General features: G+C 58.3%; 53 protein-coding genes, 1 other RNA gene and 1 riboswitch (1 of these 55 running past the window's edge). Of the genes, 19 read left to right on the top strand and 35 right to left on the bottom strand.

Annotation, left to right across the window (positions count from 1 at the left end; all coding sequences use genetic code 11):
* Positions 1 to 55: the start of a 30S ribosomal protein S12 gene (gene rpsL, locus ACR0I0_RS19570; RefSeq protein ID WP_005621086.1), read on the bottom strand. Its footprint begins 317 nt before the window's first position; 55 of the gene's 372 nt are visible here — the first part of the coding sequence; the start codon lies at positions 53 to 55; the stop codon falls past the left edge of the window.
* Between the two features lie 390 nt (positions 56 to 445).
* Between rpsL and ACR0I0_RS19565 the strand changes: the two genes are divergently transcribed.
* Both ACR0I0_RS19565 and ACR0I0_RS19560 read left to right on the top strand, forming a co-directional pair.
* Positions 446 to 1,252: a putative rhamnosyl transferase gene (locus ACR0I0_RS19565; RefSeq protein WP_480492562.1), complete on the top strand. Its 807-nt coding sequence runs from the start codon at positions 446 to 448 to the stop codon at positions 1,250 to 1,252.
* Positions 1,253 to 1,256: 4 nt separating this feature from the next.
* Positions 1,257 to 2,063: a glycosyltransferase gene (locus ACR0I0_RS19560; protein ID WP_171638307.1), complete on the top strand. Its 807-nt coding sequence runs from the start codon at positions 1,257 to 1,259 to the stop codon at positions 2,061 to 2,063.
* On the opposite strand, the gene ACR0I0_RS19555 is transcribed toward ACR0I0_RS19560, so the two are convergent.
* The 9 genes from ACR0I0_RS19555 to rplK all read right to left on the bottom strand — a co-directional run bounded on the left by ACR0I0_RS19555 (position 2,048) and on the right by rplK (position 15,689).
* Positions 2,048 to 2,917, bottom strand: a complete 870-nt coding sequence (locus ACR0I0_RS19555; protein WP_480492561.1) for a DMT family transporter — start codon at positions 2,915 to 2,917, stop codon at positions 2,048 to 2,050. The two genes, ACR0I0_RS19560 and ACR0I0_RS19555, sit on opposite strands and share 16 nt — an antisense overlap.
* A 90-nt stretch (positions 2,918 to 3,007) precedes the next feature.
* Positions 3,008 to 3,490, bottom strand: a complete 483-nt coding sequence (locus ACR0I0_RS19550; RefSeq protein WP_171638234.1) for a hypothetical protein — start codon at positions 3,488 to 3,490, stop codon at positions 3,008 to 3,010.
* A gap of 186 nt (positions 3,491 to 3,676) precedes the next feature.
* A complete protein-coding gene (rpoC, locus tag ACR0I0_RS19545; protein WP_171638236.1) occupies positions 3,677 to 7,918 on the bottom strand; it encodes a DNA-directed RNA polymerase subunit beta' in 4,242 nt (1,413 codons plus the stop codon).
* Between the two features lie 50 nt (positions 7,919 to 7,968).
* Complete coding sequence (gene rpoB, locus ACR0I0_RS19540) at positions 7,969 to 12,105, bottom strand: DNA-directed RNA polymerase subunit beta (RefSeq protein WP_171638238.1); 4,137 nt, start codon at positions 12,103 to 12,105, stop codon at positions 7,969 to 7,971.
* A gap of 250 nt (positions 12,106 to 12,355) precedes the next feature.
* Positions 12,356 to 12,733, bottom strand: coding sequence for a 50S ribosomal protein L7/L12 (gene rplL, locus ACR0I0_RS19535; protein WP_152459178.1), 378 nt, complete (start codon positions 12,731 to 12,733; stop codon positions 12,356 to 12,358).
* A 79-nt stretch (positions 12,734 to 12,812) separates the two neighbouring features.
* Positions 12,813 to 13,331, bottom strand: a complete 519-nt coding sequence (rplJ, locus tag ACR0I0_RS19530; protein ID WP_171638240.1) for a 50S ribosomal protein L10 — start codon at positions 13,329 to 13,331, stop codon at positions 12,813 to 12,815.
* Between the two features lie 321 nt (positions 13,332 to 13,652).
* On the bottom strand, positions 13,653 to 14,411 hold the full coding sequence (locus ACR0I0_RS19525) for a nuclear transport factor 2 family protein (protein ID WP_480492560.1): 759 nt from the start codon (positions 14,409 to 14,411) through the stop codon (positions 13,653 to 13,655).
* Positions 14,412 to 14,539: 128 nt separating this feature from the next.
* Complete coding sequence (gene rplA / locus ACR0I0_RS19520; protein ID WP_171638244.1) at positions 14,540 to 15,238, bottom strand: 50S ribosomal protein L1; 699 nt, start codon at positions 15,236 to 15,238, stop codon at positions 14,540 to 14,542.
* Between the two features lies 1 nt (position 15,239).
* Positions 15,240 to 15,689, bottom strand: coding sequence for a 50S ribosomal protein L11 (gene rplK / locus ACR0I0_RS19515; protein ID WP_037314971.1), 450 nt, complete (start codon positions 15,687 to 15,689; stop codon positions 15,240 to 15,242).
* Positions 15,690 to 16,071: 382 nt separating this feature from the next.
* Here rplK and ACR0I0_RS19510 point away from each other — a divergent pair, with 382 nt between their 5' ends.
* Positions 16,072 to 17,301 carry a peptidoglycan-binding domain-containing protein gene (locus tag ACR0I0_RS19510; RefSeq protein ID WP_171638246.1) on the top strand — a complete coding sequence of 410 codons (1,230 nt, stop codon included), beginning with the start codon at positions 16,072 to 16,074 and terminating at the stop codon, positions 17,299 to 17,301.
* Positions 17,302 to 17,387: 86 nt separating this feature from the next.
* Here ACR0I0_RS19510 and nusG read toward each other — a convergent pair whose 3' ends face one another.
* From nusG to ccoN, 10 genes are all read right to left on the bottom strand, one after another.
* The gene (gene nusG, locus ACR0I0_RS19505; RefSeq protein WP_152459924.1) at positions 17,388 to 17,921 is read right to left on the bottom strand and encodes a transcription termination/antitermination protein NusG; all 534 of its coding nucleotides are present in this window, start codon (positions 17,919 to 17,921) and stop codon (positions 17,388 to 17,390) included.
* A 199-nt stretch (positions 17,922 to 18,120) separates the two neighbouring features.
* On the bottom strand, positions 18,121 to 18,318 hold the full coding sequence (gene secE, locus ACR0I0_RS19500) for a preprotein translocase subunit SecE (protein WP_050605011.1): 198 nt from the start codon (positions 18,316 to 18,318) through the stop codon (positions 18,121 to 18,123).
* Between the two features lie 99 nt (positions 18,319 to 18,417).
* Positions 18,418 to 18,576, bottom strand: coding sequence for a cbb3-type cytochrome oxidase assembly protein CcoS (gene ccoS / locus ACR0I0_RS19495; RefSeq protein WP_152459183.1), 159 nt, complete (start codon positions 18,574 to 18,576; stop codon positions 18,418 to 18,420).
* Positions 18,577 to 18,581: 5 nt separating this feature from the next.
* Positions 18,582 to 20,759, bottom strand: coding sequence for a heavy metal translocating P-type ATPase (locus tag ACR0I0_RS19490; RefSeq protein ID WP_480492559.1), 2,178 nt, complete (start codon positions 20,757 to 20,759; stop codon positions 18,582 to 18,584).
* Positions 20,760 to 20,761: 2 nt separating this feature from the next.
* Positions 20,762 to 21,220, bottom strand: coding sequence for a FixH family protein (locus tag ACR0I0_RS19485; RefSeq protein WP_171638250.1), 459 nt, complete (start codon positions 21,218 to 21,220; stop codon positions 20,762 to 20,764).
* Between the two features lie 2 nt (positions 21,221 to 21,222).
* Complete coding sequence (ccoG, locus tag ACR0I0_RS19480; RefSeq protein WP_171638252.1) at positions 21,223 to 22,650, bottom strand: cytochrome c oxidase accessory protein CcoG; 1,428 nt, start codon at positions 22,648 to 22,650, stop codon at positions 21,223 to 21,225.
* A 419-nt stretch (positions 22,651 to 23,069) separates the two neighbouring features.
* Entirely contained in the window at positions 23,070 to 23,933 is an 864-nt protein-coding gene (gene ccoP, locus ACR0I0_RS19475; RefSeq protein ID WP_171638254.1) for a cytochrome-c oxidase, cbb3-type subunit III, read from the bottom strand.
* On the bottom strand, positions 23,930 to 24,115 hold the full coding sequence (locus ACR0I0_RS19470) for a CcoQ/FixQ family Cbb3-type cytochrome c oxidase assembly chaperone (RefSeq protein ID WP_050605006.1): 186 nt from the start codon (positions 24,113 to 24,115) through the stop codon (positions 23,930 to 23,932). Before ACR0I0_RS19470 ends, ccoP begins: the two co-directional genes overlap by 4 nt.
* Before the next feature lie 12 nt (positions 24,116 to 24,127).
* Positions 24,128 to 24,856 (bottom strand): cytochrome-c oxidase, cbb3-type subunit II, encoded by a 729-nt coding sequence (gene ccoO, locus ACR0I0_RS19465; protein WP_152459189.1) that lies wholly within the window; start codon positions 24,854 to 24,856, stop codon positions 24,128 to 24,130.
* 14 nt (positions 24,857 to 24,870) lie between these two features.
* Positions 24,871 to 26,478, bottom strand: coding sequence for a cytochrome-c oxidase, cbb3-type subunit I (gene ccoN, locus ACR0I0_RS19460; protein ID WP_171638257.1), 1,608 nt, complete (start codon positions 26,476 to 26,478; stop codon positions 24,871 to 24,873).
* A gap of 200 nt (positions 26,479 to 26,678) precedes the next feature.
* Between ccoN and ACR0I0_RS19455 the strand changes: the two genes are divergently transcribed.
* Positions 26,679 to 27,518 carry a universal stress protein gene (locus ACR0I0_RS19455; protein ID WP_171638259.1) on the top strand — a complete coding sequence of 280 codons (840 nt, stop codon included), beginning with the start codon at positions 26,679 to 26,681 and terminating at the stop codon, positions 27,516 to 27,518.
* A 52-nt stretch (positions 27,519 to 27,570) separates the two neighbouring features.
* Here ACR0I0_RS19455 and ACR0I0_RS19450 read toward each other — a convergent pair whose 3' ends face one another.
* The gene (locus ACR0I0_RS19450; protein ID WP_152459192.1) at positions 27,571 to 27,825 is read right to left on the bottom strand and encodes a GlsB/YeaQ/YmgE family stress response membrane protein; all 255 of its coding nucleotides are present in this window, start codon (positions 27,823 to 27,825) and stop codon (positions 27,571 to 27,573) included.
* A 70-nt stretch (positions 27,826 to 27,895) separates the two neighbouring features.
* Entirely contained in the window at positions 27,896 to 28,639 is a 744-nt protein-coding gene (gene fnrL / locus ACR0I0_RS19445) for a transcriptional regulator FnrL (protein ID WP_171638263.1), read from the bottom strand.
* Between the two features lie 61 nt (positions 28,640 to 28,700).
* On the opposite strand from fnrL, the gene hemN reads away from it, so the two are divergent.
* Both hemN and ACR0I0_RS19435 read left to right on the top strand, forming a co-directional pair.
* Complete coding sequence (gene hemN, locus ACR0I0_RS19440) at positions 28,701 to 30,056, top strand: oxygen-independent coproporphyrinogen III oxidase (RefSeq protein ID WP_480492558.1); 1,356 nt, start codon at positions 28,701 to 28,703, stop codon at positions 30,054 to 30,056.
* A 212-nt stretch (positions 30,057 to 30,268) separates the two neighbouring features.
* On the top strand, positions 30,269 to 32,197 hold the full coding sequence (locus ACR0I0_RS19435) for an elongation factor G (protein ID WP_480492557.1): 1,929 nt from the start codon (positions 30,269 to 30,271) through the stop codon (positions 32,195 to 32,197).
* A 24-nt stretch (positions 32,198 to 32,221) separates the two neighbouring features.
* Here the strand turns inward: ACR0I0_RS19435 and ACR0I0_RS19430 are convergent, their stop codons facing one another.
* The 5 genes from ACR0I0_RS19430 to ACR0I0_RS19410 all read right to left on the bottom strand — a co-directional run bounded on the left by ACR0I0_RS19430 (position 32,222) and on the right by ACR0I0_RS19410 (position 38,586).
* Positions 32,222 to 33,799, bottom strand: coding sequence for an ABC transporter ATP-binding protein (locus tag ACR0I0_RS19430; RefSeq protein WP_480492556.1), 1,578 nt, complete (start codon positions 33,797 to 33,799; stop codon positions 32,222 to 32,224).
* Positions 33,796 to 34,902: an ABC transporter permease gene (locus ACR0I0_RS19425; RefSeq protein ID WP_209835521.1), complete on the bottom strand. Its 1,107-nt coding sequence runs from the start codon at positions 34,900 to 34,902 to the stop codon at positions 33,796 to 33,798. The genes ACR0I0_RS19430 and ACR0I0_RS19425 overlap by 4 nt, the downstream gene beginning before the upstream one ends.
* Positions 34,903 to 35,997 carry a microcin C ABC transporter permease YejB gene (locus ACR0I0_RS19420; RefSeq protein ID WP_152459198.1) on the bottom strand — a complete coding sequence of 365 codons (1,095 nt, stop codon included), beginning with the start codon at positions 35,995 to 35,997 and terminating at the stop codon, positions 34,903 to 34,905. It abuts the gene before it with no gap.
* A 1-nt stretch (position 35,998) separates the two neighbouring features.
* Positions 35,999 to 37,903: an extracellular solute-binding protein gene (locus ACR0I0_RS19415; RefSeq protein ID WP_480492555.1), complete on the bottom strand. Its 1,905-nt coding sequence runs from the start codon at positions 37,901 to 37,903 to the stop codon at positions 35,999 to 36,001.
* A gap of 170 nt (positions 37,904 to 38,073) precedes the next feature.
* Positions 38,074 to 38,586, bottom strand: a complete 513-nt coding sequence (locus tag ACR0I0_RS19410) for a c-type cytochrome (RefSeq protein ID WP_152459925.1) — start codon at positions 38,584 to 38,586, stop codon at positions 38,074 to 38,076.
* Between the two features lie 120 nt (positions 38,587 to 38,706).
* On the opposite strand from ACR0I0_RS19410, the gene ACR0I0_RS19405 reads away from it, so the two are divergent.
* Complete coding sequence (locus tag ACR0I0_RS19405; protein WP_171638275.1) at positions 38,707 to 39,540, top strand: prephenate dehydratase; 834 nt, start codon at positions 38,707 to 38,709, stop codon at positions 39,538 to 39,540.
* Between the two features lie 4 nt (positions 39,541 to 39,544).
* On the opposite strand, the gene ACR0I0_RS19400 is transcribed toward ACR0I0_RS19405, so the two are convergent.
* From ACR0I0_RS19400 to nudC, 3 genes are read right to left on the bottom strand one after another with little or no spacing between them, the layout of a single operon-like run.
* Positions 39,545 to 40,087, bottom strand: a complete 543-nt coding sequence (locus tag ACR0I0_RS19400; RefSeq protein WP_480492554.1) for a chloramphenicol phosphotransferase CPT family protein — start codon at positions 40,085 to 40,087, stop codon at positions 39,545 to 39,547.
* A 30-nt stretch (positions 40,088 to 40,117) separates the two neighbouring features.
* On the bottom strand, positions 40,118 to 40,603 hold the full coding sequence (locus tag ACR0I0_RS19395) for an SRPBCC family protein (protein WP_480492553.1): 486 nt from the start codon (positions 40,601 to 40,603) through the stop codon (positions 40,118 to 40,120).
* A 37-nt stretch (positions 40,604 to 40,640) separates the two neighbouring features.
* A complete protein-coding gene (nudC, locus tag ACR0I0_RS19390; protein WP_480492552.1) occupies positions 40,641 to 41,624 on the bottom strand; it encodes an NAD(+) diphosphatase in 984 nt (327 codons plus the stop codon).
* Between the two features lie 182 nt (positions 41,625 to 41,806).
* Here nudC and ACR0I0_RS19385 point away from each other — a divergent pair, with 182 nt between their 5' ends.
* The 3 genes from ACR0I0_RS19385 (at position 41,807) to rsgA (ending at position 44,997) form a co-directional block, all read left to right on the top strand.
* A complete protein-coding gene (locus tag ACR0I0_RS19385) occupies positions 41,807 to 43,675 on the top strand; it encodes a bifunctional 2',3'-cyclic-nucleotide 2'-phosphodiesterase/3'-nucleotidase (protein WP_480492551.1) in 1,869 nt (622 codons plus the stop codon).
* A gap of 39 nt (positions 43,676 to 43,714) precedes the next feature.
* Positions 43,715 to 43,813, top strand: an RNA gene (ffs, locus tag ACR0I0_RS19380) — signal recognition particle sRNA small type.
* A 107-nt stretch (positions 43,814 to 43,920) separates the two neighbouring features.
* Entirely contained in the window at positions 43,921 to 44,997 is a 1,077-nt protein-coding gene (gene rsgA / locus ACR0I0_RS19375; protein ID WP_245218231.1) for a ribosome small subunit-dependent GTPase A, read from the top strand.
* A gap of 39 nt (positions 44,998 to 45,036) precedes the next feature.
* Here the strand turns inward: rsgA and ACR0I0_RS19370 are convergent, their stop codons facing one another.
* Positions 45,037 to 45,870 carry an alpha/beta hydrolase family protein gene (locus ACR0I0_RS19370; protein ID WP_348539753.1) on the bottom strand — a complete coding sequence of 278 codons (834 nt, stop codon included), beginning with the start codon at positions 45,868 to 45,870 and terminating at the stop codon, positions 45,037 to 45,039.
* Positions 45,871 to 46,027: 157 nt separating this feature from the next.
* Positions 46,028 to 46,248, top strand: a riboswitch (cobalamin riboswitch).
* Between the two features lie 91 nt (positions 46,249 to 46,339).
* On the opposite strand from ACR0I0_RS19370, the gene ACR0I0_RS19365 reads away from it, so the two are divergent.
* Positions 46,340 to 46,747 (top strand): hypothetical protein, encoded by a 408-nt coding sequence (locus tag ACR0I0_RS19365; protein WP_480492550.1) that lies wholly within the window; start codon positions 46,340 to 46,342, stop codon positions 46,745 to 46,747.
* Here ACR0I0_RS19365 and ACR0I0_RS19360 read toward each other — a convergent pair.
* Positions 46,739 to 47,251, bottom strand: a complete 513-nt coding sequence (locus ACR0I0_RS19360; protein ID WP_171638284.1) for a protein-tyrosine phosphatase family protein — start codon at positions 47,249 to 47,251, stop codon at positions 46,739 to 46,741. The genes ACR0I0_RS19365 and ACR0I0_RS19360 overlap by 9 nt on opposite strands.
* Before the next feature lie 171 nt (positions 47,252 to 47,422).
* On the opposite strand from ACR0I0_RS19360, the gene ACR0I0_RS19355 reads away from it, so the two are divergent.
* The 5 genes from ACR0I0_RS19355 to ACR0I0_RS19335 all read left to right on the top strand — a co-directional run bounded on the left by ACR0I0_RS19355 (position 47,423) and on the right by ACR0I0_RS19335 (position 51,671).
* The gene (locus ACR0I0_RS19355) at positions 47,423 to 49,186 is read left to right on the top strand and encodes a DNA polymerase III subunit gamma/tau (RefSeq protein ID WP_480486543.1); all 1,764 of its coding nucleotides are present in this window, start codon (positions 47,423 to 47,425) and stop codon (positions 49,184 to 49,186) included.
* Positions 49,187 to 49,586: 400 nt separating this feature from the next.
* On the top strand, positions 49,587 to 49,940 hold the full coding sequence (locus ACR0I0_RS19350) for a YbaB/EbfC family nucleoid-associated protein (protein WP_171725104.1): 354 nt from the start codon (positions 49,587 to 49,589) through the stop codon (positions 49,938 to 49,940).
* A gap of 61 nt (positions 49,941 to 50,001) precedes the next feature.
* Positions 50,002 to 50,595 carry a recombination mediator RecR gene (gene recR / locus ACR0I0_RS19345; protein ID WP_171638289.1) on the top strand — a complete coding sequence of 198 codons (594 nt, stop codon included), beginning with the start codon at positions 50,002 to 50,004 and terminating at the stop codon, positions 50,593 to 50,595.
* Between the two features lie 114 nt (positions 50,596 to 50,709).
* Positions 50,710 to 51,096 carry a hypothetical protein gene (locus ACR0I0_RS19340; RefSeq protein ID WP_171725102.1) on the top strand — a complete coding sequence of 129 codons (387 nt, stop codon included), beginning with the start codon at positions 50,710 to 50,712 and terminating at the stop codon, positions 51,094 to 51,096.
* A gap of 86 nt (positions 51,097 to 51,182) precedes the next feature.
* Positions 51,183 to 51,671 carry a hypothetical protein gene (locus ACR0I0_RS19335; RefSeq protein ID WP_171638293.1) on the top strand — a complete coding sequence of 163 codons (489 nt, stop codon included), beginning with the start codon at positions 51,183 to 51,185 and terminating at the stop codon, positions 51,669 to 51,671.
* On the opposite strand, the gene ACR0I0_RS19330 is transcribed toward ACR0I0_RS19335, so the two are convergent.
* Positions 51,668 to 52,309 carry a ribonuclease T2 family protein gene (locus ACR0I0_RS19330; protein WP_480492549.1) on the bottom strand — a complete coding sequence of 214 codons (642 nt, stop codon included), beginning with the start codon at positions 52,307 to 52,309 and terminating at the stop codon, positions 51,668 to 51,670. The genes ACR0I0_RS19335 and ACR0I0_RS19330 overlap by 4 nt on opposite strands.
* A gap of 130 nt (positions 52,310 to 52,439) precedes the next feature.
* On the opposite strand from ACR0I0_RS19330, the gene ACR0I0_RS19325 reads away from it, so the two are divergent.
* Together ACR0I0_RS19325 and ACR0I0_RS19320 are read left to right on the top strand one after the other, a co-directional pair.
* A complete protein-coding gene (locus ACR0I0_RS19325; RefSeq protein ID WP_171638297.1) occupies positions 52,440 to 53,201 on the top strand; it encodes a DUF1013 domain-containing protein in 762 nt (253 codons plus the stop codon).
* Positions 53,202 to 53,252: 51 nt separating this feature from the next.
* Positions 53,253 to 53,642, top strand: coding sequence for a hypothetical protein (locus ACR0I0_RS19320; RefSeq protein ID WP_171725100.1), 390 nt, complete (start codon positions 53,253 to 53,255; stop codon positions 53,640 to 53,642).
* A 56-nt stretch (positions 53,643 to 53,698) separates the two neighbouring features.
* On the opposite strand, the gene ACR0I0_RS19315 is transcribed toward ACR0I0_RS19320, so the two are convergent.
* Both ACR0I0_RS19315 and ACR0I0_RS19310 read right to left on the bottom strand, forming a co-directional pair.
* A complete protein-coding gene (locus ACR0I0_RS19315; RefSeq protein ID WP_480492548.1) occupies positions 53,699 to 54,730 on the bottom strand; it encodes a permease in 1,032 nt (343 codons plus the stop codon).
* Positions 54,723 to 55,031 (bottom strand): ArsR/SmtB family transcription factor, encoded by a 309-nt coding sequence (locus ACR0I0_RS19310; protein ID WP_171207031.1) that lies wholly within the window; start codon positions 55,029 to 55,031, stop codon positions 54,723 to 54,725. Before ACR0I0_RS19310 ends, ACR0I0_RS19315 begins: the two co-directional genes overlap by 8 nt.
* A gap of 133 nt (positions 55,032 to 55,164) precedes the next feature.
* On the opposite strand from ACR0I0_RS19310, the gene pdxR reads away from it, so the two are divergent.
* On the top strand, positions 55,165 to 56,625 hold the full coding sequence (gene pdxR, locus ACR0I0_RS19305) for a MocR-like pyridoxine biosynthesis transcription factor PdxR (protein WP_171638305.1): 1,461 nt from the start codon (positions 55,165 to 55,167) through the stop codon (positions 56,623 to 56,625).
* The last annotated feature ends 209 nt before the right edge of the window (positions 56,626 to 56,834 follow it).

Here is a 56,834-nt window from a genome sequence, read left to right as displayed (position 1 = left end):
AGCGTTTGACTTTGGGCTGCCGCGGCTTGCGGATCAGCTGTTGAATAGTTGGCATTCCGGTTCTTTCCCCGTTTTGCAACACACATGACATGCACGCGCGTTGCGTGCGGCTAAATTCGCTGCACTTATGCGTCCACAAGCGCAAAACCCACGAGCGTTCCCATTCCGAGGTGAACGTCGCGGTTGGTTCTCAGAGGGCGCGAACTGCAAAATTGTCCGGGCCTTGACCAGTTCATTACTGGAATCGGCTACGGGGCGGCCCCCGGTACCGAGATGACGCGCGTATAGGGGGAGTCGGCCCAAGTGTCAACAGCACTATACCGGCGCCCCGGCGCGCGCGTTGAATGCAGCCTGTAGGATTGCCATTCCTGCGCGCCGCTGTCCCGGTTGCGGCTGAACCGCCGCAAGGGCATAGTCGGGTCGAATATCTCCTGATGGATTACAGATGCAAGTGATTGGCCTTTGCCGGTTTTCCTATCCCGCAACCGGCGGTTTTCGGCTGAACCGGGATACGATCGAAGAGCAACGGCAATTTCTGTATGCCCCCGACAGGCTGGAAGAACGCTTTCGTCTTTTCGAGGCGATCACCCTGCCCGGTTTTCGCACCCAGACCGATGAGACGTTCGAGTTGTTTGTTTTGACCGGGACGTGCCTGCCTCAGATCCATGCGGACCGGCTGCGCGACCTGACCGCCGGGATTAAACAGATCCGTATCATTGCAAAAAAACCAGGGGATCATAAGCAGATTGTACGAGAGGTGCTGAACACCGCCCGCGCGGACCCGCATCAGCCGTGCCTACAGTTTCGGCATGATGACGATGACGCCGTTTCCGTTGATTTCATAGAACGCCTCCGCGCTGCTGTTGTCGAAAACACAGGGCTGATGCTGCAGAGCGAGTCCGTCGGTATAGATTTCAATCAAGGGTACATCGCCCGGCGCGAAGCCCACGGAATTCGGGCAGCTCGGGTCTATCGATCGCTGCTGGGCGTTGGCCTGGGCATGCATGTTCAAGCCGGAAGCACGCGGACGATATTTGACCGGTTGCACAACAGGCTCGCCCGGTTCATGCCCGTGGTCAGCTATCCGGACACGCCCATGTGGGTTAGGATGCTGCACGATTTCAACGACTCGGACCACGCGCGCAAAGATACCAGCGAGTTGTCGCCTTTCACGCCTGAACATGCTGAAGACTTGCGGGTACGGTTCTCGATCGACCCTGACGCGTTCGAGGCCAGATATGCGGCGCGCTGAGAAAATGCAGGTCATCGGTCTTTGCCGGTTTTCCTATCCCGCAATTGGCGGCTTTCAGACAACGCACGAGAGCGTCGAAGATAGACGGCAATTCCTGTACCAGCACGACAGGTTGGAAGAACGGTTTCGCCTGTTCGAGACGGTCGCCCTGCCCGGTTTCAAAAAACAGTCCGACGAAGATTTCCAGTTGGTGATCGTGGTCGGCCACTGCCTGCCCAAGCTGGCATTTGACCGCCTCAACGATCTGACCGGTGGGCTGAAACAGGTGCGCATAGTCGCGAAACCTCCGGGGCGTCACAGAAAAGTCATGCAGGATGTCCTGAATTCGGCACGGACCGATCCCGACCAACCCTGCCTTCAGTTTCGCCACGACGATGATGATGCAGTGGCCGTGGATTTTGTCGAGCGGTTCCGGGGCTGTGTCAGGGAATGTGTCGGCTTGTTCGAAAGGCACGCGATGGTCGCCGTTGACTTCAACTGCGGTTATCTGGCCCGCGCCAATTCCGAGGGGATACAGGCCACGCGCGTGCATCGCCCGTTGATCACTGCCGGTCTGGGAATGTACGTGCGGGGCGGGCAGCGGAAGTCGATCATGAATTTTGCCCATAACAGGATCAACCGCGCGATGCCCGTTGTGACCCGACCCGACAGTCCGATGTGGGTAAGAGGATTGAACCGGTTCAATGACTCACCGCGAACCAGAAACATGGATGTCGCGCTCAACCCTCTTACCCGGCAGCAGGAGCTCGAGTTTCAAACCCGTTTCGCCATTGATCCGGACATGGTCAGACGGAGTCACGCCAAGCCCTGACGCGCACGTGCCCGGAACAAGGTGAACAGACCGGCACCCACGATCAGGACAGCACCCAGCATCGTCAGGCTGTCAGGCCATTCGTCAAACACGACCCAACCCAACCCGAGCGCCCAGATCAGACTGGAATATCTGAATGGTGCAACGAATCCGACATCTCCCTGACGCATGACCATGACGCTGAACAAATAGCCAAGCATCACAAACACGGCCGCCGCCGCGACCAGGGAACCCGCCGTTGCCGAAACCACAACCCATCCTTCGAAAACCGAGGCTATTGCCGCGGCCCCCGCTATGGAAACCGAGGTGGCAAGGGTAACCAGCATTGACGGCACGTCGGCTGACATGCGTCGCGTGATGAGGTCCCGAACTGTAATCGAAACCACTGCAACCAGCGCATAGATGGAATACACGCTGAACCCCTCTGGCCCGGGTCTTACGATCAGCAGCATTCCGACGAACCCCACGGCGATTGCCAAAGCGCGTCGCCAACCAACCTGTTCGGAAAAAACCAAAGCAGCACCCAATGTTACCGTAAGCGGCAATGCCTGAAGAATGGCCGTAACATTGGCAAGCGGCATGTTCTTCAGCGCCGTCAGGAAAAAGAATGTCGCCGCCAGCTCTGCAAGGCAGCGCAGTGCAACCAGCCACTTGTCATGGCGCGAAAAATTCAGATGCAACGTGCCCAGTGACCGGGCAAGTACATAGATCAGAAATACAGCCAGGAACCCGCGCATGGCCACCAACTGAAACAATGGCAGATCCTGCAAGGCAACCTTCACCAGCGTATCGTTCAAGGTAAAGGCAGCCATGCTGCCCATCATCAGCAAAGCGCCTTTGGTGTTTGGAGTCATGCTGCTTCGGGCTCCGGGGCTATTGATCGCCCCGCATTGGCCGCCGAGTCGGGTTGGATGTCAATAACGCACCACGGGGTACAGAGATCATCAACCGAATGGGAGGATGGTCCCGAACAGGTTCAGGCTGGAAGGCTCTGTCGTGTCTTTTACAAACTCAACCCAGTCTTCCCCGTATACAAGTTCGAAAAACACAGGATATTTCCACACGAAATTATGAAAGGAAAAGGTCGTCACCAACGCACCAACCGTGAGCGCCCCGGCGAACTCTCGCAGTTTACCTTTCAGAAACAGCATAACCATGATGCAGGCCCCGCCTGCGAGGCCGAGGCTGACGAAATCCTGCGTTCCCACCTTGCCGGGCACCGGAATGCCAACCGACTGATATTGAATCAGGCGGGACAGGAAGACCGCAATAACACCCAGTATAAAAGCCCCCAGAAACGCAGCGGGATAACCCAGACGTTGCCAGATACTCTCGGTTCGAGGCAGAGGCGACTTGCGTGTGCTTTCTTCTGAACGCTTCTTGATCCGTGCCACACGGTCCTCGAAAGAGTTGCCTTTGGTGTCCATTGTTCAGCTCAATATAATCCGAAAACACAGAATATCGCTAAACCACTGATTGAAGAACCACAAGCCTGATGCAATCGCGTCAAAGGCTGTGCTCTGTCACGACGGTTCACAATTGCGCACCTGGAGCGGCAACAAAAAAGGCCCCACGAAATCGCAGGGCCTTTTTTTGGTTTTGAATGACGCGGTTTATTCGCGGCTTTCCGGTGTTTCGACCAGAACGTCCAGCTCATCCCCGACCATATCATCATCCATGATCGGTGCGGCCAGGGCGGCGGCGGCCTCGGCCTCTTCCCGGCGGGCTTCGATCACCACATTGTCACGCGACTGCGCGATGTGGCGGACAGCCTGCGTTGCCCCTCCGGTACCGGCGGGGATCAGACGACCGACGATGACGTTCTCTTTCAGGCCGACCAGCTTGTCCTTCTTGCCCTGAACCGAAGCTTCGGTCAGCACGCGGGTGGTCTCCTGGAACGACGCCGCCGAGATGAACGAGCGCGTCTGCAACGAGGCCTTGGTGATCCCCAACAGGATCGGCTCACCCTGAGCAGGGCGACCACCGCGGGCGATGGTCTTTTCGTTGGCCGCGTCAAACTCCTGCTTGTCGACATGTTCGCCCTTCAACAGGGTGGTGTCACCCGAATCTAGGATCTCCCACTTCTGCAGCATCTGGCGCACGATGACCTCGATGTGCTTGTCGTTGATCTTCACGCCCTGCAGACGATACACGTCCTGCACCTCGTCGATCATGTAATCCGCCAGCGCTTCGACACCCATGATGGACAGGATGTCATGCGGAGCCGGGTTACCGTCCATCAGGTATTCACCCTTCTGGATGAAGTCCCCTTCGGCGACCGGGATGTGCTTGCCCTTGGGCACCATGTACTCGATGGTCTCCATGGACTCGTCAGCCGGCTCGATGCTGATGCGGCGTTTGTTCTTGTAGTCGCGGCCAAAGCGCACGTAACCATCGGCCTCGGCGATGATCGCGTGATCTTTCGGACGGCGGGCTTCGAACAGTTCGGCCACACGCGGCAGACCACCTGTGATGTCCTTGGTCTTGGCACCTTCGCGCGGGATACGCGCGACGACGTCACCGGCTTCGACCTTCTGGCCGTCTTCGACCGACAGGATCGCATCCACCGACATCGGATAGTGAACCGGGTTGCCCGCATCGTTGCGGACCGGCTCGCCATCTTCGCCAACCAGAATGATCTCGGGCTTGAGGTCACTGCCCTTGGGGGCGGCGCGCCAGTCGATCACGATCTTCTGGGTCATGCCAGTTGCTTCGTCGGTCTCGTCGCGGACAGCGAGGCCCGAAACCAGATCGACATATTTTGCAGTACCGGCTTTCTCGGCGATGATCGGCAGGGTGTAGGGATCCCACTCGAACAGCTTGTCGCCACGGGCCACCTTAGTGCCGTCCTTGACGAACAGCTTGGAGCCGTAGCCCAGCTTGTGGCTGGCACGCTCTTCGCCGTGTTCGTCCTTGATCACCAGCTTCATGTTCCGGCCCATGACCAGGCTTTCGCCGGCTGCGTTGACCAGAATCTGCGGGTTCTCGAAGGAAACGATACCTTCCTGGCTGGCTTCCTGGAACGACTGCTGACCACCCTGCGCAACACCACCGATGTGGAAGGTCCGCATGGTCAGCTGTGTACCGGGTTCACCGATCGACTGCGCCGCGATGATGCCGACAGCTTCACCTGTGTTCACCATTGTACCGCGTGCAAGGTCACGACCGTAGCAGGTCGCACAGACGCCTTCCTCGGACTCACATGTCAGAGGCGAGCGGATGCGCATCGACTGAACGCCGGCTTCGTCGATGGTGTCGGCCATACGTTCGTCGATCAGCTGACCGGCTGCGACGATCACCTCATCGGTGCCCGGACGCAGAACATCGTCAGCCGCCACACGGCCTAGCACACGTTCGGCCAGCGAGGCGACAACCTCACCGTCGTTCACGGCTGCTTCGGCGGTGATCGCACGCTCGGTGCCGCAGTCGATCTCACGAACGATACAGTCCTGCGCCACATCCACCAGACGACGGGTCAGGTAACCCGAGTTCGCCGTCTTCAGAGCGGTATCCGAAAGACCCTTACGGGCACCGTGGGTCGAGTTGAAGTACTCGAGAACGGTCAGACCTTCTTTAAAGTTCGAGATGATCGGCGTCTCGATGATGTCACCGTTCGGTTTGGCCATCAGGCCACGCATACCGCCCAGCTGTTTCATCTGAGTAACCGAGCCACGCGCACCCGAGTGGGCCATCATGTAGACCGAGTTCGGCTCCATGTCCGACCCGTCTTCGGCCTTGGCAACGTCCGAGATCGTGCTCATCATTGCCTCGGTCACGCGGTCGTTACACTTCGACCAGGCATCAACAACCTTGTTGTACTTTTCGCCCTGAGTGATCAGGCCGTCCATGTACTGCTGTTCAAAGTCTTTCACCTGACTGCGGGTGTCATCGACGATGCTCCACTTGTCGCCTGGGATGACCATGTCATCCTTGCCGAACGAGATGCCCGCCTTGAACGCTTCTTTGAAGCCCATCGACATGATTTGGTCACAGAAGATAACCGACTCTTTCTGACCGCAGTAACGGTAGACAGTGTCGATCACCTGCTGCACTTCTTTCTTCCGCAGCAAGCGGTTGACCAGCTCGAACGGCGCCTTGTTGTTCATCGGCAGCAACGCACCCAGACGCAGACGGCCCGGAGTGGTTTCATAGCGCTTCTGAACTTCGTTGCCTTCCTCGTCGATCTGCGTGATCCGGGCAGTGATTTTCGAGTGCAGATGCACCTCACCCGCGTCCAGCGCGTGCTGAACTTCGTCGATCGAACCAAAGACCTTGCCTTCACCCGGCATGCCTTCGCGTTCCAGGGTCACATAGTACAGACCCAGGATCATATCCTGCGACGGAACGATGATCGGCGCGCCGTTTGCAGGCGACAGAACGTTGTTCGTCGACATCATCAGAACACGGGCTTCCAGCTGCGCCTCAAGGCTCAGCGGGACGTGAACGGCCATCTGGTCGCCGTCGAAGTCGGCGTTGAAGGCCGAACAGACCAGCGGGTGCAGCTGGATGGCTTTACCTTCGATCAGGACCGGCTCGAACGCCTGAATGCCCAGACGGTGCAGCGTCGGCGCACGGTTCAGCATGACAGGGTGTTCGCGGATCACCTCGTCGAGGATATCCCACACTTCGGGACGCTCTTTCTCGACCAGTTTCTTCGCCTGTTTCACAGTCGAAGACAGACCCTTGGCTTCAAGGCGCGAGTAGATGAACGGCTTGAACAGTTCCAGCGCCATCTTCTTGGGCAGACCACACTGGTGCAGCTTGAGTTCCGGACCGGTCACGATGACCGAACGGCCCGAGAAGTCGACGCGTTTCCCCAAAAGGTTCTGACGGAAGCGACCCTGCTTACCTTTCAGCATGTCCGACAGCGATTTCAGCGGACGCTTGTTGGCGCCGGTGATCACGCGGCCACGACGGCCGTTGTCGAACAGAGCGTCAACGGATTCCTGCAGCATCCGCTTTTCGTTGCGGACGATGATGTCAGGCGCGCGCAGTTCGATCAGACGCTTCAGACGGTTGTTCCGGTTGATGACGCGGCGATACAGATCGTTCAGATCCGAAGTCGCAAAACGGCCACCATCCAGCGGAACCAGCGGACGCAGTTCCGGCGGAATAACCGGGATCACGGTCATCACCATCCACTCGGGCCGGTTGCCCGACTCGAGGAAGGATTCAACAACCTTCAGACGCTTGATGATCTTCTTGGGCTTCAGCTCGCCGGTTGCTTCGGCCAGATCAGCGCGCAGCTGTTCTGCTTCGGCTTCCAGATCGATCTGGGCCAGCATCTCACGGATGGCTTCGGCACCGATATTCGCGGTGAACGCGTCCATGCCATAGGCATCCTGCGCGTCCATGTACTCTTCTTCGGTCAGCATCTGGCCGTAGGTCAGGTCGGTCAGACCGGGCTCGATGACGACGTAGTTTTCAAAGTACAGAACGCGTTCCAGATCGCGCAGCGTCATGTCCAGCATCAGACCAATGCGGGACGGCAGCGATTTCAGGAACCAGATATGCGCAACGGGCGCGGCCAGTTCGATATGACCCATACGCTCGCGGCGGACTTTTTGCAGGGTGACTTCCACACCGCATTTCTCGCAGACAACGCCGCGATACTTCATCCGCTTATATTTGCCGCACAGACATTCATAATCTTTGATCGGGCCAAAGATGCGCGCGCAGAACAGGCCGTCACGTTCAGGCTTGAACGTCCGGTAGTTGATGGTTTCGGGTTTCTTGATCTCGCCATAGGACCAAGACAGAATCCGCTCGGGCGACGCCAGTGAGACCTTGATCTCGTCGAATACTTTCGGCGGCGTCAGCGGGTTGAACGGGTTGTTGGTGATTTCCTGGTTCATTTGTTACCTCAAATCTTGCGGAAGGGGGGACGGGAGAAAGGGCAAGGCCCTTACTCCTCAACCTCCGCATCCAGGAGTTCCATATTCAGGCCGAGGCCACGGACTTCTTTCACCAGAACGTTGAACGATTCCGGCACGCCCGCTTCAAAGTTATCCTCGCCCTTGACGATCGACTCATAGACCTTGGTCCGGCCGGCGACGTCATCCGATTTCACCGTCAGCATCTCCTGCAGGGTGTAGGCGGCGCCGTAAGCTTCCAGAGCCCAGACCTCCATCTCACCAAAGCGCTGACCACCGAACTGCGCCTTACCACCCAGCGGCTGCTGGGTCACCAGGCTGTACGGCCCGGTCGAACGCGCGTGGATCTTGTCGTCCACAAGGTGGTGCAGTTTCAGCAGGTACTTGATGCCCACGGTGACCGGACGCGCGAATTGCTCACCGGTACGACCGTCGAACAGGATCGACTGACCGCTTTCCGAGAAGCCCGCGCGCACCAGAGCGTCGTTGACGTCAGCCTCTTTGGCGCCGTCAAAGACCGGGGTTGCGATCGGAACACCGCGAGTGACGTTGCTGGCCGCTTCGATCAGCTGGTCCTCGTCCATGCCGCTGATGCCCTCTTCATAGACATCCTCGCCATAGGCGTGTTTCATCGCGTCACGTACCGGCGTCAGATCGCCCGAACGGCGGTATTCCTGTAGCGCCTCATCGATGTTCAGACCCAGACCGCGTGCGGCCCAACCCATGTGGGTTTCAAGGATCTGACCAACGTTCATACGCGACGGCACACCCAGCGGGTTCAGACAGAAATCAACCGGCGTACCATCGGCCAGGAACGGCATGTCTTCCATCGGAACGACCTTGGAAATCACACCCTTGTTCCCGTGACGACCAGCCATCTTGTCGCCCGGCTGCAACTTGCGCTTCACGGCAATGAAGACTTTGACCATCTTCATCACACCCGGCGGCAGATCGTCGCCACGACGGACTTTCTCGACCTTGTCCTCGAAACGGGCGTCCAGAGCGCGCTTTTGCACTTCGTACTGCTCGTTCAGAGCTTCGACGATCTGTGCATCCTGCTCGTCTTCCAGCGCCAGCTGCCACCACTGACCACGGGTCAGGGTTTCCAGCAGCTCCTCGGTGATCACCGACCCTGCCTTGACGCCTTTCGGGCCTTTGACAGCGGTTTTACCCAGGATCAGACCTTGCAGACGCGCATAGATGTTGCGGTCAAGGATCGCCAGCTCGTCGTCCCGGTCACGGGCCAGACGTTCGACTTCCTCACGCTCGATCTGCAGCGCACGCTCGTCTTTCTCGACACCGTGACGGTTGAAGACGCGAACCTCAACGACCGTACCGTAGTCGCCCGGCTTCACGCGCAGCGAGGTGTCGCGCACGTCAGATGCTTTTTCACCAAAGATGGCGCGCAGCAGCTTTTCTTCCGGGGTCATTGGGCTTTCGCCCTTCGGAGTGATCTTGCCGACCAGAATATCGCCCGGCTCAACATCCGCACCGATGTAAACGATGCCCGCCTCGTCGAGGTTGCGCAGCGCTTCTTCACCGACATTCGGGATGTCGCGAGTGATTTCTTCCGGACCCAGCTTGGTGTCACGGGCGGCGACTTCAAATTCCTCGATATGAACCGAGGTAAAGACGTCGTCACGCGCGATACGCTCCGAGATCAGGATCGAGTCTTCGTAGTTGTAACCGTTCCACGGCATGAACGCGACGACCACGTTCTTACCCAGGGCCAGTTCACCCATATCGGTCGACGGACCATCGGCAATGACTTCGCCCTTCTGGACGGTGTCACCCACCTTGATCAGCGGACGCTGGTTGATGCAGGTGTTCTGGTTCGAACGCTGGAACTTGCGCAGACGATAGATGTCAACGCCAGCGTCGCCCAGTTCCAGATCTTCAGTGGCGCGGATAACGATACGCTGGGCATCGACCTGGTCGATGATACCGGCGCGTTTCGCCTGGATCGCAGCACCCGAGTCGATCGCAACCTTTTCCTCGATGCCGGTACCGACCAGCGGTGCCTCGGCCCGCAGCAGCGGAACCGCCTGACGTTGCATGTTCGAACCCATCAGAGCGCGGTTGGCGTCGTCGTTTTCGAGGAACGGGATCAGCGATGCAGCAACCGAGACCAGCTGTTTCGGCGACACGTCGATCAGGTCCACATTCTCGCGCGGGGCAAGCGTGTAGTCACCCGCCTGACGGGTCGAAACCAGATCGTTGATGAACTTGCCATCCGTATCCAACGTCGCGTTGGCCTGTGCCACGGTGTGACGCATTTCCTCGGTCGCGGACATGTAGTGGACCTCGTCGGTCACCTGCCCGTCTTGTACGACGCGATAAGGGGTTTCGATGAAGCCGTACTTGTTCACGCGGGCGAAGGTGGCCAGCGAGTTGATCAGACCGATGTTCGGACCTTCGGGCGTTTCGATCGGGCACATCCGGCCATAGTGGGTTGGGTGAACGTCGCGCACCTCAAAGCCCGCACGTTCACGAGTCAGACCACCGGGGCCAAGCGCCGAAAGACGGCGTTTGTGGGTAACCTCGGACAGCGGGTTGGTCTGGTCCATGAACTGCGACAGCTGCGAGCTGCCGAAGAATTCACGAACCGCGGCCGCCGCCGGTTTCGCGTTGATCAGGTCCTGTGGCATGACGGTGTCGATCTCGACTGACGACATACGCTCTTTGATTGCGCGCTCCATGCGCAGCAGGCCGACGCGGTACTGGTTTTCCATCAGTTCGCCGACCGAACGCACACGACGGTTGCCGAGGTGGTCGATATCGTCCACATCGCCTTTGCCGTCGCGCAGCTCCACCAGCGCCTTGATACAGGCCACGATGTCTTCGCGGCGCAGGGTACGCAGGGTGTCAGGCGCATCCAGTGCCAGACGCATATTCATCTTCACGCGGCCAACAGCGGACAGATCATACCGCTCGCTGTCGAAGAACAACGTGTCGAACAGAGCCGACGCAGCCTCGACGGTGGGCGGCTCACCCGGACGCATAACGCGGTAGATGTCCATCAGCGCGCTTTCACGGTTCAGGTTCTTGTCCTGAGCCATGGTGTTGCGCATGTAGGGGCCGACATTGACGTTGTCGATGTCCAGTACCGGGATGTCGGTGATACCCGCGTCGATCAGTTCCTTGACGGTACCGCCGATCAGGTCGCCATCCTTGTCGTATTCCAGGGTCAGCTCATCACCGGCTTCGACATAGATCGCGCCGGTTTCTTCGTTGATGATGTCCTTGGCGACAAACTTGCCGACGATGTGATCAAACGGAACCAGCAGATCAGTGACGGTGCCTTCGTCGATCAGCTTCTTGACCGCGCGTGGGGTAACTTTCTTGCCCGCTTCGGCAATCACTTCACCGGACTTGGCGTCAACCAGATCATAGGTCGGGCGGGTGCCGCGCACGCGCTCGGGGAAGAACGGTGTCACCCAACCCTTATTCTTGTCCAGCTTGTAGGACACGGTGTTGTAATACGCGTCCATGATCGCTTCCTGATCCAGACCCAATGCATAAAGCAGGGTTGTCACAGGCAGTTTGCGGCGACGGTCGATCCGGGCGAACACGATGTCCTTGGCGTCAAACTCGAAGTCCAGCCAGCTGCCGCGATACGGGATGATGCGGCAGGCAAACAGCAGCTTGCCCGAGGAATGAGTCTTGCCTTTGTCGTGGTCAAAGAACACGCCGGGCGAACGGTGCATCTGCGATACGATCACACGCTCGGTCCCGTTCACGACAAAAGTGCCGTTCGGCGTCATCAAAGGCATATCGCCCATGAAGACATCCTGCTCCTTGATGTCCTTTACCGATTTTGCGCCGGTGTCCTCATCGACATCGAACACGATCAGACGCAAGGTAACCTTCAGCGGTGCGCTGTAGGTCATGTCGCGCTGCATGCACTCTTCGACGTCGTATTTGGGTTTTTCCAGATCGTATTTCACGAATTCCAGAACGGAGGTTTCGTTGAAATCCTTGATCGGGAAAACCGACTGGAACACGCCTTTGATGCCTTCGCCGTCAGTGGGCTGCTCTGCATCGCCGGAGCGCAGGAAAAGATCATAAGAAGATTTCTGGACCTCAATGAGGTTCGGCATTTCCAGCACTTCGCGGATTTTGCCGTAATATTTACGAAGACGTTTCTGGCCAAGGAACGTTTGAGCCATGTCAGATGTCACCTTTCGATGTTCTCAGCGGGCAAAGACACCGTCGGGCCCCGGCATCTTGCACAATCGAGACAACACGTCCGGATCAATTCATGGCCACCGTCCCGAAGGCGGCCTCCCGATCCGAAAACCGTGTCTTAGAAAACGCCTCGCGTCTTGAGGCCCTTTCTAAGACAGGTTCGGCTGGACCCGGATTTCTCCGGACCCAGCCAAATTTTTCGGCACATCAGCGATGCACCTGAGACCAAGCTTAGGCCAGCTCGACTTCGGCGCCAGCTGCTTCCAGCTTGGCTTTGACGTCTTCTGCTTCTGCTTTGTCCACGCCTTCTTTGATCTTGCCGCCGGCTTCGACCAGTTCTTTGGCTTCTTTCAGGCCCAGGCCGGTGATGCCGCGAACTTCTTTGATGACGTTGATTTTCGATGCGCCGGCGTTCTTCAGAACGACGTCGAATTCGGTTTTTTCTTCCTCAGCTGCACCGCCGGCGTCGCCAGCTGCACCTGCGACCATTACGGCGCCGCCAGCTGCGGGCTCGATGCCGTATTCGTCTTTGAGGATGGTTTTCAGTTCTTGTGCTTCCAGCAGGGTCAGACCCACGATGCTTTCTGCGAGTGCTTTCAGATCAGCCATTTTATCAGCTCTTTCCGTTTACAGTGTGTGTTCCAACGTCAGGGCAAATGCCCCACGCAGATCATTCAGTGCCAACCGCTTACGCAGCTTCCGCCTTCTCTTCGATGGTGGAAAGGATGCTTGCGATATTGCTTGCAGGTGCGCCAATCGCGCCGGCGATGTTCGAAGCAGGTGCGCCAATGCAGCCCACGATCGAAGCAATAAGCTCCTCGCGAGACGGCATTTTCGAAACAGCTTCGACGCCTTTGCGGTCCAGAGCGTTCTCGCCCATTGCACCGCCAAGGATTTCGAACTTCTTGTTCTCCTTGGCGAAGTCCTCGGCCACTTTGGCTGCTGCCACAGGGTCCTCGGAATAGGTCAGAACGGTCATCCCTGTCAGCAGGTCGGCCATGCTTTCACACGGCTTACCCTCAAGGGCGATTTTGGCGAGCCTGTTTTTGGCAACACGCACGGAACCGCCCGCTTCGCGTGCACGCGCGCGCAGGTCCTGCATCTCGGCAACTGTCAGACCGGCGTAGTGGGCAACCACTACGACGCCAGAGCTTTCGAAGATTTGGCCGAGTTCCTCGACCACTTTCTCTTTCTGGGCTCTATCCACAGTTCTCTCCAAGTTAGGGGCGAAATCTCACCCCGGCTCATATTTGCCGCAGCTTTCGCTCCGGCGTTCAGGTCCTTGTTACGGGATTGGCCAAAATGCGCCCGAGGGTGGGACCCCCAGAATTCTTTGGTCTTACCCGTCTCAGGCAGGGAATTAAGGGGCCGAATGGACCCACCCACCGTCTTGGACGAAACGAAACAAAGCGCACGACGAATCGCACGCTTTGTTCCGCAGGTCTTCTTAGGGCAGATAGAGGAGGTTTCCAAGGGGTAAATTACACCCAATTCAGATCATACAACACCCAAGTTCCAAGGGCATGTGTCAGAACTTCCCGTTGTCGTTTTTCCATTCCTTGCGCGGCGGAACCGCTTCGATGGTGTTCCAATGTTCGACGATCCGATCAGCGTCCCAGCGATACAAATCATAAAAGCTGGAATGCACCCCATTTCTTTCCCCTTCGCACACGCAAAGGACGAAATTTCCCTCTGCCAAAACCCGATGCAAATGCTTGTAGACAAATTTTGTCCCGCTTTCGCTTGTTCCTTCCAACACGTTCTTGAGCGCTACGATTCCGTCGGCCATGTCCGGATTGTGCTGTTTTAGATCCTCTGCAACAAAGTCCGCCAATCTGTCAAACCTGCGCTTTATCAGAACGTCTGTGACAAACATGCTGCTAGCGGCTCGGTTTTCTTCCGTCTTCTCCAGGTCCGTTACTTCGGTGTGACCATCCAGCATTACACGCCCAGAAAGGTTTGGACCGCGTAAGGGCTGAATGTTGTCCCAATGCTCTACGGCTTTGCCATCTTCGAACCGAAACACCTCAAACGCGGCGCGCAGGCTACTGAAATCGTACTCGATATGCGCAAAGGCAAAGTCGCCATCCTCGAAAACCCTTTTGAATGTAACCTTGGGCGAGGTTTTGGACAGCCTTGCGAACAGGTCGGCAATACCTTCGCTGCCTTCGTGAGTTTGAGGGTTGTGCTGGATGTACTTCTCTTCATTCACAACCGCTGCCGCCATGGCGTCACCGGTTTCCAATCCCTTAAGAAATCTTTGGAGGAGTTCGCGCTTAGTTTCCATAGCCATGGTCCGTTCGATTGCCAGAACTGAAATGCATGCGATTTATCTTCGCACCGAACCCGGCAAAATGAAAATCCCGGGCAGTTTGCACCACCCGGGATCAATACTTTACAGCAGATTTGTCTGGCTTACTCGCCCGAGGCCTCTGCTACATCAACGGTCACACCGGGGCCCATGGTCGAGCTCAGCGCGATTTTCTTCATATAGGTGCCTTTGGCGCCCGACGGTTTCGCCTTGGCAACAGCCGAGACAAACGCGCGGACGTTTTCAGCCAGTTTGGCTTCGTCGAACGACGCTTTGCCAACACCGGCATGCACAACGCCGCCTTTTTCCGCCTTGAACTGAACTTCACCGCCCTTGGCTGCTTCCACGGCCGCTTTCACGTCCATGGTCACGGTACCAACCTTGGGGTTTGGCATCAGGTTGCGGGGGCCCAGAACTTTACCCAGACGACCGACGATCGGCATCATGTCCGGGGTTGCGATGCAGCGATCGAATTCGATGGTGCCGCCCTGAATGGTTTCCATCAGGTCTTCTGCGCCAACGATGTCCGCACCTGCTTCTTTCGCCTCATCGGCCTTGGGGCCACGAGCGAAAACAGCAACGCGCATCGCTTTACCGGTGCCGTTCGGCAGGCCGACAACGCCGCGAACCATCTGGTCCGCGTGGCGGGTGTCAACACCCAGGTTCAGTGCGATTTCGATGGTCTCGTCGAATTTCGAGGTTGCATTGGCTTTGACCAGGGCAACTGCTTCTTCAACCGACAGGTTTTCCTTGCCGGCGACAGCTTCGCGCGCAGCGCGGGTACGTTTACCGAGTTTTGCCATCTTACTTCACCTCGATGCCCATAGAGCGGGCCGAGCCCAGGATGATCTGCATTGCGCCTTCGACGTCGTTGGCGTTCAGATCTTTCATTTTGGCTTCGGCGATTTCACGAACCTGCTTCGAGGTCACGGTGGCCACTGTCTCACGACCGGGGTTTTCCGCGCCACGGGGGCGGTTACGCTTGCCGACCGGCTTCAGACCAGCTGCTTTTTTCAGGTAATAAGACGCGGGCGGCGTCTTGATGTCCATGGTGAAGGACTTGTCCTGATAATAGGTGATCACGGTTGGGCAAGGTGCGCCCTGCTCCATGTCTGCGGTCTTGGCGTTGAACGCCTTGCAGAATTCCATGATGTTGATGCCGCGCTGACCCAGCGCCGGACCAACTGGCGGCGACGGGTTCGCCTGACCTGCAGGAACCTGCAGTTTCATTGTACCAGCAAGCTTCTTGGCCATTTGGTTTTCCTTTCAACTTGGGTGAAACGCGTCCCACCCAGATTATGTTGCGTGGTCCGGTCCGGGATCGCGACCCCGGCAACCTCCCACGAGAGAATCTCGCCCGAAGACGATAGAGGCGGCGTTTACATGGGATCAGGAGAGATGACAAGTGGTTGGCGCACCATTCGGGTTGTACCGAATCAAACCCTGAGAGGATTCTTGCTGCCTGCGTGATTACACGCGAATGTCCGCGCGGTTCCAAATTCCTCTAACAATTTGCGAAGACATGTAAAACCGCCAGTTTTTAGCCAATTGAACGCGACATTGGCGCTTGCTTCGCCACAACGCAGATGCCCGTGCTATACTCCTTAAAAATTGTGATTATTGGTGGAGGTTAATTATGATACTTCGTTTAGCTTTAACTCTTGGCATCGCCTTTTCTCTTGCTGCTGCCATCCCTCAAACGGCGCGGGCCGACGCTGGAGAGTTTCTTGGTGGTGCGGTCGTCGGCGGGATCGTTGGTTACGCAATCGGCAAGGACCAACAAAAGAAGAAATCTCAGAGAACAACTACATCGAACCGCACCTATCGGTCAGGCATTCCGTCGACCACGCAAGGCGCGCAAACCCAGACCGCGCTCAATTACTTCGGGTACAATGCAGGAAGGGTCGATGGTCAGGTCGGTCGTGGCACCCGGTCCGCAATCGAACGCTATCAGGCCTCGATGGGTTATCCTATAAATGGCTATGATTTTCAGCCGTATCAGTATGATTTTCTGATGCAAGCCTACTATTGGGCCACAAGCGGTGGACAGGCAACGACTCAACTTGCGGGCCAACCGCTTCTGATGGCGTATCGCCGTCAGGTGCAGACGGGATCTGCTTTGGCTACTGCCCCTCAGGCGCCGGCACAAGCCGCCCCGGCACAACCTGTTCCGGTTGCGACACCGCAAGAACCTGAGCCGGAGACAACCGAAACAACGTCTGCCAGCCTGCCGAGCCTGTTTTCCGGCGGCACCGGAGGCCCGTCGCTGGCCAATCGCTGTAGCGGGGTCATGCTGCAAACATCTACCAATGGCGGCTATACGACCCTGGCGAACATGTCCGATCCCGACTTTGCGCTCAGCGAACAGTTCTGTCTTGCCCGCAGCTACGCGATGGCGCGCGGTGAAGATCTGATTCAGGATATCCAGGGGCTGACGCCGGAGCAGGTGAGTGCTCAATGCGACTCGTATGGTGAAATGGTGGCGCCTCAGGTTGATGCTCTGTCTATCAATTCGAAAACCGAGGCTGAAACCCAGATGCGCAAGCTGGCGCTGGACTCGGGCCTCAGCCCCCAAGATCTTGCCGCGACAAGTAAGGTTTGCCTTGCGATTGGCTATCGTCAGGACAACATGGATGCCGCGCTTGGGTCTGCCCTGATGTTGGTCGCAATGGGTGAGCCCGCCTATGGCGAACTGATTGGCCACCATCTGCGCGAAGGCTTCGGTGTACAGAAACGTCGCGATCTTGCGATGCAGTGGTATGACGCGAGCCTGTCGGCCCTGGACGCCGGATCGCAGGCTGTGTTCCTGCCCTCGCAGACCGACCGCCCGCAACTTTTGCGCGCGGCCATGGTGCAGGCGCAATAGGTCGACACGTTTTCAGCGAATACCCAATCAAAAAACACCGCGTTGCCCTTGGCATCGCGGCGTTTCAATTCTCGAGGAGTGTTTCCTCAGCTCTGCTTGGTGACCTGCGTGAAATCCAGCTCGACCGGAGTTTCCCGGCCGAAGATCGAAACCGAAACCTTCAGCTTCTGGTTTTCGTCGTCCACACCTTCGACCATGCCGTCGAAATCTTCGAACGGGCCATCGTTGACTTTGACCTTCTCACCGACCTCGAAGCTGATCATCAGCTTGGGTGCTTCTTCACCTTCCTGAACACGGTTCAGGATCTGGTTCACTTCGGCGTCGCGCATCGGCATCGGGCGGCCTTGCGGGCCCAGGAAACCGGTGACGCGGTTGATCGAGTTGATCAGGTGGTACCCCTGATCCGACATTTCCATATGCACCAGAACGTAACCAGGCATAAATCGGCGTTCGGTCGTGACCTTCTTGCCCCGGCGCACTTCGATCACCTCTTCGGTGGGCACCAGAACTTCGTCGATATCGTCCTCAAGGCCCTGTTCAGCCACCGACGTGCGGATCTGTTCTGCGATCTTCTTTTCGAAATTCGAAAGAACGCTGACCGAGTACCACCGTTTCGCCATGAACCTGTCGTCCTTGTTTGTCTTCGGGGTATCAAGCGTACCGGACACACCCGTCATTAAAATCTTGCCACGCCATCCGGAATAAAAAGCGGCGCGCAGCCCGAATCGCCACACGCCCATTCCGAATAGTACCGCGTCACCTACTCTGACATTGCCCGCAGCGCAAGGGGGCAGAGACGTTTCAGCGCGCTGATCCCGTCTAGCTGAAAGCACCCAGGATCAGTTGAAGACCACCCCGGATACCCAAATCGACCAAAGCGAAAAATACAGCCGTCAGCGCCGCCATGATGAAGACCATTACCGTGGTCAACAGCACCTCGCGCCGGGTCGGCCAGACGACCTTGGAGACTTCGGCACGGACTTGCTGAATGAACTGGATCGGATTGGTGGTGGCCATTTGGCGTGTTCTCTCTGCTAGCGGATGGGCCGGACATAGCCGGGCATTGCGGCAATTTCAAGGGCAGTTGGTTCAACTCTGCCTCTATGGGGCATTCGTTCAGGGTTTGGGTTTGTCATCCCATTCGTCGCTCAGGATCCGGCGCGCGTCACCTTCGGGGTCTTCGTACTGGTTCGTACGAACGGTATATACGAAGGCGGCCAGACCAACGCCCCCCAGGAACAGGGAAATCGGGATCAGATAAGCAAGCACTTCCATTCAGATTACCTCAACCGCAGGGCGTTCAGGGACACGGTAATGGACGAGGTCGACATCGCCAAGGCCGCGATCAGCGGTGTCGCCAGTCCGATCACGGCCAGAGGAACGGCGATCACATTGTAAACGGTTGCGATCTGGAAGTTTTCGCGAATGCGTCTGGTGGCTTTGACGGCCGTGTCACACGCATCCGCAATGGGCGAAAGATCATTGCCCAACAGCACGATATCTGACGCGACCCGCGCCGCATCCAGCGCAGAGGCCGGAGAGATCGACACATGCGCCGCCGCCAAAGCGGCGGTATCGTTCAGCCCGTCGCCAACCATCAGAACTTTGTGGCCTTCATCGCTGAGATCCTGAATGCGTCTTGCCTTGTCCTGCGGCAAAGCCTCGGCGATCCAATCCGCAATTCCCAGTTTTTCCGCCAAGGCGCGCACCGCCCCCTGCGAATCCCCTGAAATCAGAAGCACACGCTTGCCCGAAGCACGCAGGGCATCCACCGCCTCAGCGGCGCCCGGGCGCAACGCGTCCGAGAATCGGAAGGCCACGGGTGCGTCCTCGCCGATTGCCAGCCAGGCCGAAGTGTCTGTGCCCTGATCCGCGCCGACCCAGGCCGCCCGCCCCAGACGAACACGCTGACCACGGAATTCGCCCTCGGTGCCATAGCCGGGAACCTCGGCTACTCCCCGCACATTTGCTGGTTTGATGCCTGCCGCACGCGCCGCTTTTGCCAATGATACGGACAAGGGATGTGCAGAAGCCTCGGCCAGCGCCAGAGCGACCTCGACCTTGGCCCGTGCATGGTCTGCCAGATTGACCAGTTCCGGTGCGCCGGATGTCAGCGTTCCCGTCTTGTCGAATACAACTGTGTCAGCTTCGGACAGCCGTTCCAGTGCTGTGGCGTGCTTGATCAGCATTCCCTTGCGGAACAACCGGCCCGACGCGGCCGTGGTTACCGCTGGCACGGCCAGACCCAACGCACAGGGGCAGGTAATAATCAGAACAGCCGCCGCGATGTTCAGCGCCGTGCGCAAATCACCGGAATAGATGTACCACCCAACAAAGCTGAGCGCCGACAGAATGTGAACGCCGGGCGCATACAGCTTGGCAGCCTTATCGGCCAACGAGGTGTACCGGGACCGGCCAGACTCGGCGATGGCGACCAGATCAGCCATACGATGGAGCGACGTGTCTTCCCCGACCGCCGTTGCCCGGATTGTCAACGGACCCGTCAGGTTGACTTCACCCGCGCTCACAGCCTGCCCGGCCTCGGCAAAGACTGGCACCGTCTCGCCCGTCAGAAGGGATCGATCCAGTTCGGACTGACCCGACACGATCTGGCCGTCCACGGGCATGCGCCCACCTGGTCGGACAAGGATCAGATCTCCGACGCACAACTCGGCAACGGGAACTTCATCTTCAATCCCATCGGCGACACGAATGGCGCGGGGAACTTCCAACGCGGTCAATTCTTCGGCCGCAGATCGCGCCGCGGCACGGGTGCGGTAATCCAGATACCGTCCGGCCAGCAGAAAGAAGGTCAATGTCAGGGCTGCGTCGAAATAGGCATGCTCGCCGCTCAACGCGGTTTCCCACAGCGACGTGACCAGCGCCAACAGGATCGCCAGTACAATCGGCACATCCATATTCAGCCGTCGCACGCGCAGGGCGCTCCAGGCATTGGCAAAGAACGGCTGGGCCGAGAACGCAATGGCCGGCAGCGCGATGGCCGCTGAAATCCAGTGGAACATGTCCCGCGTTGCATCCGTCGCACCTGACCAGACCGACACCGACAGCAACATCACGTTCATGGATGCAAACCCGGCCACGGCCAGCCGCATCAGAAGATCACGCCCGGCCTTGTCCGTCTGGGTTGCGGACAAAGCCCCCGGATCAAGCTCATGTGCTTCGAATCCTGCCTGTTCAAGCACCGGGATCAGATCGCTTGCACGCGTTTCCGGCGTGGCTTTGATCATCGCGCGTTTGAGCGTCAGGTTCACCCGGGCGTCTTCGACACCGGGATGCGCGTTCAGTTCACGCTCGACCGTCGCGATACAAGCCGAGCAATGAATGCCCGGCAGCGACAAGGCGATCTGCACATCCTCCGGTATGGGCCGGGCCGGTTCTGCCGGGGCCGCAAGGCAGCCTGGGCAGGCTGCTGTGCCGGATGAAAGCTGAGCCGTCATGCTTACCCCTTTACGTAAAGCGGGACGCGCTGCGAGAATTCGGCGCCGTTTCCGTCACGCGCCACCAACCGGATGTTCCAGTTGCCCTTGCCCAGTGTAGCAGGCGTGGCATAGGCTGTACCGTCGAACGTAAAATCCGGCACGAAGTCGTCGCGCACATGGGTTGCCCGACCGACCACGGCCTGCAATTCGCTCACCTCAACCGGCGCACCGCTTTCGTCGGTGATGTGCAGGATCAGAAGGCCGCCTTTGGTTTCCGCCCGAACTGTCCAGCCCAGCGCCTGCTGCTCTTTCAGGCGCTCGTTGAACTCCTGGCTGGCGACGTAGGAGTTCTTGACCTCCAGCCCGGGAAAGGTTTTCACCGCATTGTACGCCAGCACGAGGTTCACCGCGATGATCACGCCAAAAGCGCCGACAAACACGGCAAGGGCGTGCTTTCCGGTGAATTTACGTTCGGCCATGATCAGTTCCCTCGTCCGTTGAACGTGGTGTCCTTGTATGCGCGTTCGCCGCTGCTGAGGTCTTCGACCCAGATCCGTACTGGTGTCGCATCTGCTGCGGCCGGATCGCTATTGCGGGAGGCCACGATATATACACGGGTCAATTGTGCCGTATCCGCCGTGACATTCACAGTATCGATATTGGTTCCCTCGATTTCCAGTCGCATCGCCGGATCGCCCGCCAATGACAGTTTGAAAAGACGGTCCTCACCGTGCTTGTTGCGCAGACGAACGTCATAGGTGTTGCGGATTGTACCGTCCGACAGGGTGACGAAAGTGGGGTTGCGAACCGGTGCAACAGTCAGATCAATGTCAGAACGGATGAAGAGCGCAAACAGCAGCCCGAACCCGACCAGCGCCCACAATGCGGTGTACAAAATCGTACGCGGCCTCAGAATGTGCTTCCAGACATTCTTGGCGGGCTCGCCGGATCGCTCATGGGCTTCATCGCTCAGCGCCATGTAGTCGATCAGCCCTCGTGGCTTGCCGATCTTGGCCATCATGTCATCACACGCGTCGATACAAAGGGCACAGGTGATACATTCCAGCTGCTGGCCATCCCGAATATCGATCCCGACAGGGCAGACATTCACGCAGGCCATACAGTCGATGCAATCCCCCAACTCAGAATCGGCCGTCCGCTTGCCTTTGCCGCGCGGTTCACCCCGCCATTCACGATAGCCGACAACCAGCGTGTCCTCATCCATCATCGCCGCCTGAATGCGCGGCCAAGGGCAGGCATAGATACAGATCTGCTCGCGGGCGAACCCGCCGAAGAAGAAGGTTGTACCCGTCAGGATCAACATCGTCGTATAGGCAACGGGATGCGCGTTGCCCGTCACAAGATCACGGGCCAGCGTGGGTGCATCCGCGAAATAGAACACCCAGGCACCACCTGTCGCCAAACCGATCAGAAACCAGACCGCCCATTTGGTGACCCGCAAGCGAGCCTTTCGGAAATCAAGCTTTTCCTGACGGTGCAGGCGCAGGCGGGCGTTTCTGTCGCCTTCAATCCACCGCTCGACCAGAATGAACAGGTCCGTCCAGACGGTTTGCGGGCATGCGTATCCGCACCAAACGCGACCCAGAGCCGACGTAAACAGGAACAGACCCAAACCTGCCATGATCAGCAGACCAGCGACAAAGTAGAATTCGTGCGGCCAGATCTCGATCCAGAAGAAATAAAAACGTCGATTTGCAAGATCCAGCAGGACAGCCTGATCAGGCAGGCTGGGGCCGCGATCCCATCTGATCCAGGGCGTCACATAGTAAATGCCCAGCGTCACGATGAGGATGATCCATTTCAGGTTTCGAAACGGCCCCGAAACACGTCTTGGAAAAATCGGCTCACGCGCGGCGTAAAGGCTGGGGGCGGGATCGGAATCGCTCACTGGCTGGCTCCACAAATGGGTCTTCTGAAGACGTCTTGTTCCAGATCATGCCTAGGCGAACTTTGACATGGGTCAAAAAGCGCATCGAGCAAACATCTTTTGAAGATCCGCCCTTCTTACCGAGGCTGGAAATCAGGTATTTTACCCGATTTTGAGCCTATTTTGGCGGAAAATCTGCTTGTGGCGCGATACCAGCTGCACGTGGTACATGCAGTTTTCCAAGTACCGACCAATTGTCGCAGCCCCGGGTCAGCCCTGCCCGAACGCGGGTGATAAGCCGTCGTTGCAAAGAACGGAATGGCAAAACAAAAGGAATTCAGTGTAAAAAAGCACCGGCTGTTCAGGAAACGCGCGAACAGATGGAACAGCCGGTGCTACAGCCTTCGGGCGGCCAGCCGCCCGAAGGTGCCCTCTAGGTCTTACTGGCCACCACCCAACTGGTGGACATAGGCGGATACCGCACGGATCTGCGCCTCGGTCAGGCGGGTATCCCAGTTCGGCATGACGCCAAAGCGGCTGTAGGTCACTGTTTCGGTCAGAGCTTCTTCGCTACCGCCATAAAGCCAGATCGCGTCGGTCAGGTTCGGCGCCCCCTGGAAGATGTCACCTTTGCCATCTTCACCATGGCAGGACACGCAGTTGTCTTCGAAGACAACCTTGCCCGCCTGTGCCGCCGCGTCATCGGTCTGAGCATTGCTCAGCGACATGACATACTGAACCACCTGCGTGATTTCGTCATGCTCCAGGATTTCACCGAAGGCAGGCATCTCGGAATAGCGCGCATCGTCACTTTCTTCGTTCCGGATACCATAGCTGACGGTGTAGACGATATCTTCCATCGTACCACCCCACAGCCAGGCGTCATCCAGCAGGTTCGGGAAACCCGGCGCGCCCTGCGCACCGGAACCGTGGCACTGCGCGCACCATGTACGGAACACGGCACCGCCAGAGTTCACGGCATATTGCTGAAGCTCAGCGTCCTGCGCGATGTCTTCCAGCGGTGTTTCCACCAGTTTGGCGTTCCAGGGTGCATTTGCCTCTTCGAATGCGACCATCTCCTGCTGGACCAAAGCCCGTGAAGACCAGCCCATGACGCCGGCGGTGGCCGACTGGACCAGGGGCCATGCTGGATACATGATCGTGTAGATCACGCCCCAGAAGATAGTGGCGTAGAAGGTCCACAGCCACCAGCGCGGCATCGGGTTGTCGAACTCTTCGATCCCGTCCCAGCTGTGCCCGGTTGTGTTCGGATCACCCGGCTGTTTTTCAGGTGTCTTGCTCATTGCCGCGCCTCCTTGGATGTGGCGGGTTTGTCTTGATGCCGGAAGGGGATGTTGGCGGTGTCCTTGTATTCCTTGCTGGCACCGGGGCGGAACACCCAGATGACGATACCAACGAAGAAGGCGAACAACAGCAGCAGCATCCAGCTATCCGCGAACTGCCTGAGAATTGTGTATTCTTCCATCACGATCCTCCTTTAGCGGCTTGCGTCCGGGGTGAAGGTCGAGAAATCGACCAACGTGCCCAGCATCTGAAGATAGGCAACCAACGCATCAGCTTCGGTCAACTCGGGCTGGCCGTCGAAGTTGCGCACGTTGACCTTGTCACCATAGCGCTCCAGCAGCCCGTCATAGTCGCTGTCCGGGTCAGCCTGAGCGAGGAAGTCGGCTTGTGCGTTTTCCAGCATCTCTTCGGAATAAGGCGTCCCGACCAGAGCATTGGCGGCCATCACATCACCGATGTACTTGCCGTCAATTTTGCGATGTTCGAGGAAGCCGTATTTCGGCATCACCGATTCAGGTACAACGGATTGCGGATCCCGCAGGTGGTCGACATGCCATTGATCGGAATAGCGGCCACCGACACGCGCCAGATCCGGTCCGGTCCGTTTGGACCCCCACTGGAACGGGTGATCGTACATCGATTCCGCTGCCAGCGAGTAGTGGCCATAGCGTTCGACCTCATCCCGCATCGGACGGATCATCTGGCTGTGGCAGACATAGCAGCCTTCGCGGATGTAGATCTCGCGACCCGCCATCTCGAGGGGGGTGTAAGGGCGCATGCCCTCCACCTTTTCGATTGTGTTCTCAAGATAGAACAGCGGGGTGATCTGTACGATGCCACCGATGGTCACGACCAAAAAGCTGAAGATCAGCAGGAGGGTCGCGTTGGTCTCGAGGATCTTGTGTTTGTCGAGAATTGCCATTGCTCCGGCCCTCCTTATTCAGCCGGGACCGCGACGGTCAGGCTGGCCTCTTTGGCCGGCGCTTTCCGCACAGTCATCCACAGGTTGTAGCACATGATCAGCGAACCGGCGACGAACATCACGCCACCCAGAGCACGCACCACATACATCGGGAACTTGGCAGCCACGGTGTCGGCGAACGAGTTCACCAGGAAGCCGTTGGCATCCACTTCGCGCCACATCAGGCCTTCCATGATACCGGTGACCCACATCGACGCGGCGTACAGAACGATGCCGATTGTGGCGAGCCAGAAGTGCCAGCTGACCATCTGCAGCGAGTACAGACGCTCACGCTTCCACAGGACGGGCACCAGGAAGTACAGCGCACCAAAGGTGATCATGCCGTTCCAGCCCAGCGCGCCCGAGTGCACGTGACCAATTGTCCAGTCGGTGTAGTGCGACAGCGAGTTCACCGCGCGGATCGACATCATCGGGCCTTCGAAGGTGGACATGCCGTAGAAGCCGACCGAGATCACCATCATCCGGATCACAGGGTCGGTGCGCAGCTTGTCCCACGCGCCCGACAGGGTCATCAGACCGTTGATCATACCACCCCAGGACGGCATCCACAGGATCACCGAGAACACCATGCCCAGCGTCGAGGCCCAGTCAGGTAGCGCAGTATAATGCAGGTGGTGCGGGCCGGCCCAGATGTACAGGAAGATCAGCGCCCAGAAGTGGATGATCGACAGCTTGTACGAGAACACCGGACGCTCGGCCTGCTTCGGAATGAAGTAGTACATCATGCCCAGGAAGCCGGCAGTCAGGAAAAAGCCCACCGCGTTGTGGCCATACCACCACTGGATCATGGCATCCTGCACGCCCGACCAGACGATGACCGATTTCGAACCCCAGATGCTGACAGGAACGGTCATGTTGTTGACCAGATGCAGCATGGCGACGGTGACGATAAAGGCCAGATAGAACCAGTTGGCCACATATATGTGGGGTTCTTTCCGCTTTATGATCGTACCCAAGTAGACAGCCAGATAGGCGACCCAGACAATGGTCAGCCACAGATCGACATACCATTCAGGTTCGGCATATTCCTTGGACTGCGTTCCGCCCAGAACATAACCCGTCGCCGCCAGCACGATGAACAGCTGATAGCCCCAGAAAACGAACCAGGCCAGATTGCCGCCCCAAAGCCGCGCCGCGCTGGTACGCTGAACGACGTAGAACGACGTTGCGATCAATGCGTTTCCGCCAAAGGCAAAAATCACTGCCGACGTATGCAGCGGACGCAAACGACCGAAATTCAGATACCCCTGCGCCCATTCAAAGTTCAGTACCGGAAAAGCCAGCTGAAATGCGATGAAGGTCCCGGCCAGAAACCCGATCACGCCCCAGAAGGCGGTTGCGATCACGCCATAGCGGATCACGTCATCCATGTATTCGCCCGAGCGGTCGACTAGAATATCTGGCTCGTCAGTGTTTCGAAGCGTCCAGATAAACAGGCCACCGGCGATAAGCATCACCAGCAGTGCATGTACCTGATACGCCAAATCGCGTGCATAATTGGTTCCGATCGCTGCAAACAGCGCGATCAGACCAAGCACGATCAGCTTGATGTAATTCGACATATTGCGTCCCTTTGCCATGCCCCGCGCGTTTTTGATTCTTATACGCGCGAAACCCATTTGACTGGCTGCCGTTCTGAAGCACGGCGGCTGTTACTGCTTTGATCTGTATCAAGACAGTTCTGCGTTTTCTGTGACACGCATTGTAAAGGAAACAGGCCAACTGGTCACATGAGACCAAATGCCCGAATCATGAGGTCGCAATGACTTACAAATCTCTACTCACTGTCATGACCGAAACGCAGACAGCGCCCGCCGCTCTGGCGCAGATGGTGGCCCTGGCGGAATCGCAGGATGCACATGCCGAAGCCCTGTGCCTTGGCGTCGATCGCAGTCAGACAGGTTACTACTATGCGGGTGCCAATGCGCTGATCGTTCAGGAAACACTGAGCCGGGCCAACGCCGAGGCCCAGGAGCTGTTAAACTTTGCCAATGACTACCTTGGCAAGTCCGGCGTTCGCTGGTCCGCCGAGCATGGTGTCGCGCAGATTGCCGATATCGGACGCCATGTCGCGCATAGGGCACGGTTTTCCGATCTGGTGGTCCTGCCGCACCCTTATGGAAAAGACCGCGGTGCCGAGGCCGAGCCCATCATCGAAGCCGCCATGTTCGAAGGGCATTGCCCGGTTCTGGTCGTACCGGACGACGTCGAGCCCCTGACGGTGCCGCGCAATATCATGATAGGTTGGAACGAAAGCGTAGAGGCCATGTGCGCCATTCGTCACGCCCTGCCCTTCCTGAAACAGGCCGAGCTGGTCCGAATCGTGGTCATCGATCCGCCTCGCCATGGTCCGGACCGGTCTGATCCGGGCGGAATGCTGTCACAGATGCTGTCCCGTCACGGGGTCAAATGTGAGATTGATGTGCTAAGCAAAAGCATGACGCGCGTGTCGGATATTCTCAACCGTCACGCATCCGATACAGAATCGGATCTGATCGTCATGGGCGCTTACGGTCATTCCCGTTTTCGCGAGGCCATTCTGGGCGGCGCAACACGCAACATGCTGGAGCAGTCTGGCGTACCGGTATTCCTGGCCCATTGATACGCCCATCAAAAGCCGCCCGACTTGGCGGCTTTTGTCATCCTCTCTTTTGTCATCCTCTGCGGATCAGGCCTATCAGGAACAACAGGATCACGGCACCTGCTGTTGCGAATAGGATAGACGACAACAGGCCGCCGCCAACGGCAAATCCAAGCGCCGGAAATATCAACCCCGCCAGAAACGCGCCTACGATTCCGACAACTATGTTTCCGAAAAGGCCAAAACCCCTGCCCTCCATGATCTTTCCGGAAAGCCAACCGGCGATTGCGCCGACCAAAAGCATTGCCAACAAACTGGTAAATTCCATGCCGAGTTCCTGAATTAGATATCCCGCGAAAAAGACTGCGGCGGCTGTCAGTGGTCAAAAGCCTATTACGTCAGACCGGAAAGCCGCCATCCGAATCGTCACCCGCCTCTTCCATCAGGCGGCCCAGATCGGGGATGGTCACGTGCCGCTTTCCTTCAAGCGTGATCACCCCGTCTTTTTTCAAAGCTGATATCTGGCGACTGACCGTTTCCAATGTCAAACCCAGGTAATCCGCCATTGCTTCTCGGGTCAGGGGCAGGTCGAACACAATGGGTCCTGATACAGCTTTTTGACTGATTGAACCGTCCCGGCGGGCGATAATTGACAACAAACTGGCAATCTTCTCACGCGCCGTTTTGCGCCCCAGAACCAGCATCCACTCGCGGGCGGCATCAAGCTCGTCCAAAGTCATCTGCAAAAGACGATGGGCGATATGCGGGGTGTGGTCCATCAACTCTTCGAACGGTTTCTTGCGGAAACAGCACATCACGACATCCGTCGTAGCCTGAACATCATAAGGCGCAGTATCGCGACCCGGGCGGCCAACAAAGTCGCTTGGCAGCAGCAGACCAACCATTTGGGTGCGGCCATCTTCCATCGTCTGGGTCAACGACGCGATTCCGGCCACAACCGAGCCGACAAAACTCATCTGATCCCCAGACCAGATAATCGTCTGACCCGCCTCAAAACTGCGGTAATATTTAATGCTTTCAAGCTCTTCCAGCTCATCGGCATCACAACGGGCACAGACGGCGCGATGACGAATCGGGCAATCTCCGCAATTTGAATGGTCAAATTGTGCTTTTACTGTCATGCGCGTTCCCACTTGATCTCCATCAAAGCACCTGTGTCGCCTGTCGCATAAGGGTATCGCCATGATAGTGAAACCACAATTGGCAAAGCTTGGACTTTTTGACGCGAAAGTACCGCGTTACACAAGCTACCCCACCGCCCCCCACTTCAACAACGACGTGGGAGCAGATATGTTTGGCGACTGGATTTCCGGGATCAAACCCGGCAGTGCAATTTCGCTGTACATTCATGTCCCATTCTGCCGCAGGTTATGCTGGTTCTGCGCCTGCCGGACACAAGGCACACAAACCGACAACCCGGTAATCGCCTATGTCGATGTTCTGAAGGCCGAACTGGACCTTCTGGCGGCACGTCTGCCTGAGGGTGTGGTCCTGTCGCGTCTGCACTGGGGCGGCGGCACACCAACGTTGCTGAACGCCCAATTGATGCGCGAATTGGCACAACACATCCTGGGTATCGTCCCCATGGGGCCGGATGCCGAATTCTCGGTCGAGATCGATCCGAACGAGATTGACGAGGCGCGTCTGGATGCGCTGGCTGACGCGGGCATGAACCGCGCCTCGATTGGGGTGCAGGATTTCGATGACGAAATCCAGAAAACCATAGGCCGTATTCAAAGCTATGACACCACGCGCGACGCTATCGACATGATCCGTGAACGTGGCATCACCAGCCTGAATGCGGATATTCTTTACGGCCTGCCACATCAGACCAAGGCGCGCATGACGGAAAGCGTACAGAAACTCCTGTCGCTCAGCCCGGATCGCGTGGCACTTTATGGTTATGCCCACGTACCCTGGATGGCCAAGCGGCAGCAGCTGATTCCGTCGGACGCACTGCCAACGCCCGAACAACGCCTTGAACTGTTCGACACAGCCCGGCGTTTGTTCCTTTGGGACAATTATGCCGAAATCGGCATCGACCATTTCGCCACTCAGGATGACGGGCTGACCCACGCGTTGCGCGCGGGCCGCCTCAAGCGGAACTTCCAGGGTTACACCGACGATCAGGCCGATGTTCTGATTGGTGTAGGGGCCAGCTCGATCTCGCGCTTCCCGCAAGGTTACGCGCAGAACGCTCCGGCCACCTCTGCCCATACCAAAGCCATTCGCGATGGGCAGTTTTCGACATCCCGAGGGCACCTTTTCAAAGGTCAGGACATTCTGCGTGCCCGCCTGATCGAAGCATTGATGTGCGATTTCAAGATCGAATCGGCAGAAATCCTTCGGGATCACGATATTTCGGCCTCTGGCCTCGACGAGATGTATCACGCAGCCAATGCATCTTTCGACGGGATGCTGCAAATCACTGAAGCCGGGCTTTTCATACCGCCCGAAGCGCGCGCGCTGACCCGGATGATCGCCCGCAGCTTTGACGCCTATGACCTCAGCAAAGCCGGGCACAGCTCGGCCATCTGACCCTTTTTCGGCGGGCAACATTCGGCCCGTGACGCGCAAAAAACATCAGGGGCTTGACGCACGCCTGCGGTTTTTCCCACACTCATGCTGTAGGGCGGCATCTCGCTCTGCGGTCTGAGGCGGGCAAAATACAGACAACCCTTGTCGGCGCCAACGCGTCGGTCGGTCCCTTTCGTGTAGCCAATCTGCAACCTGAAAGAGGGACAACACTCATGCGCGTTTTCACCGTCCTCGGGCCCAGCCAATCGGGCAAATCTACGCTTGTCGAGGCCATCAGCCGCCTCGACGGGCGCCCCACCACATTCGATGTTTCCGGAACCGTGCATTTGCACGGTTTTTCTTACCTAGACGAGCCCTGGTGCGCGATCGACGTCGATGGGGGCGGCGATGCGCTGGCCTATGTTGGCCCCGCAATGGCGATTTCGGACGCCGCCGTGGTCGTGGTGCCCCCAGACCCAAATGCCGCCGTTCTGTGCGCGCCCTACCTGCGGTTGGTCGAAGAGGCCGGCATCCCCTGTTTTCTGTTCATCAACCGGATGGACAACCCCAATGGCCGCGTCCGCGATATCATCGCCGCTCTGCAAACATACTGCACCCACCACATTGCCCTGCGTCAGGTACCGATCCGCGAAGGGGATACGATCATCGGGGCGGTTGATCTGATCTCGGAACGGGCCTGGAAATATCAGGAGGGTCAGCCCTCGGCCCTGATCGAACTGCCTCAATCCGTCGAAGACCGCGAGCAGGAAGCGCGAACCGAGCTGCTCGAAACCCTGTCCGATTTTGATGACAACCTGCTGGAACAACTGATCGAAGACAAACAGCCGCCAAGTGGCGAGGTCTATGATCTGGCGGCACAGGTTTTGCAGAACCATCAGTTGATTCCCGCCTGCCTGGGTGCCGCAAGTCACGGCAACGGGCTGACGCGTCTGATGAAGGCGCTGCGGCACGAAGCCCCCGAATTTGACATCGCCGCCGGGCGCGACGAGGCCGCTGACAGCGCGCGCGCCATTGCCGGTTTCGCGGATGTCAAAAAACACATCGGAAAAATCGTGGTTCTGCGCGGCCTGGGGGACGGCGTGCAAGCCCATGAAGCCTTGGGCGGTGAGACCGTCGGCAATCTGACAGCGCTGGATGCCAAAACCCAGATCGCCGCGCTGGAGGCCGGGCAGATTGGTCTGGCGGTGAAATCCGATCACCTCGAACCCGGCTACATCTACGACAGCAATTCGGCGACGGAACTGCCGGAATGGGCGGCCTCGCATCCGGTGGCGCATCGTCAGATTGTCTCGCCCGCGCATGAGCGGGACGATGTGCGCCTGTCAAACGCCCTGAGCCGTCTGGCCGAAATCGACCCCGGCCTTCACCTGCAACAGGATGAGCTTACCGGCCACGCCGTTCTTGGGTCTCAAGGTCCGCAGCACATGCGACGCGTGACCGCCAAGCTGGCTGAGGATTTCGGGATCGAGATTGAAACCGACCAAGTCGAAACCGCCTATCGCGAAACCATCCGAACACCTGTCGAACACCGCCACAGACACCGCAAACAATCCGGCGGGGCTGGGCAGTTCGCGGATGTCGTGATCTCGGTCGCGCCGCTGCCGCGCGGATCTGGGTTCCAGTTCGAAGAGGTGGTCAAGGGCGGCGCGGTGCCCAAGAATTACATTCCATCCGTGGAACAGGGCGCCAGAGACGCGCTGGAGCAAGGCCCCGAGGGTTTTCCGGTGGTGGATGTGAAGGTCACGCTGCATGACGGCAAGCATCACAACGTAGACAGTTCGGATTATGCCTTCCGTACCGCGGGCAAGAACGCCGTGCGCGAAGCGCTGCCTCAGGCCAAGCCCGTTGTTTTGCAGCCGATCCTGAACGCTGAAATCCACCTGCCTTCTGATTTTGTCGGCGACCTCGTGCCGACGATCAGCTCTCTGCAAGGGCAGGTTCTGGGATTTGAGGGCAACCCGAACGCATCAGGCTGGGAGATTTTCAACGCTCTGATTCCCTCCGTTGCCGAAGATGAGTTGCATCGCACTCTTGCCAGTGCCACGCGCGGAACCGGGTGGGTCAAGCTGAGCTTTGATCACTATGAAGAACTGCGCGGGCCGGTGCCGAAAACGGCGGCCAAAGAAAAAGCCAGCGCCTGATGGCCTGACGATGGCGGGCTGATCTCAGCCCGCCGCAGCAATCAGTTCGCGGGTATAGTCGGTCTGGGCATTTTCGAACAAATCCTCGGCCGTGCCCATTTCAACCACATCTCCGTTTCGCATGACGATCACCTTGTGCGACATCGCCCGCACAACTTTCAGGTCATGGCTGATGAACAGATACGCCAGCCCGTATTTCTTTTGCAGATCGCGCAGCAGATCGACGATCTGAACCTGAACCGTCATGTCCAGCGCGCTGGTCGGTTCGTCCAGAACCAGCAGCTTGGGCCGCAAGACCATCGCGCGCGCAATGGCTATGCGCTGACGCTGACCGCCCGAAAACTCGTGCGGATATCGGTCCATGGCCGCAGGATCCAGGCCCACCTCGGTCATCACCTCAGCGACCAGCTCGCGCGGCGCGCGATGAGGATCAATGTTGTGAATGGCCAGACCTTCCGCGATGATCTGCTGACAGGTCATGCGTGGGCTGAGGCTGCCGAACGGGTCCTGAAACACGATCTGCATATCCTTGCGCAGCCGGCGCAATTCGCGGGTAGACCATCTTCGCACATCCTGATCGCGGAAGGTGATGCCGCCTTCGGACGCGATGAGGCGCATGATCGCAAGCGCCAGCGTGGTCTTGCCCGACCCGCTTTCGCCCACGATCCCCAAGGTCTCACCCGCGCGTACACTCAGCGTGGCGTCATTCACCGCCTTCACATAGCCGACCGTGCGTTTCAGAAACCCGCGCTGGATCGGGAACCAGACTTTCAGATGATCCGTACGCGCGACTTCCTCGGCATCTGTTGCAACGGCGTCTGGCTGACCCGAAGGTTCCGCGGCCAGGAGCTTGCGGGTATAGGGGTGCTGCGGGTTGTCGAAGATCTCGGCGGTCGCGCCGGTCTCGACGATCTCACCATCCTTCATCACGCAAACCCGGTCGGCGATGCGCCGCACAATGCCCAGATCGTGGGTGATGAACAGCATCCCCATGTTTTCGGATTTCTGCAAACTGGCCAGCAACTCGAGGATCTGTGCCTGAATGGTTACATCCAACGCCGTCGTCGGTTCATCGGCGATCAGGATGTCCGGCTTGTTCGCCAGCGCCATGGCGATCATCACGCGCTGCCGCTGTCCGCCCGACAACTGGTGCGGATAGCTGTCCAGCCGGTCTTCGGGGTCGCGGATACCGACCTTGTTCAACAGTTCAAGAATTCGTTCGCGCGCGACATCACCCGTGACCCCCTGATGCAGGGCCAGCGATTCCGCCATCTGCTTCTGGATCGTGTGCAGCGGGTTCAGCGATGTCATCGGCTCCTGGAAAATAAAGCTGATGTCATTGCCGCGCACATCCATCAGGCGTTGCTCCGAGGCGCCGATCATCTCCTGCCCGTCATAGGTGACGGACCCTTCGACGATCGCGCTGTCGCCCAGCAACGATACGGTGCTGAGCGCGGTGACAGATTTGCCCGACCCGGATTCGCCCACCAGCGCCACGGTTTCCCCGCGATCGACATGGAATGACACGCCCCGAACCGCAGCACTGATCCGACCGTCCTGCCGGAACGAGACTTTCAGGTTGTTTACATCCAGCAGGCTCATGAGAAGGTCTTTCTGGGATCGAACGCATCCCGTACGCCTTCAAAGATGAAGACCAGCAGGGACAGCATGATAGCAAAGGTGAAAAAGGCCGTGAAAGCCAGCCATGGGGCCTGAAGGTTCTGTTTTGCCTGCAAGGTGAGCTCCCCCAGCGAGGGGGCCGAAGACGGCAGACCAAAACCCAGATAATCCAGCGAAGCCAGCCCGCCTATGGTGCCCGTGACGATGAAGGGCATGAAGGTCAGCGTGGCCACCATTGCGTTGGGCAGCATGTGGCGGAACATGATCGTCATGTTGCCCACACCCAATGCCCGTGCAGCGCGCACATATTCAAGGTTTCGCGCCCGCAGGAATTCTGCGCGCACCACGCCAACCAGCCCGGTCCAGCTGAACAGGATCATCAACGCGACCAGCAGCCAGAAACTTCGCCCCAACACCGCGAACATGATGATGATGACATAAAGCGACGGGGTTGCGGACCAGATCTCGATGATCCGCTGAAAGATCAGATCCAGCCAACCGCCGAAGAAACCCTGTACGGCACCGGCGAAAATACCGATCAGGCTGGCAGCACCCGTCACCAGCAGCGTGAACAGGATCGACAGGCGGAAGCCGTAAATCACCCGTGCCAGCACATCGCGCTTGGTGTCATCGGTGCCCAGCAGGTTCTGGCCGTTGGGCGGCAAGGGTGCAGCCCCGGGGCGGTCCACAGACGTGTTGTAGGAATAAGGGATCAGCGGCCAAAGCGACCAGCCACGCTCGAACCCCTCCGCCTGGAACGTACCGGCGTCGATCTGTTCGATAATGCCTTCGGGATCGTCAAAACAGTCTTCCAGGCCGCCGCTGTCTATCAGACACTGAACCTCGGGGTCGCGATAGATCGCCTCTGTCTGGAAGTCTCCGCCAAAATCGGTTTCCGCGTAGAAGTTGAAGACCGGCATGTAGAACTCGCCCCGGTATTTCACCAGAATCGGTTTGTCATTGGCGATGAACTCGGCAAACAGCGACAGGCCGAACAACACGGCGAAGATGATCAACGACCAGAAGGCGCGCTTGTTGCGGCAAAAGTTGCTCCAGCGGCGCTGGTTCAGGGGGGACAATGCCATTTACCCCTCCCGCTTTTCAAAATCGATGCGCGGGTCGACCAGCACATACATCAGATCGCTGATGATGCCGACCACCAGCCCCATCAGGCCAAAGATGAACAGCGTGCCGAAAATCACCGGGTAATCCCGCGCCACGGCGGCTTCAAAACCCAGACGTCCTAGACCATCAAGTGAGAAGATCGTTTCGATGATGATCGAACCTCCGAAGAACACGCCGATGAACACGGCCGGAAATCCGGCTATGACGATCAGCATCGCGTTGCGGAACACATGGCCATACAGCACTTTGCGTTCGCTCAGGCCTTTGGCGCGGGCGGTCATGACATATTGCTTTTTGATTTCATCGAGAAACGAGTTCTTGGTCAGCAGCGTCAATGTCGCAAAGGCCGAGATCGTCAGCGCGATGGTCGGCAACGCGATATGCCAGAAATAATCTGCGATTTTGCCAAAAAGACTCAGGCTGTCCCAGTTGTCAGATGTCAGCCCCCGAAGCGGGAAGATCTGCCAATAGGATCCACCGGCGAAAAGCACCAACAGCAGAATGGCAAACAAGAAGCCAGGGATCGCATAAGCCACGATGATCGCTGCGCTGGTCCACGTGTCGAACTGCGAACCGTCCCTGATCGCCTTGCGAATGCCCAGAGGGATCGAAACCAGATAGGCGATAAGCGTTGACCACAGACCCAGCGAGATCGAGACCGGCATTTTCTCGAGCACCAGATCAATCACGCTGATCGAGCGGAAATAGCTCTCGCCGAAGTCCAGCGTCAGATAGTTGCCCATCATGATCAGAAAACGTTCCAGGGGCGGTTTGTCGAAGCCGAATTCCTTTTCAAGTTCAGCAATGAACTCGGGCGGCAGGCCCCGTGCACCGACATATTTGTCGTCGAAAACGCCGCCCGCCGGCTCTGACCCCGCGCCGGCATCGCCCGCACCCGCAAAACCGGCGAAAACATCCCCCTGACCTTCGATCTGGGCAATGATCTGTTCAACCGGCCCGCCAGGCACGAATTGTACCAGCGTGAAGTTGACGATCATGATGCCCAGAAGGGTCGGGATGATCAGCAACAAACGTCTTAGAATATAGGCGCCCATGTTATCGCAGCGCGCCTTTCGCTTTCAGTGCAGTCTCTTTTTCCGGATTGATCCACCACAGATCCAAATAGCCCAGCGAATAAGGCGGCAGGTTTTCCGGGTATTCATACATATCGTAATATGCCACCCAGTGGTCAGCGATGTATCCTACGGGGATCACGAAGAACTCGTACCGCAAAGCGCGATCCAACGCCTTCAACGCCATGTCCTGATCCGCCTGATTGTCAGTATCAAAGGATGCTTCGATGATTGCGTCAACCAATGGGCTTGCCAATCCGGCCGGGTTGAAAAGACTGAATGCGGCCTCTTCCGACCCGTACATCTGGCTCAACCCGCCACCGGTCGACAAAAAAGACCCGTAACGAGTGGAATAGACCATGTCATAGTCCCGCTCGCGGCTGCGCAGCGTGTATTGCGCCGGGTCAACCTTTTCCGCCGACGCATCCACGCCAATGGCTTGCAGGTTCTGGACATAGGTTTCAATCATCGTGGCCGTCGAAGTCGGCAGGTTTGAAGGATAGGGGATATTAACCTTCAGTGTCTGCCCTTCCGCGTTACGCCGCACATTGCCATCGCCGACCGGCCACCCGGCCTCGTCCAGCAGTTTCGCGGCTTTTCGCAGATTTCTGCGATCGTTCAGGCGCGCGGGGTTTGACTCGTGAACCGTCACGGCAGGTTCTGAAAGAAGGTCCTCGGGCACAACCTCACCCAGCGCTTGAAGAAACGCCAGTTCATCGCCCTCGGGCAGGCCTTGCGCTTCCAGCGGGGTGCCTTGTGTAAAGGAATTGCGCGGTGAATTCAGACCAAACAGCAGGGATTCATTTGCCCATTCGAAATTGAAGGCCAAGGCAAGGGCCTTGCGTACGTTCTTGTCGGAAAACTGCGGTTTTCCGAGATTGAAGACGAAGCCGGACGGTGTTGGCGGGCTGCCATCCGGTATCTCGTCCCGTACGATCACACCTTCGTTCAGCTTCGGAAAATCATACGCCGTCGCCCAAAGCTTGGGATCGCTTTCAATCCGCAACGTGTATTCACCGGCCTTGAACCCCTCGAACGCCGCTGTCTGATCGGCGAAATACTCAACGCGAATGGTATCGAAATTGTTGCGACCGACATTGAATGGCAGATCCTTACCCCAATAGTCGTCACGTCGCTTGTAAACGATACGGCGATTGATGTCATAGCTGTCGAGTTTATAGGGACCCGAGCCGACCGCCACTTCCAGACGCGGCTCATCCAGACGCCGGGACTCGTCCGCCTCGAACCATGCTTTCGAAAAGACGGGGGTCGACCCGACGGTCTCGATCAAACTGCGGCGGGTGACTTCCGGATTGAACGTGAATTTGACCGTGTGATCATCCAGCGCTTCGGCCCCCGTCACCATGCGGCCCACGGCTTGGGCGTAGGAAGGCAAGCCCTGTTCGATGAACAGGCGATGGCTGTAGACAACATCTTCGGCCGTCACCGGCGTGCCATCCCAAAAGGTTGCTTCGGGTCGCAAATGGAAAATGACGTAGTTGCGCCCTTCATCATATTCCAGACTTTCCGCCAGCACGCCGTAATACTGCCCGACACCGTCATCAGAGCTTTCGAACAGGCGGTCATATTGCAGCGTCGTCAAGGCGCCTGCGCGCCCCTTGCGGGAATAGGGATTCAAGGAATCGAACGTCCCCGAAGCCGCCAAGGACAACTCACCACCTTTGGGCGCATCTGGATTCACGTAATTCAGATGCGGATAGTCAGCAGGGTAATCCAGATTGCCGAAATACGAATATCCATGACTGCGGGTAACCCCCTCATCCAATGCCAAAGCAGCTTGCGGTGAGAGCAGAACAGCACAAAGCCCGAATATGCCAGCCAATGGCCTGACCTTAAGATCACATGCAGCAGGCATTAGGGATATCATGGGGCTCATCCTCTGGGTTATTGTAATCTTTTATGTCGCATACGCTAGCTAATGTGCCAACGCTGACAGTTTCAAGTTTAGAATGCGTGAGCGCTTTGTGAAGTTCCCTTCAGACGAAAAAAGCCGCTGCGCGGGGCAGCGGCTCTGAACTTCAATGGTCTCTCAGGCAATCAGTTGCCAATTGTCTGCAGATAAGCAATCAAGTCCGCGCGGTCCTGAGGTTTTTTCAAGCCAGCAAAACTCATCGATGTTCCCGAGATATAGGCGCTTGGGCGTTCCAGGAAGGCATCCAACGCTTCGGGCGTCCAGTTGCCGCCATGGGCCTGCATACTGGCTGAGTAACCGGTGAAACCTTTTGCCGAGGCAACCGGGCGATCAACTACGCCATACAGGTAAGGGCCGGTTCCATTCGCCCCGTCTTCCAGCTTGTGGCACGCGGTGCACTTGCGGAATACTTTCGCGCCCTTCTCAACGTCAGCGGCGGCCAGCAGATCTTCAAAGACCACTTCTTCGCCGTCGGCGCTTTCGCCCGAGCTTTCGGTTTCGATAATGTAGGCGGCCTCAGCCGAGCCATGGCCACCGGAAGAATAGAGGATGTCAGCCCCCCATTTGGCCAGAAGCAGCACCAGGAAAGTGCCGAACAGGCCTGCGGCGGCCTTCGTAACTGTCATCGTGTCGAACATTGATCGCGTGTCCATTTCAGCTGTCTGCGCAGGTGTCTAAGGCTTCCACTTGCGAGAGGCAAGGTATAGACACCGCGACGAAACGACCAAATCGCGAACTTGTTGCATGGAATCGACCAAATGACCAATCGCATTGCTTTTCAGGGCGAACCCGGCGCCTACAGTCACGAGGCCTGCCGCAACGCACGACCCGAAATGGAGGCCTTGCCCTGCCGCACATTCGAGGATGTGATCGAATCAGTTCGCTCGGGCGCGGCCGATCTGGCGATGCTGCCGGTCGAAAATACGACCTACGGTCGGGTTGCCGATATTCACCGGCTGTTACCCCATAGCGGGCTTCACATCATCGATGAAGCGTTCGTGCGTGTTCACATCAACCTTCTTGGTGTACCCGGCGCAAAACTGGAAGACATCACCGAAGCGCATTCGCATCTGGTGCTGCTGCCGCAATGTTCAGAATTTCTGAAAGAACACGGTATTCGTGGCCGTGTCAGTCCCGACAATGCCCGCGCAGCGCGCGAAGTGGCCGAAATCGGGGACTTGCATTCCGCCGCTCTGGCAAGCGAGCTTGCGGCTGAAATCTACGACCTGAACGTGCTGGCCCGCCATATCGAGGACAATGACGACAACACGACCCGCTTTCTTGTCATGTCACGCGAAACGGATTTGTCCCGCCGGGGCGATCATGGGATGATCACCAGTTTCGTGTTTCAGGTCCGCAACATCCCGGCCGCGCTGTACAAGGCCATGGGTGGCTTTGCCACCAACGGGATCAACATGACCAAGCTGGAAAGCTATATGGTCGACGGGTCCTTCACGGCAACGCAGTTTTATGCGGATATTGTTGGACATCCCGAAGACCGCAACGTGCAGCTGGCAATGGACGAACTGGAACACTTCACGACCAATGTCGAGGTTCTTGGCGTCTACCCTGCGGCCCATCCTCGCGGCTGACAGGTCACGCGAAAGACTGGCTGAATTCCGATTGGCGCAGGTCACTGCGCCATGCCTGAAGAATTGTCTGCACGTTGGCTTCAATGCCGTCCATGGAATCAATCTCGATATCGTAAACTCTACCAGCATGGATCATGGTTTGGTCCCGCTGGGCGCTTCCCACCGGACGGTCGCCGCGTAATCGTTCGCGCGCGTTCAACTCGGGAACCGGGCAATGGACAGCTACGAACAGAACATCAAACGGGCGCAAGAGGTCGCGCAAATCTTTGTCCCACCCCAGCGTATCCAGAATATGTTCCAAAATCAAATTGTTGCCCGAGGCCGCGTAGGCAGCTAGCGACTGATGAAACCCATCAAAGACAGTCGATCGGTCGTCGGACCAATCGAACTCGCCACGGCGATAGCGATCCAGCGGCAGAACACCAGAATCGCGAAGGTGGTCGATCGAGATATGCCAGAACGGCTTCTCTATCTTCTGCTGCAAAGCCCGCGCGATTGTCGATTTTCCACTGTTTGATGCGCCATGCAGAAAAATAATGTGCGACATCCGAGGTTTCTTTTCCAATCCTTGCCCCGATCAGCCCAGCGGACGCCGTTCACGCCCGTGCAGGTGACGCTGTTCCAGTTCACGCGCAAACTCGCTGAACCGCACCTGGAATTGCTTGCGGAACTTTGACTGTCCAAGCTTCATGGACTGCAACAGCAACCGCGCGGGCAAGGACTTTGCGGCCAAGGACATCTCGATGCTCAGGCGTGTCCGGCGCGGAGACAAGGCCAGAAAATCTACTGTCGTCAGGCCGGTCATCCCTTTGCTGGCCGCCTCGAACCGCATTTGCGACGGCTTGTCGAAATCCGTCATCACCACCGACATCTGGCGCGGCTTTCCACGCAACTTGAATTCGGTTTTCCATTCAGTGCCGGCAACCACCATCGCATCAGTGTCCAGACGCCGCACGTCGATGCCACGACGCATCGCCATACGTTCGAACCTTTCGAAATCCGACACCATGTCGAACACCGAATTGATCGGGGCTTCGATATCTTCGCGCGCTGAAAACTGCATAATGACCTTTGCTGTTTATGGCTTCACCAGTTTTTCTTCAGTCCAGCGTATCCGCAAGCCAGTTCTGAAGCAGAAAATGAGCGATAGCCCCCTTGCGAGCCGGCAACAACCGGGGATGTTCGCCGGCAAATGCCTGCATCATTTCGGATTTGCTGACCCACATCGCCTCTTCGATCTCGACCGGATCGATAACGATGTCACGCGACAGGGCCTCGCCGGCGCATCCGAACATCAGGGATGCCGGGAACGGCCAGGGCTGGCTGGACAGGTACGACACCGCACCAACCGGTACGCCTGCCTCTTCCATCACTTCGCGGCGCACCGCCGCTTCGAGCGTTTCGCCGGGTTCGACAAATCCCGCCAGCAAGGAAAACATTCCCTCGGGCCAACCCGGAGACCGCCCCATAAGCACGCTGTCCCCATGCGTAATCAGCATGATCACAACCGGATCCGTGCGCGGAAAATGTTGCCCGCCGCATGACGGGCAACTGCGCTGCCATCCCGCTTGCGACATATCGCTGGCTGCGCCGCAGCGAGCACAGAAGCGATGTGTTTCGTGCCAACCGACAACCGCCTTGGCCGATGCGGCCAACTCGGCATCACGAGGCGACAATCGCGCCATGATCCAGCGGAGCTCGGCAAAAACATGCCCTTCAGGCAAGTCCGGGTGCTGCTGTTCGGATCTGTCCACGAACTCTCCCAGGCCGGTCAGATCCAATCCCTCTGCCCCCCAAGCCGAGATATCTGCGGCAAACAGGGGTGCGCCCTCTGCGCTCAGGCCCAAAAAAACCGGTGCTTCGATCACGCCGCCGGTGCCATCGCATACCAGCGGGTGGGTCATCTGCGTCAGGGCAAGCTGATCCAGCGCCGCGCCCACGACCAGAAGCTTGCCTCGCCACAACAATATGCATCGCGCAGCAGGGTCGCCCGCCATCTCGGACAGCTTCTCTGAATCCCCACGAAGATGCGCTGCCCGATTCAGGCCCGAGCCGCCGAAAGTCACCTGCTCTGCGTTTTTCATTGGAATTCCTTCTGGTCTTGCGCACAGGGCTGCCATGTCTCAGGCCCTGTTGCAATGGCAATTCAAGGCGCAAAACGCAGGGACACGCCACCGAAAAGCCGCATGGCGGCCCCGGAAAAATCATCTAGACTGCGTTTTGATGATTTTAGCCCATTACCACACTCAAAAGCAGAACAACAAAAGTGAAGCAAACCCCATCGACGCAGGTGCAACCCACAAAAGACCGTGGGCGTATTCGTATTCTTGCCACCTCCGACGTGCATATGCATCTGACTGGTTTTGACTATTACGCGGACACACCGGACCCGACGCTTGGGCTGACACGCACCGCCAGCCTGATCCGCAAGGCCCGACACGAGGCCACAGACGCGCTGGTGCTGATGTTCGACAACGGGGATTCGCTTCAGGGAACGCCGATGGGCGAATGGGCCGTTCGGAACGACAATCCCCACCCGATGATGCAGGCATTCAAGGCGCTGGACTATGATGCGATTGGTCTGGGCAACCATGATTTCGGGTTCGGGCTGCCGACATTGGACAAGACCCTTGCACAAGCCCCGTGCCCGGTTCTGTGCGGCAATCTTCATCGGTCCGGAGAACACCAATCTTGGCAGCGTTTTGCGATCCTTGACCGTGTCGTGTCGGTGGGAGACAAGGATGTGCCCATTCGCGTCGGCGTGTTTTCGGTTCTGCCACCGCAGACAACACGTTGGGAAGAACACAATCTGAACGAAACCGTAGAGGCGGACGACATCGTTGTCGCGGCACAGTCCCTGACGCGTATCTTGCGCGAAAAGGGGTGCGATCTGATCGTGGCGCTCGCCCATTCCGGGCTTGGACACCCGGACGCAGCGACCGACATTGAAAATGCCGTTATTCCCCTGGCCGCGATCGAGGGCATCGACGCTGTCGTCGCCGGGCACACGCACCTGACCCTTCCCGCACGCACCGGCGCGCAAACCCCGAATGTGGATTACGTGAAAGGGCTGGTGCATGGAACGCCGGTTGTCATGCCCGGTTCGGCAGGCGCATATCTTGGAGTAATCGATCTGGCCGTTACCCTAGAGCCCCAGTCGGGGCTGCGTGTTGTCGACAGCCACGCCGAATTGCGCCCGGTTTCGGTGGGCGGCACCGCGATTGGCGAAGATTTGGAATTCGCGCATCTGGTTGAACCCGCACATCAGCAGACCCGTCAGGACATGGCCGCGCCCGTTGCGCGCGTCTCGGACACATTGCACAGCTATTTCAGCTTCTGTGCGCCGGATCGTGGGTTGGCGCTTGTGGCCGCCGCACAGGCAGCCATGTTGCGCCCTTTTTTACACGGCACCACGCTTGCAGAGCTGCCGCTGTTGTCAGCCGCGTCGCCGGCCAAATGCGGCGGACGCTCTGGCCCCAGGCACTATACGGACGTGCCGCCCGGCGAAATCTGTCTGCGTCACGTGGCGGACCTGCATGTCTTTCCAAACGAATTGCGCGCGGTTCAGATCACGGGCGCGCAGCTGCTGGAGTGGTTGGAGATGTCAGCCAGCGCATTCAACCAACAATTCCCCGACGCCGAGGCAGAGCTGTTCGACCGGGATCGGGCGGGATACAATTTCGATGTCATCTTTGGCTTGTCCTATCAGATCGACCCGTCGCAACCGGCGCGTTACGATGTCGGGGGGCAAATGATCCATCCCGGCCACAGGCGGGTGCATCATCTGACTTGCGCAGGCCAAGCCGTGCAACCCGATCAGGCATTTGTCGTCGCGCTCGATAATTATCGCGCAAGCGGGGGCGGACATTTCCCGCATGTGTCGTCGGCCCTGGCCATCGATCTGCCCCCGCTGGATATCCGGGACATTTTGCGGGACTACATGACGCACCGCCTGCCACCCGACCCATTGGCCCGGCAACCTTACCCGTTCTCTCTGATGCCGAAATCGGGGGTGACGACCATTCTTCGGACCGGTCCCGGTGCTTTGAAGTATGTTGACGAATTGAACAGGTTTGCCCCCAAGATTCTGGAACCTGACGAAAACGGTTTTGCTCGCATTCGGCTGACGCTCTGACGGGTTGTCTTTTGCCGAAGCCTTCCCTATATCCAGAGTCGAGAGGTTGGCGCGGGCGAGCGCCTCGCCAACCTGGTCAGGTCCGGAAGGAAGCAGCCACAACGAGCCCCGCTTGGGTCGATGTCCAACCTCTCACTTTACGAACCTTGGCCGCAGGAGGGCTTTATGATTGTAGCAAAGATCCTTCGGGCAGCACGGTTCTGACCTCACGGTATCGACTGACTGCCTGAACACATGACCCGGGGATGAGCGATCGCCATCCGTCGGGAGTGCTGTTTCTGACGACAGGCAAACCAATGTTTCTTGCACTTTCGGACCTGGGATGGTCCTCTCACTTTGCCGCGCAACACGCGGCTTATCCTTCCTGCACGCCTTTTCGCATCACTTCCGTTCATCGGGACCGCCTGATAGGGCTTAACCCTGACGGCGAAGTCCCGTTACTGACCCCCGATCAAACGACCGGCAGCTATGCTGTTGGCGATTGGGTTCTCGCCGATGACGACAAACGCGTGCGCCATTTGCTCGACCGGCGCAGCCTGCTGCACCGACGCGCCGCGGGTACAGGCGCCGCGACGCAACTGATCGCAGCCAATGTCGATGTGCTGTTCATCGTCAGCTCGTGCAATGCCGATTTCAAACTGCCCCGGCTGGAACGATATCTGGCGCTCGCGCATCAGGCCGGGTGTTACCCGGTCGTTGTTCTGACGAAGGCCGACAAATCGGCGGACCCCGACAGTTTCTCGGGGCAGGTGCAATCTCTGGATCCGTTCCTGACGGTTCTGGCGATCAACGCGCTGGACCCGGCAGAGGTTGAAAAGGTTCTGTCCTGGTGCCCCAAAAGCCAGACCGGAGCGCTGGTTGGATCGTCGGGCGTTGGCAAGACGACACTTGCCAATACCATGACCGATCAGGATCTCGCCACCTCGGACATTCGCGAGGATGACGCGCGGGGCCGGCACACGACGACCGCACGCGCATTGCACCGGATGCGCAACGGTGGCTGGTTGATCGATACACCCGGAATGCGCGCGTTGCGCCTGCTGGACGCTCGGGACGGGATCGACGACGTTTTCTCGGACCTTGCCGAGTTGAGCCGGGACTGCCGTTTTTCGGATTGCCAGCACAGCTCCGAGCCCGGATGTGCCGTGCAAAAGGCAATAAGCCACGGCACGCTTGATCCGGCTCGATTGGACCGGTGGCGCAAGCTTCGGCGCGAAGATCAGCGCAATTCTGAAACCGTCGCGCAGTCCCGGGCGCGGGACAAAGCGTTCGGCAAGATGGTCCGTGGCGTCATGAAGGAAAAGAAACTTCGCAACCGGTGATCGTTGGGCGGTGCCCGGCCCGTCCTGCGCCGCGTCTGATCAAGCGATCAGTCGCGGCCAAACCGCTGCATTGCGCCGGGCAAATGCTCCGATATGACCAACCTCGGGCAACCCGAAATCGGCAGGGCTCAGCAGGTGGCGGTTGGCATCGGGGCCGTAAAGATCCGCAAGCCGCCAAACCGCTTCCGGCGGCACCATCTGGTCGTCCTCGAAGGTGAACAAATCCACGGGCGTTCCAGAATCCTTCCACTGCGCCGCAGGTAACTCATGCCCGATTTCAGGCACATAGTTCAAAGGCGCCGTACACCATTTGCGCCACTGCCAATAGACCGATGCCGGCAGATCCGAGCCGAACCCGATCGCCTTTCCGGGAAGGTAGCCAAGGGCTCGGGCCAAAAGCGGGGCATGACCATACCAGAACAATCCTGCCAAACCACGATAGGGCCATGGATGGTCGCTTAGGGTTACCAGCCCCGAACACACACAGATCATGCGATCAATCAGATCGATATCCGGCTGCACAGGCCCCAACATCGCGCCGATCGAATGGCCGATGGTCCAATGCTGCGAATCGGGAAACCGTCTGCGCATTTCTGCCCGTGCCGCGGGCATGTCGATCAAGGCCCAATCCGCCATGGTCGCACGCGAATCTTTCAGGCGGCCGGTCAAGGAATGCCCGTAATCGCGATAGTCATAGGTCAGGCAGGCCATACCCTGCTCGGCAGCAAGCCATCGTGCGAAATGACGGTAATAATCGCGCGGCACACCCGTTGCACTGTTCAGCACGACGACGATTTCGGGCGAAGACAGCGGGCTGTACAACCGGGCAGACAGTGTTTTCTGCCCGGACGGAAAGCGAAATTCTTCGGTCATTACCGTTTGCTCTGTGTCCAACATGATCTCTGGCTTTGCGCTTGGTAAATCCGGTTTCCGAACCTCAACGCCCTCGACACTATGCATGAACCAACACCGTATCCAGCATGACCAAGCGTCCGGTCAAAAGATCGGCTTGACTCGATGCGTGCTCAAACGCTAGCGGTTGTGTGATGGTTTCCGGCCTCCACAAGGGGTCGGGATGAAAAGGGAACACGGTGCGGTAATGTCTGGTCATGCAGGCAACAACCAAATCCGCGACTGCCCCCGCAACTGTAAGCGGTAAGCGATGCCGAAACACCACTGGCCCAAAGGCTGGGAAGGTCGGCAAAGCGATGACCCGCAAGTCAGGAGACCTGCCATCGGAAACGAAACCGAAACTCGGGCGGGGTGTCCGGGCAGGTCCTGACGGCATCACGCTGTCCCACCTGTCCCAAATATCCTGTCCACCAAGCGCGGAGGGCGCAGGATGATCTGGAAGACAAAGACACATGAATTCAGTGCAACAGTATGTCAGCGGACGGGCAAAACCTGTCCCGCTTTGGCGCGGCTGGCGCGCTCGATATCCGAAGCCATGGCCCAGGCGACCTCGGCCACAAGTGACGATTTCGAGATTGAGGGCAGCAGCGCGCTGTCACATTGCAGCGAAGGATGTCATGCAATTTTCCGCGCGCAATCAGACCGCATTCGTGTCTTTTGCGGGACGCAGCCCGAAACCGCGATTGAGCCGCTGAACGGCTATGCCGACCTGATCTTCGGAAACACGTTCAGTGCGATGCCATCCGGCGTCGTGAAAACCCTACCCTGCGCGATGATCGAAGTTTCTACGATCCGGCCTCGAAAACCTGCTTGCGCGCCCGCGCAGATTTCAATCTGAGTCCAGACTGACCTGTGCCTGGGCACGCCGAGAGGCCCAGGCCAGTTGCGCATCCGTTTCGACGGCGCAAGGGCGCACCGCCCGCAATCGTTGCAGCGCCGTGTCCGCGCCTTCGCCGCATTCGACCATCAGCCGCAGGACAATCATACCTGACCTGCCACAGCCCCCGCGGCAGTGTACCAATACGCGACCTCCGCCGGACAGCGCGTGCCGGGCCGCGGCGCTGACGGACGGCCACGCGTCATCAATCGCTTTTGTCGGCGCTCCGAAATCTTCGATCGGCAGGTGAACCCATCGGCTGGCGCGGCTTTGAATATCGCTTCCAAATTCCTGCGCCCCGTCCTGAAGCATTTCGACATCCGTCGTCATCGAAACAACAAGCCCCGGCTGCCACGCTGCGATCATATCCAGATCGCTGGAGTAATCTCCGCCGCGTCCGGGCATCGAGGTCAGCGCCAGCGTTCCGCCACCGACTTGCAGGGCATAGATCACCAACTGCGACATGAATCCTGTCCTCCCCAAAGAACTCTTTACAAAAATGAGCCATTAAATCCGCTGATGCAGTTTAGTGCGAAAGCGACTCGTTTCTAAATCAAAAATCATCGCGCCACGCTGTGGACGCGGGCAACGGTGGCCACTACGCTGTGCCCAAGCACCGAATCCCAACGAGAAGACATGACAGACAGCTCCAGCCCCGCCTATCAGGTTCTCGCCCGCAAGTATCGCCCGGAAACCTTTGCCGATCTGGTGGGTCAGGATGCCATGGTGCGCACCCTGAAAAACGCGTTCGCGGCCGACCGGATCGCGCAGGCCTTCATCATGACCGGCATTCGCGGCACCGGCAAAACCACGACCGCAAGGATCATCGCCAAGGGCATGAACTGCATCGGACCCGACGGAACCGGTGGCCCCACGACCGAACCCTGCGGTCAGTGTGAACATTGTGTCGCCATCATGGAAGGCCGCCATGTCGACGTGATGGAGATGGACGCCGCCAGCCGTACGGGCGTCAACGACATCCGCGAGATCATTGACAGTGTCCGCTATCGCGCCGCCAGCGCGCGTTACAAGATTTACATCATCGACGAGGTTCATATGCTCTCGACCAGCGCGTTCAACGCGCTGCTCAAGACGTTGGAAGAACCGCCCGCGCATGTGAAGTTCATCTTCGCAACCACTGAAATCCGCAAAGTCCCTGTCACTGTGCTGTCCCGCTGCCAGCGTTTCGACCTGCGCCGGATCGAACCCGAAGACATGATTGGCCTGCTGCGCAAGATCGCCGAAGCGGAAAACGCCCAGATCGCCGAAGACGCGCTGGCGCTGATCACCCGAGCAGCGGAAGGATCGGCCCGGGATGCGACCTCGTTGCTGGATCAGGCGATTTCGCATGGGGCTGGCGAGACGACCGCCGATCAGGTCCGTGCAATGCTTGGACTGGCAGACCGTGGCCGGGTTCTGGACCTTATGGATATGATCCTGCGCGGCGATGCCGCCGGAGCACTTACCGAGTTGAGCGGCCAATACGCCGAAGGCGCAGACCCGCTGGCGGTGCTGCGCGATCTGGCCGAGATCACGCATTGGGTGTCCGTCGTGAAGATCACGCCTGACGCGGCGCAGGATCCGACGGTTTCTCCGGATGAACGGACCCGGGGCCAACACATGGCCGAGGCTCTGCCGATGCGGGTTCTGACCCGGATGTGGCAAATGCTGCTGAAGGCGCTCGAGGAAGTCTCGGCTGCGCCCAACGCCATGATGGCCGCTGAAATGGCCGTTATTCGCCTGACCCATGTGGCGGATTTGCCCAGCCCCGAAGAGCTGATCAAACGGTTGCAAGATGCCCCGCCACCACCGCCGGGCGGGCCCAATGGCGGCGTTTCGATATCCCGACCGGGCGCCGGTCCGGCGCCGGCTGGCGCGACCCATCCACCTGCCTACGCGCCGTCCCCTCGCGGTTCCGGTGGCGCACCGGTTGCAGCCCTGGCGCAGGATGCCCAGACGGCCCTTGCCCATTACCCGACCTTCGACCACGTGGTGGAACTGATCCGGACCAATCGCGACGTAAAGTTGCTGGTCGAGGTGGAAAACGGCGTGCGCCTCGTCTCCTATCAACCCGGACGAATCGAATTCACACCCGCCACCCAGGCACCGGCGGATCTGGCGCCACGACTGGGCACTGCCTTGCAACGCTGGACAGGAAATCGGTGGGCTGTCTCGATCGTCTCGGACGGAGAAGCCCCCACGATTGCAGAAGTCAGGGATGAGGCCGAGCTCGCACTGAAATCCGAGGCCGAACAACATCCTTTGGTGCAGGCGGTATTGGCGCAATTCCCAAAGGCGAAAATCACTAGGATCGAAACGCCGGAGCAACGCGCCGCCAAGGTCGAGACCGAAGCGCTTCCCGAGGTGGAAGACGAGTGGGACCCGTTCGAGGAAGACTGACCCCGCGGCCCGTCACCCCCCGTTTCAAACGAAGCTGACCGAGGTTTCGATCGAACACATCCGCCCGCATGTCTCAGATCGTTTGTTGCGACACCGGCCAGCGGAAGGCGGCCCGTGACAATTCTGATCCGGATGCCGCGTAGCCATTCGAACCGCGCCCAGATTTTCTTTGCCCTGTGTGATCAGTCTCGGCAGCAGACCATATGCGCGCCAAGGACGATCTGCGCTTGCCGGGCCTGCTGGCAAATATGGTGTCGCAGATGGTTAGCACGTTCCTGCTGACGCCTGCGCTGATCAACATGCCGACCGGAACGGATGAGCCTCCGACCGGCGGGAGAACCCTTGTGCCATGTCGCTGCTGCCCGTATCTAGAGCGCAAACGGAGACACAGGAGAATACTATGCTGAAAGGACTCGGCGGGCTTGGCGGTCTGGGCGACATGGCCAAGATGATGAAATCCGCGCAGGACCTGCAAACCAAGATGACCGAAATGCAGGAAGAGCTGAACAACATGATGGTTGTCGGCGAATCCGGTGCAGGCCTGGTCAAGGCAACGGCGACGGCCAAGGGTGAACTCAAAGGTCTGGATATCGACCCTTCCATCTTCAACGGCGATGACAAGGAAGTGGTCGAAGACCTGATCCTGGCCGCCATCAAGGATGCGCAGACCAAGGCAACCGAACGTTCGCAGGCTGAAATGGCCAAGCTGACCGAAAGCATGGGCCTGCCCAAAGACATCAAGCTGCCGTTCTGAGCTTTATCTTTTCCCAAATACTCCCGCCGGAGGCTCCCTCCGGCGCAATGCAGGATTGGCCATGAGTTCGAACAGCGACATCGACAACCTGATCGACCTGATGGCCAAACTGCCGGGTCTGGGCCCGCGCTCGGCCCGCCGCGCGGTTCTGCACCTGATCCGAAAACGCGCCCTGCTGCTGACGCCCCTGTCTGATGCCATGCAGCAAGTCGCCGTGACCGCCCGCGAATGCCTGAATTGCGGCAATGTGGGCACCACCGATATCTGTGACATCTGCAATAGCGAGGCCCGAGCGACCGGCGAGCTGTGCGTGGTCGAAGACGTCGCCGACCTCTGGGCGATGGAGCGTGCCGGAGTATTCAAAGGGCGCTATCACGTTCTGGGCGGCACGCTGTCGGCGCTGGACGGAGTCGGCCCCGACGAGCTGCGCATTCCCCGCCTCAAGGACCGGGTTGTGGCCGAAGGAATTTCCGAAGTCATCCTGGCGCTGAACGCCACCGTCGATGGCCAGACCACCGCCCACTACATCGCCGATCAGCTTGAGGGACAGGTCCGCCTGACTTCGCTGGCGCAGGGTGTGCCGATTGGCGGCGAACTGGATTATCTGGACGACGGGACGATCACGGCCGCGCTGCGGGCGCGGAAGGAACTGTAGCTCTAACTTACCGGTTCTTTTTTCGCGAGGCCTTTGCGCTAGGCGGCGCCAGCGCAACGCACGATACACGCTCAAGTATCGCGGTAACTAGCTTGACAGCTGTACAGTTATTGGATGAGTTTCTTTCTGTTAATTCCACGGATTATCAAACACGATGAAACACTTAGCGTTTTTTTTGCAATTGTTGGTGCTTTCGCCTCGCCTATTGCCGCTGAAACTCTCTACTTATTCGAAGACACGCACGATTTACCGCCGCCATACAAACAATGGTGGAGCGCAATTCCAGAAGACAAAAGGTATGATGAACAAACACACAGGCACGTCTATGTTCGCGGTGAAGGTAAGTATGGCGATTTTTTCGGCGTTCTATACGTTGATTGCATTAACCCTGAATACTCCGAATGGTTTGCTGTCGGAGGATCGCTGAATTCAGAAGACGTTCCAAACCAGGCAATTGTTAACCTGAGACTTGAGATCTGTTCCAACGGCGAGGAGACCTGACACGGCCCGCGGGAAATAAATGGATTGTCTAACTTCTACAACAATTTACAATGCCATGAATAGATTGTCTGATTTGTGGATATGCTATGACCCGCCTTCTCGCCCTCGCCTTCGCCGCTTTGACAGCCACCTCCGCCCTAGCCCAAGACCTCATCGACAAGGGCTTTGTCGACGGCTGGAACATCATGATGGACCCCGCGCTTGGCAACGGGTGCCTGATCCAGACGGTGTATCAGGATCTCTCGGTGGTGCGGCTGGGCTATGATGCCTTGGGCAATCGTGGGTATTTCGCCGTGTACAACAAGGCATGGGGCGACATTAAACAGGGTGAGAGTTATCCGATCCGCTTTGATCTGGACGGCAAAAGCTATGATGCGACGGCCATCGGGTTCAACGAACGCGACGTGCCGGGCGCAACCGTGTTTTTCACTGACCGGAGCTTTGTGAACGCCATCGCTCAGAACAAAACGATGACCGTCTACAATCCGGCAGGTGAGGTGGTGATGGCCATCGATCTGAAAGGCACCGCCAAGGCGCTGGACTATGCGCGGGATTGCCAGAACAAAAAGCTTTAACGAATCGGATCGAACAGCGCGTCCTTGGCCGTGCAGTCGCGGATCACGTCGCGGCCACAGGGTACTGAATCAAGATCGCGGGACAGACACAGGCGGACTTCTTCGATATAGCCCTGTTTGCAGGTGATCGTGATCATGTCGCGCTCCAACTCCGGGTTGGCCTTCAGGAATGCCTCCTCGACCACTGAAGCCGGCAGTCTGACGGATGAATCCAGCTTGCGGAACACCGCAGGGCGCTTGACGGCTTCGTAAGCCCGCCGGGACAAGGCAAAGTAGTCGGATGCCGACAATCCCGAGCATGTGCCGTGTTTCTTCCATTGATGCCAAGCAAGGCCGGAACTGCCTTGTATGTCCTCCATTTCCCGCGTCGTGCGTCGCGAAGGTGGGCCTTCCGGGGTACGGCAGTAGGACGGCCAGCCCTGATGGAACTGTGGCCATAGCCCGTGCAGTATCCAGCCGTGATCATGCCGATCGTCACATTGATCCGAGCCGCGCGCGTCACCTTCGCGGGCGCACCAGTTGGGCGACCAACTGAGCGACAGCACGTAGTAATCGAACTCGCCCGCCTTTTCGCCCTCGGCCGGCGCAGCGACCGCGCTCAAGACCCACAAAACCAGCCCCGTAATCCCTTGGCGCATTCGCCTCTTCCCTTCTTGCCTTTGCGCGACTATATACGGGCCAAGTTCCCCGACAACGGAAACCTGCCCCAAAACCAAGGGGCCGCCGAATTCCGGCGACGGGACAGATGTATGTATAGGAGACGGGCTGATGGCAAAACCGCTTATGGCCAAGGCAACCGCCGTATGGCTGGTGGACAACACCACGATCAGCTTCAAGCAGATCGCGGATTTCGTAGGAATGCACGAGTTGGAAGTGCAGGGTATCGCTGATGGCGACGTCGCCGCCGGCGTCAAGGGCTTTGACCCGATCGCCAACAACCAGCTGACCCAGGAAGAAATCGACGCGGCACAGAACAACCCGCTTCACAAGCTGAAGCTCAAGTTCAACCCATCGGCCGCCGGCGAGGAAAAGCGCCGTGGTCCGCGCTACACGCCGCTTTCGAAACGTCAGGACCGTCCGAACTCGATCCTGTGGCTGGTCAAGTTCCACCCGGAACTCAGCGACGGCCAGATTGCCAAGCTGGTGGGCACCACCAAACCCACCATCCAGTCGATCCGCGAACGCACGCACTGGAACATCGCCAACATGCAGCCGATTGATCCGGTTGCTCTGGGTCTGTGCAAACAGTCCGAACTGGACACGGCCGTGCAGAAAGCGGCGGCCAAGAAAGCGGCTGAAGGCGGCGTGATGAGCGATGACGAACGTCGCAAGCTGGTCTCGACCGAGCAGTCGCTGGAAATGGACGCAGCGCCGAAAATCCCGACCGCAATTGAAGGTCTGGAAACCTTCTCGCTGTCCGACGAACCGTCGGAAGAGAAAGACGACGAGCCGATCATCGACGCAGACAGCTTTTTCAACCTGCCCAAGGGTGGGGCGGATGACGAAGACGAAGACGATCTTCGCCCGTAACGCGCAAACAGCCTCGGCCATGACGGCTGGGGCTTTTTTCACGGACTTGCCATGCTGAACGTTCTATCTGCGGTATTTGGCCCGCATCGCGCCGTCACGATTTATGCCTTTCTGAAAACGTGGGGGCTTGGTCTGGCCGGCGGCGTTGTCATGATTGCCATCGTCACGACATTGTTTCTGCTGGGGGATGAAGGCGAACACGAGCATGAGGCGTTTCTGACCGTCCCGGTTCTGTCTGCAACTCCGGTGAACGGAGATCTGAAGAACGGCGTCGTGGCATCTGTCCGCTTGCCGGATGGGTCCGCCACATCGATTACGTCTACAGATGCGCAGATTTCGCAGACAGTGGGCACGACGGCCTGTATCGAAAAACGCGTTTACCTCGAAAGCGGAGAAGCCCGGTACCGGCTCAAACTGCCACGTCTGTGCGACGGTAGTTGATCGACGGCACCGAACGGATAGAAGCCGCCCGATGTGACACCGGGCGGTTTTTGCGTTCATACCAATTGAAAGATGATACCAGCCACGATTGCGCCACCGACCCCCAGGGTCAGATAGGTTGCAAAGACACGTGGTTTGACCAATGACCAGACCGCAGCCATCGCCGGGATGGAACTGACAGCACCGGCAACCATGAACGACATGGCCGCACCCGCTGTCATACCTTGCTCCATCAACCCTGCCAGCAAAGGCGGCGCCACGTACGAGTTCAGGTATGCCGGCATACCCACCAGCGCAGCAACGACGATCGGCAGCACGCCTTCTCCGCCAACCACGCCGGCGATCAGGTCGGCGGGGATATAATTGACCAAAAGCGCCTCGAGGACATAAGCCAGCGCAAGCCATTTCAACAGGAACAGACCGTTGTGCACGAATTCCGAACGGAACCGGGCGCGACGCTCGGGCTCCTGCCAGAATGTCCAGACCGGCTTGGTATCCGTTTTCGGACCACATCCGCAGCACCCGGAGGGCTTGTATTCGCGCAAAGGCTGGGCAAACGCGCCATTGCGCATAAGCAACCGAACCGCGAACCCGCCGAACAGGCCAAGCGCAACCGCCGCAACAGCCTTGCCGATGGCAAAGGGCCATCCCAGCGCACCGGCGGTAATCAAAAGCGTAGGCGGATCGATCAAGGGTGAGCTGAGCCAGAACGCCATGACCGCGGACAACGGCGCACCAAGGGCCAGAAGACCCGCAATGAAGGGAATAACCTCGCAAGAACAGAAGGGGGCAAGACCACCGAACAAGGCAGCCAGAAAGATCATCCGGGTCTCGCGCCCCTCAAAGGCACGCGCCACCATCACCTCGGCGCCGGTCGCCTTGAGGTAAGACAGCAGAAGCACTGCAAACAGAATATATTGCCCTGTATGCGCCAGAGCCTTGGCTGCAAATGTCACCACCTCGGGCAAGTTTCCGGGATCCAGGATTGCCACCGCCGCCAGAATGACGACGATCAGCGTCCAGGGTGTCTTGATCAGGTCCAGCGCCATTTTGGCAGTCATGCGCGGGTTCTGTGTCAATTCAGCCATCGTTCGCAGCCTTTCCAACTTCGTCAGCGCAGCACTCGCTGAGAATGAATTGCGCCAGATTTCTCAATTCGTCGTAATTGGCGCGGTTGATCGTGGTTCGACCGACCTTTTCCTGTTCGACCACTCCACCGGCCGCGAGAAACCGCAGGTGATGGGCCAGGGTCGACGGGGCAATCCCGGTCCGGTCCTGTATCTCGCCAACGGTCAATCCGGCTTTGCCAGCCCGGACCAGCGTCTTGAGGACTTTCAGCCGAGCTTCAGAGCCCATGGCAGAAAATCCGGCAGCAGCAGCTTCCCACATCCACTATCACCATTAAACTAGTTTTCTAGTTATTTAGTCCGAAGGAACTCTCCGGTCAACCCCGCCGACAAAATTTCGTGACTGCGATGTAAGTCCAGATTGCCCCGGCCTTAAGTCCACCCTATAAGCAGGCATGGGGATTTCGGTCGATACATTCTTTCTTGAGCTCAATGGTCAGGGCACATTGCAGGCCCAGATCCAGCAGATGATTGCCGAAGGCATCTTGTCCGGTCGCTTTCACGTCGGAGAAAAACTCCCTTCGTCACGCAAACTGGCCGCGCATCTGGGGGTCAGCCGAATAACGGTGACATTGGCCTACACCGAACTGTTGGCCAATGACTACCTGACCGCCAAGGGACGGTCCGGGTATTACGTTTCGCAAAACGCACCTGTCCCCCCCAAGTATTCGCCTGTCCAGCGCGGCACAGAATCCGTTGACTGGGACAAGGCACTGGCGCGTCGCTTTCTGGACAGCGACGTGCTGCCAAAACCCAGCGACTGGCGAGAATACCGTTATCCGTTCATCTACGGGCAGGCTGACCGAACCTTGTTTGACCACGCCAACTGGAGGTTATGCGCCGTCCGCGCGTTGGGACATAAGGACTTCGATTCGCTGACCGGCGATTACGTGGATCAGGATGATCCGTTGTTGATCGAGTTTATTGCCCGTCACACTCTACCACGCCGAGGCATCGCGGCCCGCCCCGAAGAGATCCTGATCACTCTTGGCGCGCAGAACGCGCTCTGGCTGGCATCGCGTATCTTGCTGACCCACAATCGCACGGCCGTCATAGAAGACCCATGTTACTATGCGCTGCGAAGCCTTCTGAACCATTGGGACTGTGCGGTCACGCCCTTGAGTGTGGACCGGGACGGTCTGCCGCCCGAGGCGATTCCCGACGAAGCAGACGTCATCTTTACCACCCCCAGCCATCAAAGCCCGACAACCGCGACGATGCCGATCGACCGCCGCAACCAGTTGCTGGACCGAGCACGCGAACTCGACGCGATGGTCGTCGAGGATGACTATGAGTTTGAAATGGCCTTCCGAGGCGCCCCTTCGCCGGCGCTGAAATCCATGGATCGGGATGGGCGCGTGATCTACGTCGGCAGTTTTTCCAAGTCGCTGTTTCCAGGATTGCGACTTGGATACATGGTCGGCTCAGAGCCCTTTATCCGCGAGGCACGCGCACTGCGTTCATTGGTTCTGCGTCACCCACCAGGCCACATTCAGCGCACGGCGGCGTATTTCCTGTCGCTGGGCCACTACGACGCGCAAATTCGGCGTATGTCAAAGGCCTTGCAAGAGCGGCGCGACGCGATGGACAAAGCCATCGCGGAAAGTGGGCTGACCGTGGCTGGACGGGGTGTGATTGGCGGCTCTTCACTGTGGATGTCAGCCCCTGAGCATGTCGACACAACTCAACTGGCATTAAGACTGCAAAACCAGGGTGTTCACATCGAACCCGGCGCACCGTTCTTCTCGGGGCCGGACAGACCACAGAATTTCTATCGCCTGGGCTATTCCTCAATTCCAACTAACCGCATCGCGACCGGCGTGAAACTGATCGCAGACGCAATTCGGGCCGTTTGAGCCTTATCTGGACCTAATCCGGCTTTCGTTTTGGCCCTAACGCAGGTCGCACCCTTGCGCCAAAACCATATCAAACGCCGGGTGCAGTGCCCGGTTTCACTCACTCTTGGTTGGAGAGCACCCTTATGAAAATGACGACGGAAGAGGCCTTTGTTAAGGTTTTGCAGATGCACGGGATTGAGCATGCGTTCGGGATCATTGGATCTGCG

This window comes from Ruegeria sp. AG6 (genome assembly GCF_056541565.1).
This window is presented reverse-complemented; position numbering and strand designations above follow the sequence as displayed.

Bases quoted from the DNA above. Each gene is read 5' to 3' on its own strand.
- ACR0I0_RS19565 (WP_480492562.1), top strand. From the start codon at position 446: ATGCAAGTGATTGGCCTTTGCCGGTTTTCCTATCCCGCAACCGGCGGT.
- ACR0I0_RS19560 (WP_171638307.1), top strand. From the start codon at position 1,257: ATGCAGGTCATCGGTCTTTGCCGGTTTTCCTATCCCGCAATTGGCGGC.
- ACR0I0_RS19555 (WP_480492561.1), bottom strand. From the start codon at position 2,917: ATGACTCCAAACACCAAAGGCGCTTTGCTGATGATGGGCAGCATGGCT.
- ACR0I0_RS19550 (WP_171638234.1), bottom strand. From the start codon at position 3,490: ATGGACACCAAAGGCAACTCTTTCGAGGACCGTGTGGCACGGATCAAG.
- rpoC (WP_171638236.1), bottom strand. From the start codon at position 7,918: ATGAACCAGGAAATCACCAACAACCCGTTCAACCCGCTGACGCCGCCG.
- rpoB (WP_171638238.1), bottom strand. From the start codon at position 12,105: ATGGCTCAAACGTTCCTTGGCCAGAAACGTCTTCGTAAATATTACGGC.
- rplL (WP_152459178.1), bottom strand. From the start codon at position 12,733: ATGGCTGATCTGAAAGCACTCGCAGAAAGCATCGTGGGTCTGACCCTG.
- ACR0I0_RS19525 (WP_480492560.1), bottom strand. From the start codon at position 14,411: ATGGAAACTAAGCGCGAACTCCTCCAAAGATTTCTTAAGGGATTGGAA.
- rplA (WP_171638244.1), bottom strand. From the start codon at position 15,238: ATGGCAAAACTCGGTAAACGTACCCGCGCTGCGCGCGAAGCTGTCGCC.
- rplK (WP_037314971.1), bottom strand. From the start codon at position 15,689: ATGGCCAAGAAGCTTGCTGGTACAATGAAACTGCAGGTTCCTGCAGGT.
- ACR0I0_RS19510 (WP_171638246.1), top strand. From the start codon at position 16,072: ATGATACTTCGTTTAGCTTTAACTCTTGGCATCGCCTTTTCTCTTGCT.
- nusG (WP_152459924.1), bottom strand. From the start codon at position 17,921: ATGGCGAAACGGTGGTACTCGGTCAGCGTTCTTTCGAATTTCGAAAAG.
- secE (WP_050605011.1), bottom strand. From the start codon at position 18,318: ATGGCCACCACCAATCCGATCCAGTTCATTCAGCAAGTCCGTGCCGAA.
- ccoS (WP_152459183.1), bottom strand. From the start codon at position 18,576: ATGGAAGTGCTTGCTTATCTGATCCCGATTTCCCTGTTCCTGGGGGGC.
- ACR0I0_RS19490 (WP_480492559.1), bottom strand. From the start codon at position 20,759: ATGACGGCTCAGCTTTCATCCGGCACAGCAGCCTGCCCAGGCTGCCTT.
- ACR0I0_RS19485 (WP_171638250.1), bottom strand. From the start codon at position 21,220: ATGGCCGAACGTAAATTCACCGGAAAGCACGCCCTTGCCGTGTTTGTC.
- ccoP (WP_171638254.1), bottom strand. From the start codon at position 23,933: ATGAGCAAGACACCTGAAAAACAGCCGGGTGATCCGAACACAACCGGG.
- ACR0I0_RS19470 (WP_050605006.1), bottom strand. From the start codon at position 24,115: ATGGAAGAATACACAATTCTCAGGCAGTTCGCGGATAGCTGGATGCTG.
- ccoO (WP_152459189.1), bottom strand. From the start codon at position 24,856: ATGGCAATTCTCGACAAACACAAGATCCTCGAGACCAACGCGACCCTC.
- ccoN (WP_171638257.1), bottom strand. From the start codon at position 26,478: ATGTCGAATTACATCAAGCTGATCGTGCTTGGTCTGATCGCGCTGTTT.
- ACR0I0_RS19455 (WP_171638259.1), top strand. From the start codon at position 26,679: ATGACTTACAAATCTCTACTCACTGTCATGACCGAAACGCAGACAGCG.
- ACR0I0_RS19450 (WP_152459192.1), bottom strand. From the start codon at position 27,825: ATGGAATTTACCAGTTTGTTGGCAATGCTTTTGGTCGGCGCAATCGCC.
- fnrL (WP_171638263.1), bottom strand. From the start codon at position 28,639: ATGACAGTAAAAGCACAATTTGACCATTCAAATTGCGGAGATTGCCCG.
- hemN (WP_480492558.1), top strand. From the start codon at position 28,701: ATGATAGTGAAACCACAATTGGCAAAGCTTGGACTTTTTGACGCGAAA.
- ACR0I0_RS19435 (WP_480492557.1), top strand. From the start codon at position 30,269: ATGCGCGTTTTCACCGTCCTCGGGCCCAGCCAATCGGGCAAATCTACG.
- ACR0I0_RS19430 (WP_480492556.1), bottom strand. From the start codon at position 33,799: ATGAGCCTGCTGGATGTAAACAACCTGAAAGTCTCGTTCCGGCAGGAC.
- ACR0I0_RS19425 (WP_209835521.1), bottom strand. From the start codon at position 34,902: ATGGCATTGTCCCCCCTGAACCAGCGCCGCTGGAGCAACTTTTGCCGC.
- ACR0I0_RS19420 (WP_152459198.1), bottom strand. From the start codon at position 35,997: ATGGGCGCCTATATTCTAAGACGTTTGTTGCTGATCATCCCGACCCTT.
- ACR0I0_RS19415 (WP_480492555.1), bottom strand. From the start codon at position 37,903: ATGATATCCCTAATGCCTGCTGCATGTGATCTTAAGGTCAGGCCATTG.
- ACR0I0_RS19410 (WP_152459925.1), bottom strand. From the start codon at position 38,586: ATGTTCGACACGATGACAGTTACGAAGGCCGCCGCAGGCCTGTTCGGC.
- ACR0I0_RS19405 (WP_171638275.1), top strand. From the start codon at position 38,707: ATGACCAATCGCATTGCTTTTCAGGGCGAACCCGGCGCCTACAGTCAC.
- ACR0I0_RS19400 (WP_480492554.1), bottom strand. From the start codon at position 40,087: ATGTCGCACATTATTTTTCTGCATGGCGCATCAAACAGTGGAAAATCG.
- ACR0I0_RS19395 (WP_480492553.1), bottom strand. From the start codon at position 40,603: ATGCAGTTTTCAGCGCGCGAAGATATCGAAGCCCCGATCAATTCGGTG.
- nudC (WP_480492552.1), bottom strand. From the start codon at position 41,624: ATGAAAAACGCAGAGCAGGTGACTTTCGGCGGCTCGGGCCTGAATCGG.
- rsgA (WP_245218231.1), top strand. From the start codon at position 43,921: ATGAGCGATCGCCATCCGTCGGGAGTGCTGTTTCTGACGACAGGCAAA.
- ACR0I0_RS19370 (WP_348539753.1), bottom strand. From the start codon at position 45,870: ATGACCGAAGAATTTCGCTTTCCGTCCGGGCAGAAAACACTGTCTGCC.
- ACR0I0_RS19365 (WP_480492550.1), top strand. From the start codon at position 46,340: ATGATCTGGAAGACAAAGACACATGAATTCAGTGCAACAGTATGTCAG.
- ACR0I0_RS19360 (WP_171638284.1), bottom strand. From the start codon at position 47,251: ATGTCGCAGTTGGTGATCTATGCCCTGCAAGTCGGTGGCGGAACGCTG.
- ACR0I0_RS19355 (WP_480486543.1), top strand. From the start codon at position 47,423: ATGACAGACAGCTCCAGCCCCGCCTATCAGGTTCTCGCCCGCAAGTAT.
- ACR0I0_RS19350 (WP_171725104.1), top strand. From the start codon at position 49,587: ATGCTGAAAGGACTCGGCGGGCTTGGCGGTCTGGGCGACATGGCCAAG.
- recR (WP_171638289.1), top strand. From the start codon at position 50,002: ATGAGTTCGAACAGCGACATCGACAACCTGATCGACCTGATGGCCAAA.
- ACR0I0_RS19340 (WP_171725102.1), top strand. From the start codon at position 50,710: ATGAGTTTCTTTCTGTTAATTCCACGGATTATCAAACACGATGAAACA.
- ACR0I0_RS19335 (WP_171638293.1), top strand. From the start codon at position 51,183: ATGACCCGCCTTCTCGCCCTCGCCTTCGCCGCTTTGACAGCCACCTCC.
- ACR0I0_RS19330 (WP_480492549.1), bottom strand. From the start codon at position 52,309: ATGCGCCAAGGGATTACGGGGCTGGTTTTGTGGGTCTTGAGCGCGGTC.
- ACR0I0_RS19325 (WP_171638297.1), top strand. From the start codon at position 52,440: ATGGCAAAACCGCTTATGGCCAAGGCAACCGCCGTATGGCTGGTGGAC.
- ACR0I0_RS19320 (WP_171725100.1), top strand. From the start codon at position 53,253: ATGCTGAACGTTCTATCTGCGGTATTTGGCCCGCATCGCGCCGTCACG.
- ACR0I0_RS19315 (WP_480492548.1), bottom strand. From the start codon at position 54,730: ATGGCTGAATTGACACAGAACCCGCGCATGACTGCCAAAATGGCGCTG.
- ACR0I0_RS19310 (WP_171207031.1), bottom strand. From the start codon at position 55,031: ATGTGGGAAGCTGCTGCTGCCGGATTTTCTGCCATGGGCTCTGAAGCT.
- pdxR (WP_171638305.1), top strand. From the start codon at position 55,165: ATGGGGATTTCGGTCGATACATTCTTTCTTGAGCTCAATGGTCAGGGC.